47 protein-coding genes and 1 pseudogene (1 of these 48 running past the window's edge) are annotated in these 57671 nt (G+C 70.5%); 21 read left to right on the plus strand and 27 right to left on the minus strand.

Annotation, left to right across the window (positions count from 1 at the left end; genetic code table 11):
* A partial coding sequence (locus AB0M95_RS13720) for a chitinase (protein ID WP_363763320.1) occupies positions 1 to 252 on the plus strand: 252 nt, incomplete at its 5' end.
* A gap of 208 nt (positions 253 to 460) precedes the next feature.
* Here AB0M95_RS13720 and AB0M95_RS13725 read toward each other — a convergent pair.
* From AB0M95_RS13725 to AB0M95_RS13745, 5 genes are all read right to left on the minus strand, one after another.
* Positions 461 to 745, minus strand: coding sequence for a hypothetical protein (locus AB0M95_RS13725; protein ID WP_363763660.1), 285 nt, complete (start codon positions 743 to 745; stop codon positions 461 to 463).
* A 121-nt stretch (positions 746 to 866) separates the two neighbouring features.
* On the minus strand, positions 867 to 1385 hold the full coding sequence (locus AB0M95_RS13730; protein WP_363763323.1) for a hypothetical protein: 519 nt from the start codon (positions 1383 to 1385) through the stop codon (positions 867 to 869).
* 298 nt (positions 1386 to 1683) lie between these two features.
* Positions 1684 to 5535: a DNRLRE domain-containing protein gene (locus AB0M95_RS13735; protein ID WP_363763326.1), complete on the minus strand. Its 3852-nt coding sequence runs from the start codon at positions 5533 to 5535 to the stop codon at positions 1684 to 1686.
* 736 nt (positions 5536 to 6271) lie between these two features.
* The gene (locus tag AB0M95_RS13740; RefSeq protein WP_363763329.1) at positions 6272 to 6496 is read right to left on the minus strand and encodes a DUF397 domain-containing protein; all 225 of its coding nucleotides are present in this window, start codon (positions 6494 to 6496) and stop codon (positions 6272 to 6274) included.
* On the minus strand, positions 6472 to 7293 hold the full coding sequence (locus AB0M95_RS13745) for a helix-turn-helix transcriptional regulator (protein WP_363763332.1): 822 nt from the start codon (positions 7291 to 7293) through the stop codon (positions 6472 to 6474). The genes AB0M95_RS13740 and AB0M95_RS13745 overlap by 25 nt, the downstream gene beginning before the upstream one ends.
* Before the next feature lie 169 nt (positions 7294 to 7462).
* Here AB0M95_RS13745 and AB0M95_RS13750 point away from each other — a divergent pair, with 169 nt between their 5' ends.
* The 10 genes from AB0M95_RS13750 to tgmC all read left to right on the plus strand — a co-directional run bounded on the left by AB0M95_RS13750 (position 7463) and on the right by tgmC (position 13470).
* The gene (locus AB0M95_RS13750; protein WP_363763334.1) at positions 7463 to 7912 is read left to right on the plus strand and encodes a hypothetical protein; all 450 of its coding nucleotides are present in this window, start codon (positions 7463 to 7465) and stop codon (positions 7910 to 7912) included.
* A gap of 116 nt (positions 7913 to 8028) precedes the next feature.
* Entirely contained in the window at positions 8029 to 8190 is a 162-nt protein-coding gene (locus tag AB0M95_RS13755) for a hypothetical protein (protein ID WP_363763337.1), read from the plus strand.
* Positions 8177 to 8548, plus strand: a complete 372-nt coding sequence (locus AB0M95_RS13760) for a hypothetical protein (RefSeq protein ID WP_363763340.1) — start codon at positions 8177 to 8179, stop codon at positions 8546 to 8548. Before AB0M95_RS13755 ends, AB0M95_RS13760 begins: the two co-directional genes overlap by 14 nt.
* A 198-nt stretch (positions 8549 to 8746) precedes the next feature.
* Positions 8747 to 8980 (plus strand): hypothetical protein, encoded by a 234-nt coding sequence (locus AB0M95_RS13765; protein WP_363763343.1) that lies wholly within the window; start codon positions 8747 to 8749, stop codon positions 8978 to 8980.
* Entirely contained in the window at positions 8961 to 9494 is a 534-nt protein-coding gene (locus AB0M95_RS13770) for a DUF6879 family protein (RefSeq protein ID WP_363763346.1), read from the plus strand. Before AB0M95_RS13765 ends, AB0M95_RS13770 begins: the two co-directional genes overlap by 20 nt.
* 9 nt (positions 9495 to 9503) lie before the next feature.
* Complete coding sequence (locus AB0M95_RS13775) at positions 9504 to 10343, plus strand: helix-turn-helix transcriptional regulator (RefSeq protein WP_363763349.1); 840 nt, start codon at positions 9504 to 9506, stop codon at positions 10341 to 10343.
* 118 nt (positions 10344 to 10461) lie between these two features.
* A complete protein-coding gene (locus tag AB0M95_RS13780) occupies positions 10462 to 10947 on the plus strand; it encodes an ATP-binding protein (protein WP_363763352.1) in 486 nt (161 codons plus the stop codon).
* A gap of 138 nt (positions 10948 to 11085) precedes the next feature.
* Positions 11086 to 11355 (plus strand): putative ATP-grasp-modified RiPP, encoded by a 270-nt coding sequence (gene tgmA / locus AB0M95_RS13785; protein ID WP_363763355.1) that lies wholly within the window; start codon positions 11086 to 11088, stop codon positions 11353 to 11355.
* A 28-nt stretch (positions 11356 to 11383) separates the two neighbouring features.
* Positions 11384 to 12346 (plus strand): ATP-grasp ribosomal peptide maturase, encoded by a 963-nt coding sequence (gene tgmB, locus AB0M95_RS13790; RefSeq protein ID WP_363763357.1) that lies wholly within the window; start codon positions 11384 to 11386, stop codon positions 12344 to 12346.
* Positions 12343 to 13470, plus strand: coding sequence for an ATP-grasp peptide maturase system methyltransferase (tgmC, locus tag AB0M95_RS13795; RefSeq protein ID WP_363763360.1), 1128 nt, complete (start codon positions 12343 to 12345; stop codon positions 13468 to 13470). Before tgmB ends, tgmC begins: the two co-directional genes overlap by 4 nt.
* Before the next feature lie 286 nt (positions 13471 to 13756).
* Here tgmC and AB0M95_RS13800 read toward each other — a convergent pair whose 3' ends face one another.
* The 3 genes from AB0M95_RS13800 to AB0M95_RS13810 form a co-directional block, all read right to left on the minus strand.
* Positions 13757 to 17041 (minus strand): ATP-dependent DNA helicase, encoded by a 3285-nt coding sequence (locus AB0M95_RS13800; RefSeq protein WP_363763648.1) that lies wholly within the window; start codon positions 17039 to 17041, stop codon positions 13757 to 13759.
* 50 nt (positions 17042 to 17091) lie between these two features.
* Positions 17092 to 20325, minus strand: coding sequence for an ATP-dependent DNA helicase (locus tag AB0M95_RS13805; RefSeq protein ID WP_363763363.1), 3234 nt, complete (start codon positions 20323 to 20325; stop codon positions 17092 to 17094).
* A 457-nt stretch (positions 20326 to 20782) separates the two neighbouring features.
* Positions 20783 to 21685, minus strand: a complete 903-nt coding sequence (locus AB0M95_RS13810; RefSeq protein ID WP_363763366.1) for a GNAT family N-acetyltransferase — start codon at positions 21683 to 21685, stop codon at positions 20783 to 20785.
* 463 nt (positions 21686 to 22148) lie between these two features.
* Between AB0M95_RS13810 and AB0M95_RS13815 the strand changes: the two genes are divergently transcribed.
* On the plus strand, positions 22149 to 24368 hold the full coding sequence (locus tag AB0M95_RS13815; protein ID WP_363763369.1) for a M4 family metallopeptidase: 2220 nt from the start codon (positions 22149 to 22151) through the stop codon (positions 24366 to 24368).
* 182 nt (positions 24369 to 24550) lie between these two features.
* Here AB0M95_RS13815 and AB0M95_RS13820 read toward each other — a convergent pair whose 3' ends face one another.
* The 10 genes from AB0M95_RS13820 to AB0M95_RS13865 all read right to left on the minus strand — a co-directional run bounded on the left by AB0M95_RS13820 (position 24551) and on the right by AB0M95_RS13865 (position 38414).
* A complete protein-coding gene (locus AB0M95_RS13820; RefSeq protein WP_363763372.1) occupies positions 24551 to 27391 on the minus strand; it encodes an AAA family ATPase in 2841 nt (946 codons plus the stop codon).
* Positions 27392 to 27556: 165 nt separating this feature from the next.
* The gene (locus AB0M95_RS13825) at positions 27557 to 30562 is read right to left on the minus strand and encodes a CDP-glycerol glycerophosphotransferase family protein (protein ID WP_363763375.1); all 3006 of its coding nucleotides are present in this window, start codon (positions 30560 to 30562) and stop codon (positions 27557 to 27559) included.
* A 71-nt stretch (positions 30563 to 30633) separates the two neighbouring features.
* The gene (locus AB0M95_RS13830) at positions 30634 to 30936 is read right to left on the minus strand and encodes an MGMT family protein (RefSeq protein ID WP_363763378.1); all 303 of its coding nucleotides are present in this window, start codon (positions 30934 to 30936) and stop codon (positions 30634 to 30636) included.
* Positions 30937 to 30989: 53 nt separating this feature from the next.
* The gene (locus tag AB0M95_RS13835) at positions 30990 to 31352 is read right to left on the minus strand and encodes a hypothetical protein (protein WP_363763381.1); all 363 of its coding nucleotides are present in this window, start codon (positions 31350 to 31352) and stop codon (positions 30990 to 30992) included.
* Between the two features lie 136 nt (positions 31353 to 31488).
* Entirely contained in the window at positions 31489 to 32697 is a 1209-nt protein-coding gene (locus AB0M95_RS13840; RefSeq protein ID WP_363763384.1) for a S8 family serine peptidase, read from the minus strand.
* A gap of 5 nt (positions 32698 to 32702) precedes the next feature.
* Entirely contained in the window at positions 32703 to 33488 is a 786-nt protein-coding gene (locus tag AB0M95_RS13845; RefSeq protein WP_363763387.1) for a hypothetical protein, read from the minus strand.
* A 361-nt stretch (positions 33489 to 33849) separates the two neighbouring features.
* Positions 33850 to 35181 (minus strand): S8 family serine peptidase, encoded by a 1332-nt coding sequence (locus tag AB0M95_RS13850; protein ID WP_363763390.1) that lies wholly within the window; start codon positions 35179 to 35181, stop codon positions 33850 to 33852.
* Positions 35175 to 35876, minus strand: a complete 702-nt coding sequence (locus AB0M95_RS13855) for a hypothetical protein (protein ID WP_363763393.1) — start codon at positions 35874 to 35876, stop codon at positions 35175 to 35177. The genes AB0M95_RS13850 and AB0M95_RS13855 overlap by 7 nt, the downstream gene beginning before the upstream one ends.
* Positions 35877 to 36079: 203 nt before the next feature.
* Positions 36080 to 37258: an adenylyltransferase/sulfurtransferase MoeZ gene (moeZ, locus tag AB0M95_RS13860; protein WP_358519649.1), complete on the minus strand. Its 1179-nt coding sequence runs from the start codon at positions 37256 to 37258 to the stop codon at positions 36080 to 36082.
* A gap of 157 nt (positions 37259 to 37415) precedes the next feature.
* A complete protein-coding gene (locus AB0M95_RS13865; RefSeq protein WP_363763396.1) occupies positions 37416 to 38414 on the minus strand; it encodes an alpha/beta hydrolase in 999 nt (332 codons plus the stop codon).
* A gap of 327 nt (positions 38415 to 38741) precedes the next feature.
* On the opposite strand from AB0M95_RS13865, the gene AB0M95_RS13870 reads away from it, so the two are divergent.
* The gene (locus tag AB0M95_RS13870) at positions 38742 to 39254 is read left to right on the plus strand and encodes a hypothetical protein (protein WP_363763399.1); all 513 of its coding nucleotides are present in this window, start codon (positions 38742 to 38744) and stop codon (positions 39252 to 39254) included.
* Between the two features lie 298 nt (positions 39255 to 39552).
* Here the strand turns inward: AB0M95_RS13870 and AB0M95_RS13875 are convergent, their stop codons facing one another.
* The gene (locus tag AB0M95_RS13875; protein ID WP_363763402.1) at positions 39553 to 40476 is read right to left on the minus strand and encodes a Ku protein; all 924 of its coding nucleotides are present in this window, start codon (positions 40474 to 40476) and stop codon (positions 39553 to 39555) included.
* Between the two features lie 226 nt (positions 40477 to 40702).
* Between AB0M95_RS13875 and ligD the strand changes: the two genes are divergently transcribed.
* From ligD to AB0M95_RS13895, 4 genes are all read left to right on the plus strand, one after another.
* On the plus strand, positions 40703 to 41647 hold the full coding sequence (ligD, locus tag AB0M95_RS13880; RefSeq protein ID WP_363763405.1) for a non-homologous end-joining DNA ligase: 945 nt from the start codon (positions 40703 to 40705) through the stop codon (positions 41645 to 41647).
* Between the two features lie 62 nt (positions 41648 to 41709).
* Positions 41710 to 41943, plus strand: coding sequence for a hypothetical protein (locus AB0M95_RS13885; RefSeq protein WP_358519636.1), 234 nt, complete (start codon positions 41710 to 41712; stop codon positions 41941 to 41943).
* 159 nt (positions 41944 to 42102) lie between these two features.
* Positions 42103 to 42723 (plus strand): TetR/AcrR family transcriptional regulator, encoded by a 621-nt coding sequence (locus AB0M95_RS13890; RefSeq protein WP_363763408.1) that lies wholly within the window; start codon positions 42103 to 42105, stop codon positions 42721 to 42723.
* 107 nt (positions 42724 to 42830) lie between these two features.
* Positions 42831 to 43061: a DUF3107 domain-containing protein gene (locus tag AB0M95_RS13895; protein ID WP_358519632.1), complete on the plus strand. Its 231-nt coding sequence runs from the start codon at positions 42831 to 42833 to the stop codon at positions 43059 to 43061.
* A gap of 398 nt (positions 43062 to 43459) precedes the next feature.
* Here AB0M95_RS13895 and AB0M95_RS13900 read toward each other — a convergent pair whose 3' ends face one another.
* Complete coding sequence (locus AB0M95_RS13900) at positions 43460 to 44146, minus strand: ferritin-like fold-containing protein (protein WP_363763412.1); 687 nt, start codon at positions 44144 to 44146, stop codon at positions 43460 to 43462.
* Between the two features lie 374 nt (positions 44147 to 44520).
* On the opposite strand from AB0M95_RS13900, the pseudogene AB0M95_RS13905 reads away from it, so the two are divergent.
* Both AB0M95_RS13905 and AB0M95_RS13910 read left to right on the plus strand, forming a co-directional pair.
* A pseudogene (locus AB0M95_RS13905) lies at positions 44521 to 45825 on the plus strand (DEAD/DEAH box helicase); the annotation flags it as partial.
* 839 nt (positions 45826 to 46664) lie between these two features.
* Complete coding sequence (locus AB0M95_RS13910; protein WP_358519625.1) at positions 46665 to 47540, plus strand: alpha/beta hydrolase; 876 nt, start codon at positions 46665 to 46667, stop codon at positions 47538 to 47540.
* Between the two features lie 83 nt (positions 47541 to 47623).
* On the opposite strand, the gene AB0M95_RS13915 is transcribed toward AB0M95_RS13910, so the two are convergent.
* The 3 genes from AB0M95_RS13915 to AB0M95_RS13925 all read right to left on the minus strand — a co-directional run bounded on the left by AB0M95_RS13915 (position 47624) and on the right by AB0M95_RS13925 (position 50043).
* Positions 47624 to 48538 (minus strand): PD-(D/E)XK nuclease family protein, encoded by a 915-nt coding sequence (locus AB0M95_RS13915; RefSeq protein WP_363763415.1) that lies wholly within the window; start codon positions 48536 to 48538, stop codon positions 47624 to 47626.
* Positions 48535 to 49254, minus strand: a complete 720-nt coding sequence (locus AB0M95_RS13920; protein WP_363763418.1) for an MBL fold metallo-hydrolase — start codon at positions 49252 to 49254, stop codon at positions 48535 to 48537. Before AB0M95_RS13920 ends, AB0M95_RS13915 begins: the two co-directional genes overlap by 4 nt.
* Positions 49255 to 49407: 153 nt before the next feature.
* Entirely contained in the window at positions 49408 to 50043 is a 636-nt protein-coding gene (locus tag AB0M95_RS13925) for a DUF6758 family protein (protein ID WP_363763421.1), read from the minus strand.
* 72 nt (positions 50044 to 50115) lie between these two features.
* Between AB0M95_RS13925 and AB0M95_RS13930 the strand changes: the two genes are divergently transcribed.
* Positions 50116 to 50556 (plus strand): NUDIX domain-containing protein, encoded by a 441-nt coding sequence (locus tag AB0M95_RS13930; RefSeq protein WP_363763424.1) that lies wholly within the window; start codon positions 50116 to 50118, stop codon positions 50554 to 50556.
* Here the strand turns inward: AB0M95_RS13930 and AB0M95_RS13935 are convergent.
* From AB0M95_RS13935 to AB0M95_RS13945, 3 genes are all read right to left on the minus strand, one after another.
* Positions 50546 to 53743 carry a hypothetical protein gene (locus tag AB0M95_RS13935; protein ID WP_363763427.1) on the minus strand — a complete coding sequence of 1066 codons (3198 nt, stop codon included), beginning with the start codon at positions 53741 to 53743 and terminating at the stop codon, positions 50546 to 50548. The genes AB0M95_RS13930 and AB0M95_RS13935 overlap by 11 nt on opposite strands.
* 294 nt (positions 53744 to 54037) lie before the next feature.
* The gene (locus AB0M95_RS13940) at positions 54038 to 55081 is read right to left on the minus strand and encodes a type II CAAX endopeptidase family protein (RefSeq protein ID WP_363763430.1); all 1044 of its coding nucleotides are present in this window, start codon (positions 55079 to 55081) and stop codon (positions 54038 to 54040) included.
* Between the two features lie 60 nt (positions 55082 to 55141).
* Positions 55142 to 56080, minus strand: a complete 939-nt coding sequence (locus tag AB0M95_RS13945) for a CoA ester lyase (protein ID WP_363763433.1) — start codon at positions 56078 to 56080, stop codon at positions 55142 to 55144.
* Between the two features lie 158 nt (positions 56081 to 56238).
* Between AB0M95_RS13945 and AB0M95_RS13950 the strand changes: the two genes are divergently transcribed.
* Positions 56239 to 56805 carry a biotin transporter BioY gene (locus AB0M95_RS13950; RefSeq protein ID WP_363763436.1) on the plus strand — a complete coding sequence of 189 codons (567 nt, stop codon included), beginning with the start codon at positions 56239 to 56241 and terminating at the stop codon, positions 56803 to 56805.
* Between the two features lie 303 nt (positions 56806 to 57108).
* On the opposite strand, the gene AB0M95_RS13955 is transcribed toward AB0M95_RS13950, so the two are convergent.
* A protein-coding gene (locus AB0M95_RS13955; RefSeq protein ID WP_363763651.1) for a DMT family transporter crosses the window boundary here: on the minus strand, positions 57109 to 57671 show its 3' portion. The gene runs 448 nt beyond the window's last position; only the last 563 of its 1011 coding nucleotides appear in the window; the start codon falls outside the window, past its right edge — the gene reads right to left on this strand; its stop codon occupies positions 57109 to 57111.

Genomic DNA, 57671 nt, shown 5'->3' on the forward strand with positions numbered 1-57671 from the left:
CTGGTGCAGAACGATGCCTCGATCGCCTGGAAGACCGGCATCTGGTACTGGATGACGCAGAACGGCCCCGGCACGATGACCCCGCACAACGCGATCGTCAACGGGCCCGGCTTCGGCGAGACCATCCGCAGCATCAACGGCTCGGCGGAGTGCAACGGCCGCAACCCGGCGCAGGTCCAGAGCCGGATCAACGCCTACAAGAGGTTCACCCAGATCCTCGGCGTGGCCCCCGGCAACAACCTGAGCTGCTGATATCGGACGTTCCATGACAGAAAGGGTGCGGCACCAGCCGCACCCTTTCTGTTTGTACACCCTGCCCTTGTGTCCGACCTGCGGTCCCCCTGTTGTCCGCTCTGCATCCCTCACAGATTGTGAGTGGAGAATGAGCACAGTGAAACGCCAGAGGAAACTAAAGAACCAGTGGGAGGGAGCCCGCAATGGTGTCGAGCGGTCGGCCTGCTCATCTCGACCCTGCATCGAATCGGCGCTGGGTCGAGCGGACGGTCGCCGAGGAGCCATCAATGACTGGAACGCCCCGGGTTCCCAGGTCGAGGCAGCGTAGCCGGGCCTGAGGCACCAGCGGAAGGCGCATCATCGCCTGGTCGAGACTGGCCTGGGTCTCGGTGGATGGCGGTGCCGTAGCGGTGCTCGGCTCGACGGTCGTCCGGCTGCGGGCCAGCGCGGGCGGGCCGAGGATGGCGGCACGCGCGGACACGGCCAGGATGCTCTGCTGCCGAGTGGACATGCGGGCGCTTGCTGTCACGGATGGCCATGCGGGCGCCGGGCAGCGCAGCGAGTTCCACGCAATTGCCACCGTGGTCGGCGGCGCACGACCGTGGTAGCCGGGGCAGGTTCTGGAGTTGCGCTCACAAGTCGTCGATGATCTTTGCGTCGGCTGGAAGTCCAAAGGCTTTGCGGGCCTCAGCATAGATTGCCTTTAGGGGCACTCCTATCCTTCCTTCAGTGATCTTACGCACGCCCTCTTCTGTGAACATTTTTCGAAGCGTGGGTAGATAGCCCGCGCCAGGCTCGGGACTCTCAAGTGAGACGAGCCGAGGAGTGCCGTTGTGAATTTCCATGCGAGCTATCTGCGCCGAGCTTGAAAGAGCCGTACCCGCTACCATGGCATTGCCTTTTCGAGCCAGCTCGTGACATTGAGAGTACACGCCTGCGATGTACGTGGATCGGTCGGTTCTGAGTTCGACCATCTGCACCGAACAGAAAGTTCGCGGCATTAACTCCGGGTGCTCATTCGCCAAATATTTTGATTCCAGCTGCGAAGGATCTTCTTCTAAGTATTTTTCTATGGCGCCGAGCAGAGCTCGTCGGACGCTCTCGTTTACCGGCTCGGACGGCCGCGTCCCGTTCTCGCTCGACGGCTTCACGGTGGGACTGGAATGATCTCGTGTAGCTTGAGAGGAGCAGCTGATCCCGAATACGAGAGCGAATAGCGCAAGGGAGACGCGAGGTGCTCCGTGCACAAAATCACGAACCGGCATTATGCTCCTCTGCTGGGTCAGGGTCCTTAGATCCTACACTGCCCACCCTGCCCGCCGGGGACTTTCAGCATGTTATTGCGCAACCCGCGCTAAGGGCCGCATATGTGACTGATGTGGCCGACGAGAGGAGATCTCCTGCCGTCGGCCACATCAAGCCCGTGAGATTCGAGCTAACTGCCTGCTGTTACCACACTACTCTCGCAAAGCCGATCTGCGCATCGTCTGTGTATTCTTTCGTCAGACGACGATCCGAGCGATTCTCTGTGTGTGCGGAATACTGAATCTGGTCGAGGCGGTTGCCGGTTTTCTTCGTCACGACGGACATGTGCTTAAGGCCACCGCCCCACTGCCAGTACATGATGTCACCCACCTGTACATCCGCGTAGGAGCGCCGCCACTGGAGACGCCTTGCACTGTTGTTGAAGTGCCAGTAGTTCGCCTTGACCTCGAAGAAGCTTCGTGTTCGGTATCCCCACGGATTCCCGTCGAACCAGTAGGCGTTATTGACCCTATCTCTTCCTGTGACGCTCCTCTTGGGCTTCACTTCCTTCAGCTTACCTCCGCGACGCAGCGCCTTGGAAACGAAGTTCGTGCAGTCGGTCGATCCAGGTGGTGCGGCCTGGTTGGGAAACTCGTTTTTATAATCGGGCAGTTTGCCGCCGGCTCGAGCATAATCCGCGATCAATTTCGCGTTCTTGCTGTACGTCGGAGTTGCAAGCGTCCTGGTCGCTGCTGGGTCTGCCGGCCAGCCATCCGCACCGACAGGTAGAACCTGGTCTGGCCCGAGAACGGGGTTGTCGGTGTCCCCAGTCGCGATGGCATTTCCTACGAGCGGCAGACTCACGCTGGCTAGACCCACAGGTTCCATTGTCGTCTGAGTCAGTGTCGCAGAGCCTGTACCACTGGCCGGAGGTGTGAAGATGTAGTCCTTGACGTGCGAAAACGTTTCGGGTGTGACCTCCTCCGAAGCCGTACCCGCATCATCGACATGTTTCGTAGTGCCACTGGCGACCATGTGCACGATGATGCGCCCGCCTTGGTTTGAGACGACATGATCGCTGAAGGAAAGCACTGTGTCCTTGCGAGTGTACCCATGGCTCTCACCCACGACTCGATTTTCCACGAGGCGTGGATCCATGGTCTGCAGCGCTGCGGTGAAGAGCTTGCCCTGCGAGTTGGCTGCGATCGCGGTATCCGCGTTAGCGTGTACGCCGTCCCGGATGGCCTCGATGCTGCGCTCAACCTGCTGCGCGGCATCGATGTACTGCTGTGAACCACCGGAGATGGCCGCGGGGGTGACCGGGTTGCTCACCGTCCATGGGCCTACACCAAACGATGTTTTAGCGCGCACCTGAAACTTGTACTGGGTGCCGTTGGCAAGCCCCGGGATGGCACTGCGCGCAGAGTCCGCGATGACGGTCTTTATAACGGCATTACCCGAATCGAGGACTTGGACCTCGTACTGCGCCGACTCGACCGCCGCCCCGAGGTTCTGCGGTGCGGTCCAGCCAACCAGCGCGCCCCCATCGCCAGGGATCGCGGTGACGAGCGACACGTTGCCCGGCGCGGCGGGCGGAACGTAGTCCACGGTCACGGACATTGCCCGCTCTGCGTTAGCGCCACCAAATACCATGACCGGGAGGGCGTCCTTGGCACGGAGAACCAGTCCTAGGTCCGGATCTTCCGGATCCCGCCAAGATTCCAGATCCCCTTGGATCTCCAGTTTCGGGTCGTTGATGGGCGTGGTGCCTGCTGTGTCGGCGAACACGTCGTTGATGATGTCCGCGCCGGAAGGGTTACTTGGATGGTTGCCACGCAACTGGTGCGCCGTCAGCTCGCCGCTAACAGGGCAAGCGGTTTCACACGTGCCGGCCCCCAAATCGAGGGTGGCAGAGACGATGGTCGCACCCGCGGGGATGGCCGTGGGATCGACCTTGACAACGGACAACCGGGCTTCCAGCCCTTGGCCGCCGACCTGAACGGTGGGCGACCCAACTAGGGGGCACGGCCCCCCGGCACAGGCGGTCGCGTCAACTTTGGCGGTCTTGATCGTAAATTTGGACTGGTCCAGCGTTATGCGCTGTGTCTGAGGCGCCGGGGGTGGCGGCGGAACACCGGGAACTGTGAAGGATACATTTGCCGTCCTGGCTGTGCACGCCTCCTGTACACAGGACTGCATCTGCCAGGAGTATCTCTGTCCAGGGCGAACCGTGTTGTCGAGAAGCCTCAGTGCAAGGCGATCGCCGCCCTCGACTGTTCCCTGTCCGATCGGGCTCGGTCCAACAGGCGCCCCGAACTCGTCGAAGAGGTAGAACTTGCCTGTTACTTTTCCTTCGGATGGCCGAGCCAGCACGCCCGAGAGCACAGGGTTGGCCGGCTCGTCGAGAGTTGTGGCGAGGTCAGTAGGGGGATTGGCTGCGTCGGACGAGATGCGGTACAGCGGTGTCTCGGCGCTGCAGGCGGTACCTGCGGTGTTGGTTCGGCAGGCGCGAGCGGTAAAAGTCCAACTGTCAGGGCTCTTGACACCAAAGGTGTAGGGCGCAGGTGTTCCGGACGGAACACCCCTGATGTTGATGATTCCCGGCATCGTGCTGGTGGACGACCTGATGCTGAGCTCGAAGTCCACCGGTCCGCCATCTTGGCTTCGTGCAGTGAACGTTGTCTTGACGCTACTGGTGCGGGTCACAACATGGTTGCCGAACTGGGACTCGACAGCCTCGACCGTGACTGTGGGAACCTCCGGCTTGGTGTTGTGATTGACAGTCAGCACTGGCCGGTTAGCGGGCGTCACCGCCTCCGTGGAGTGGAATGTCGCCCACTTGGCGGCGGCCGTGCTGGACTCGTCCTCAGCTCTTACCTGAACGCCGTGGTTCGGCTGGTTACCCTTCAGCCAGGCCTGCACGATCGGTGTAACGGGAAGGTACATCGGCGAGCAGGTGGTATTGACAGCAGAACCATCGTCCGTGGTAGTCGGCTGAGCCGAGTAGCTGAGCGTGGCCGGATCCCAAGCCTGGGTGACCCGACGCACCCGCAGTACAGGGGTGGCACCGCCTAACGGGCTTGTGCTGCAGCCCCCCTGATTGGACACCTTCAAATTGAGGAACGCCGAGTCGACGATTTTATCGCTGAGTGAGGAGACGTCGAACTTCAAGTACGTTCTGGCGATATCCCCATTGGCGAATTTGCCTGCATTCAGGGTGACAGCGCCCGGCTGCGAGGACGGAAAGGCCGTCGATACCCAGGTATCGGTGCTGATATTCAGAGTCGTGGTGGGGTCCACCCGCACTGGATACCGCACCTTCGGGTCGGCCAGGAAGTTCGCATCCGGGCGCAGAACCAGGGCCGAGCCGTTCTCGTCCTGTTCAATGCGCGTGTCGACTGCGGCGCGGTGAGGCGCGGTGGCCTGCGTAGCGAGGTCGTCGTTGTCCCACATCATCGGTTGTGGGGCTGCGGCAACCAGCCGTCCCTGCTCGTCGGACAGTCGCAGCTGGCCCTTGCCGCCCTGGCTGAGTTTCAGCCCCGACAGCTCAACAGGGAACCGCAGCTCCAGCGTGTTGGTGGGACGCTGCCGCAGCACCACATCGTGCGTGAAGCCGGTCGACAGCGCGGTCACCACCAGGTCAGCCCCTGGCCCGACGGCATTCGCGTAAATGGCGACATTGCCACTGACGCGGGGCTCCGGTAGCGACGCCGGCCAGCGAATGCTGAAACTCTTGCCCGTATCGCGCAATGTGGCAAGTGGCAGCTGGTCGCCACCGGCGGACAGCTCCAGATCGCCCTTGGCCGCCCGGGGCTTGAACACCTTGCCGTGACGGACCAGTGAAGTGTCAACCCACGACCAGCGGCCATCCGGACCCTTGACGCGCTGTACGTCGGTATAGAGGTCGCTGGCGACAGTTCCATCTGGCCGAGCCCAGGTGGAAGAGCGTTCGGTGGCCTCGGACACCACCTCAACCGCCCTATCTAACTTCCTCGCCTCCACGAGAGCCGCCTTCTGCGCCGAAGTCAGCTCCCGTTCATTGCTCGGTTTGGACATTGGTAAAGTCGCCACAGAGGGACTCTGAGTAACTGCAATGGAGGCACCGTTGCTAGGCGTCGTTGACGGCTCGGTCTCCGCTGCCACCGGGGAACCACTCAGAGCGAACGTGCATAGTAATCCTGTAACGAAAGAGATGCGAATTGCGCCTCTGCAGGGAAGCCCTGCCGTGGACAGTCTTCGCCAACCGTTCACAGGTGCTCCTTTCGATTGGGTTTACTCATCATCATCTACGATTGTTCGATGATCAACATGATCCATATCACAATCAGTATGGCTTGACGAGTTCCCATCAATGGAGCCCCTGAGGGCCCGTCTATTTCCGGACGCGGACCCAAGTAGGGTTCGAGTCAGTCCGGAAGGCAGGGTAAGTGTCGAAGGAACCGAGGCAGTACTCGCCCGAGTTGCGGGCCGAAGTCGTCAAGTATGTCCTTGGCGAGGGGCACACGTGCGCGCAAACTGCCCGCGATTTCAACCTGGTCGATTCGCAACTGGGTGAACGCGGAAAGGCAGCAAACGGCCCCTTCGGCAAATTTTCGATGTACCGCGTCATCGACGTCGAGCTGTCCGCGTACCATTCGCGGGGTGATGCGCTCGTTCGATCGATCTGGCGACGGCGGCGCGTGCCGCGCCCTCGACGTTTTCGTGGCCGTCGTTGTTCACCGAGTGTGGTCAGGGGTCCACGGTTCTGAGAAGGGCCCGTACCGGGGGTGCGAGCCCTTTGTCCGCGGCTGGATCAGGCGGTCATGTCATCGAACGCGCCTGCTTTGACGCCCTGGCGGAAGGCGTCCCACTCGGCGGCCGTGAGGCGTAGCACCGGGCCATGCGGGCGCTTGCTGTCACGGATGGCCATGTGGGCGCCGGGCAGCGCAGCGAGTTCCACGCAATTGCCACCGTGGTCGGCACTGTAAGAGGACTTGATCCACGTCACATCGTTCAGGTGATCCACTTCTGCATCCATTCCTTGATCAGATTATGTGAGGCGTCTCGCGGGAGCGCGTGAGTCCTTATCGCGTCGTAGCGAATCTGCAATTGCTTGACATTCTCCGGAACGGCGGTCACCACGCCGTTGTATGTGGTCTCGAGATAGCCCAAATCGTGCCCATGGGCATGAGCCAGGACGAACGCCCCTCCCAATCCTGCCGTGCAACCGACGTTAAGGGGGACTATCTGGACCGTGATATGTGGATGCTCGGTGACGGTCAAGAGATGCTGAAGCTGCCTGTGCATGACAGCCGGACCTCCTACGGGCCGCATAAGAACGACCTCGTCGAGTACGGCCCACATCATAGGGGGGCGTTCGTGGTCGAAGATGGCCTGTCTCTCGATCCGGGACGCTACCGCGTTGTCGATCATTGCGCGATGCATGCCAGGCACGCCGAGGAACAGCGCCTTGGCGTAGTCAGGAGTTTGGAGGAGCCCTGGCACAAGTGAGTGCTCCCACGTGTGCAGCGTCGTGGCGGTCTGCTCGACCTCCAGCCATGGAAGGAACCACTGCTGCGCGCCGTCCGACCTGCACATTTCCCATACGCGGAGCAGCGCGCCGTCCAGCTCTAGGATCTCATCGCATTTACGGGCGAAGTCCGCGCTGGGCAGGCGCTTGCCTATCTCGACCATGCTGACCATGGCCCCGGTGTAGCCGATCCTCCTTCCTAGTTCCTCCTGGCTGATGTGCACATGATTCCGGCGTTTGCGCACTTCATAGCCGAAACGTGCGGCCGGGGACGATTCGGGGTTCAGTTCGCTATTACGAGGCATAGGCGCTTCCTCCACCTCAGCCCAACCAAGGGCAAACAGCAAGCATCGAGCGCTTGTTGTGATCGGTCTCTTACGGAGAGTAATGGATGAAGGCAGTCTGGGGAAGGCAAAAAATGGAAATCACCGAAAGACGGTTGAGGCCATGCTTCCGCAACCCCGTAATTCCGAAATGCCCTATTACTGGACGCTTCCGCGTCTACTACCGAAGCCAGACACTGCCCTGGAGGCGGCGGACCGGCTGCAGCGGGCGCTGGGGGCGTTCGCGATCTCCGCCGATGTCAACGTCGGCAGCGGCATCGCGCTGGTGTCGGTGTGGGCGGATCTGATCGTCTGGACGCACGGCGAGCTCGGGTACTGGTGGTGGTCGGGACGGTACGCGGCGCCCGGGCGCAAGCTGTACGCCTGGGGGCCGGTGCGGGATCCCGTATCCGTGGCCCGCCGGGTGGCCTTTCGGTTCGCCGAGGCCTGTCAGAACCACCCGCGCTCGGCGGCGATCGTCGAGATGCTCGCCACCGTACGGGACGGCTGGGAGATCCCCCCGCTCACCGGGCAGGCCGTTCTCCGCAAGGACGAAGCCCGCGGCCCCGGCGACCGCCCGAGCATCGCGGGGCCCGCATGATGTACCTCTGCTTCCCCGACTTCAGCCAGCGGCATATCCACAGATCGCCTTCTGTCCGAGCGGTGGACACATCAGCCCGCTCCGCCGTCCGGGAAACCGCGCGCCACGCTCGCGAGGTGGTGCGCCGGTCGACCGACTTCGAGCAGGCCTGGCAGCGGGCCGCCCGCGCGATGCGCGCGCGAGGACTCGGCCGCGAGGACCTCGCCACCGCCGCCGAGGCGCTCGGACTCCCCTCCCCCACCGACGAAGAATGGGCCCAGATCGATGAGCACCTCTGACACCGTCTCGGAAAAGCGCGCCGACGAGGACGCCGAACTGCTCGCCATCCTGCACCGTCACCTGGCCCGAGACGGAATCCGGTCCGTGATCTTCAAACGGGTACGCCTTTCGATCGGCACGGAGGCCGTCCCGCCGCAGCGCGCGTACAACCCCACCGAGCTGATCGTTTACGGCCCGGACGGACGTGGACGCGCGAAGGTCGTCGTCCGCACGAAGCTCTGGGGCACGGCCTTCCTGGTCACCCCCGGCGACGACCGACCCCTGTTCCAGTTCCCCATCGGCCAGGTCTCCGAGGTCATCCGCTGGCTCACGCTACTGACCCGCGACGAGTCCTGCCCGCCCGCCAGCACGTCCTGAACACCCACTAGCTGGCTAGTCCAAGGGTTCGCTATCGCAGCAGCCCTGCCATGACTCTGTCTGCCTCGCGCACGTCCCGCGCCCGGCGTCGCTGAGGACGCTTGTCACGTCCAGGCATCTTGACCTTTGCGCACACTCTGACCGACCATCCGTGGGGAAGCAGCAAACCCCAGCAACCGCGTTACAGGAGGCAACATCGTGCGACTACGGTTCCTCGGTAAGGAAACACAGGGCGGCGGCTCACCGACGCTGTTCGACACGGACGAGATCGTGAACGGCAAGGAGGTGTACGTGATCCAGGGCTGGCGGATCACCGACCCGGAGACCCTGTCCCAACTCGACATACCGGACCACGAGACTGTCATCGCAGTCCCCAAGAGACTGATGAGCCACCTACCAAAGGACGACCCGCATGGAGCTGATGAAGGGTGAGGACTTCGAAGACCTCTTTCGTACCTTCGAGCGGACCGCATTCCATCTGGAGCTGAAAGACTCCTATGACACGCCGGAGGAAAGAGGCCCATTCGGCCTTTTCCTCGAAGGAAAGCCCGATGACTACGCATGGCATGAACCCTGGCTGAAGCTCGTTCGCGAGGTAACCCAGCGGGGGAGGCGCATCGCCCGTGCACGACTTGTCACGGTACCCCACGTGGACTACACCCGTTGGGGACTTGAGATAGCCAAACTCAACATCGAAGCGGGGGAGGACATCCGTTACCTTCCTCGGCATCTGGCGGGAAATATCGACTTCCCGGCTGACGACTTCTGGCTCTTTGACGACGGTCGTCTAGTCTTCACCGTGTTCGAGAGGGACGGCCGTTTCATCGGCGGTGTTGACGTCAGGTATCCGGCGCTCGTAGAGCTTTGCCGCAGGGTCCGAGAAGACGTCTGGGCCATAGCGATACCGCACGGCGAATACGTCCGCTCTGAACACACTTCCAGGTGAGCGTGTTCTTTGCCAAGCACGGTTCATCAGGCGAAGGAAGCTCTAGGGCAGGCACTTCGTGAGCTACGTAAGGACGCTGGGCTGACCGGTAGGCAACTGGCCACGCTTGCCGGTTGGCATAGCTCAAAGGTGTCGAAGATCGAGTACGGGAAGCAAAGCCCCTCGGAAGATGACATCCGGGCGTGGTGTCAGCTATGCAATGTCGCCGATCAGACGAACGATCTCATAGCGGCCGTCCGCTCCATTGAATCAATGTATGTCGAATGGCGCCGAAACCTGCGGACGGGCACCAAAAGGCGACAAGAGGAGTCCATCAAACTTGAGGCGGACACCAAGCTATTTCGCTGGTTCGAGCCCGTCCTCGTTCCAGGCATCTTTCATACCGCAGAGTACGCGGCAGGCGTCCTGGCCAAAGTCATCGACTTTTATGACATCCCGGACGATTTAGATGCCGGCGTCCTAGCAAGAATGGAGCGCCAGCAAATCCTCTACAAGGGTGACCACCGGTTTCACGTCATCCTCGCCCAGCAAGCGCTTTGGACCGTCGTTGGCAGTCCGGCGGTGACGATTGGCCAGCTCGATCGACTCTTGGCCGTGTCTTCGCTCGCCCGCGTCAGTTTGGGCATCCTGCCCGCACGGTCAATTTATCAAGTGCCAACGAACCAGTTCATCATTTTCGATGATCGAATGGTTCATGTGGAAGCCGTGTCAGCAGAACTGACCATCACACAACCTCGCGAGATCACCCTGTACGCGAAAGCATTCCAAACCCTGTCAAAGACGGCCGTCTACGGCCCCAAGGCCCGCGAGCTGATCTCGGACGCCTTGGCGGCCCTCGGAGCCGGTTGAAGCAAACTGCGGCAAACTCCTTGGTGCTACCTCCCGCCTCTCTCTAACGTCACCTGCGTGACCGAACCCGCTCACCGGGTTCGACGTGGATCTCCCGGCCGAGCGAGAAGGCGAGCGCATGCGGACAGGCAGCCTATTAGGTGTCGCGGAACTAGTCGCGTCCGACGAAGCGCCGAAGGCCGCGCGTGACTACGTCAAGAAGGTTCTTGACGAAGGACACCCGGCGTATGACGACGTCGTGTTACTGGCTTGCGAACTGGTCACAAACTCCGCCCTGCACTCCGATTCCCGCGACGGCGGAAGGATCACGCTTTCCCTCGCCGATTGCCTCGAAGTCATCTACGCAGAGGTCACGGACGCGGGAGGCGACAACTTCCCGCAGATAATCAACGACCCGCTAGCCGAAAGTGGGCGAGGTCTGAGAATCGTGCGCGCGACCGCACAGGTGTGGGGTATCCGCGAGTCCCGCACCGAGCGAACGATCTGGTTTCAGATCGCGTACAAGCCCCGACCAGTTATCGACTTCCCCCGGCAACGTGAATCCCCCGGCGGCGGCGCGGACGGACTTCCCTCACGTCAGGCGCGGGAAGCACTTCCCCTATAGCCCGCGCCGTCGCCTCTCCCCAATCCCGTGGGGGCGAATAAACGGTAGGAAAGTCGCTAACTCCGACTGATCGGTGACGACCACCCACAACCGGTAGCGTCATGGATGAATCATCCAGAGCCCGAGAAGGGAAATTTGATGGGAAGCCTGACGATGCAACCGTGGGGTTTGAGCCGGAGCACCGAGTGTCTTCCGGCCGCCCCGCCGCCGTACGAAACGACTTCGTTCGATCCTGAGACTCAGCTCACCCGCTTCTACGACGCACAGGGTGCGATCGTGGACATGGGTAAGGATGGCACCAGCAGGACCTTCGTTACCGTCACCGTGTCGAAGGGCGGCGGCGGAGACGGGTCAGACGGGGCTGCGCAGGTGGCAGACGACTCCAACAACGACTCAGCATCGGACTAGTGTGATGCGGCCCACGCAGGACTGTGTGATGGTGATCACCTCCGAGGAGGATGTCACCGCCAACCTGGTCATCGAAGTGCTGAACGAGCGCCGAGTGCTGGTTGCCCGTGTCGATCCCGCCGATGTCGGGCCCGACCTGCTGTTCAACGCCCAGATGGGCGGGGGCGAGACGCAGTGGTCTGGACGATTGCGCACTCCAAGCCGTGACATCGCCCTGGAGCAGGTGCGCGCGGTGTACTACCGCCGTCCCTCTCCATGGCGGTTCAATGAACTGGAGACGCAAGCGCGTGACTTCGCCATCGCCGAGGCTCGCCACGGCCTGAGCGGGTTGCTCGCCAACCTCCCGAACTGCCGCTACATCAATCATCCTGCCAATATCACCAAGAGTGATTTCAAGCCGGCGCAATTGCAGGTAGCCGCCCGGGTGGGGTTCACGGTGCCTGTAACGCTGATCTCGAACGACCTGGACGCGATCAGGAAGTTCGTCGCTGAACACGAGCCTGTCGTCTACAAGTCGTTCCGGGGTGCCCCACCCACCCCGACGGGGCATGTCGCTGCGATATGGACGCAGCGGATTGCCCAGCAGGATCTTGATGACTCGGTGTCGATGACCGCCCATCTGTTTCAACAGGAGGTGGATAAGGTTGCCGACGCCAGGGTGACCGTGGTCGGCCGGCACGTGTTCGCCAGCAGGATCACCACACCCGATGGCGCACTCGACTGGCGCATGGGTGACTGGGACGGGCTGGTGTACGACCCCATTGATGTGCCCGAGGCGGTCAAGAACGCTCTTTACGCATATCTCGATCACTTCGGGCTGGTTTTCGGCTGCTTCGACTTCGCGCTCGAAGCCGTCAGTGACAGCGGACGAACATCCGAAGCCTGGACCTTCATCGAGTGCAACCCCAACGGGCAGTGGGGCTGGCTGCCTGACTCCGACGCGATCGCGAACGCTTTCGCTGAGGTGCTACTGAAAGGATGGTGGCCGTGACCGATACGGCCGAACTCCGCCGCGCGCTGGCGGACAGCATCGGCTCTCACGGCTGGCGCGCGGCGTTGGAGGCGACACCGCGTGAGTTGTTCCTGGGCGACGCGGTCTACCGGGCCGACAAGACTCGTGGCGATCTGTGGACACCTGTCCGTCGTGCCGAGGTCGGCGAGGACGAGTGGCTCGCCCTGGCCTACGCCGACGAGACCTGGGTGACCCAGGTCGGGGGCGTTCTCGCGGAGGAGGCGACCGGTGTGGTGACGGGATCGCCCAGTTCCTCCTCCACCTATCCCAGCCTGGTGGTGCTGATGTTGGAGGCCACCCAGATCGCCGAGGGTGACACGGTACTGGAAATCGGTACGGGCACCGGGTATTCCACATCGTTGATGTGTCATCGGCTCGGTCAGGAGGCCGTCACCTCGATCGAGTACGACCAGGAGGTCGCCGCTCGGGCCGGGAAGGCGGTCACCGAGGCCGGATACACACCGACTTTGGTCGTGGGTGACGGCCTGCACGGCTATGCCGAGAACGCGGAGTACGACCGGCTCATCGCGACCTGCTCGGTGCGTGTCATCCCTCCGGCGTGGATGTGGCAGGTGCGTGACGGGGGAACCATCACCACGCCGATGTGGGGCTGGATGGGCGGGGTCGCCTTCGCGCACCTGACGATGGCCGACGACGGAACCGCCAGCGGGCGTTTCCTGGAGAACGATCTCTATTTCATGACCGCTCGATCGCACCTGGCGCCGCCGCGACCACCGGTCGTGACCGGGATCGGGGAGGCCCGAGAGAGCAGAATCGACCCCGCAGTCCTCGATGAGGAGGCTGCCGTGTTCGTCGCCCAGCTCGCCGTCCCGGCCGCACAGCGGGCATGGGGTGAGGACATGACGATCCTGTTGGATGTCGGCACAGGGTCGCGGGCGGACGTCAGGCCGAATCCCGATGGCGGCTGGACGGTGCATCAGCACGGGCCGGTCAAACTGTGGGACGAGGTCGAGGAAGCCATCCTGATGTGGCTAGGTGCCGGGCGTCCGCACCAGTCCGGGTTCGGGCTCACCGTCACCAGGGAGCGCCAGTACGTCTGGCTGGGCGAACCGGACGGCCCGAGCTGGGACCTGCCCGCCTAGCTCACCGCAAACTCCCCCGGTGGGGAAATCCTTCCCCGGACGGTCATACCGCGAGGTCGCCCGATGCCATCGACGGCGTGTACGGCCACAACCCGCGCAAGGGATACACACGCCTGGGAAGACGACGGCGGGTTGTGCGACGTGATCCTCACGGCAGTGGTCGCGCTGCGGTCACGCACCCCTGACGCTCCGAAGGTTTTCGCGGCGCATTTGACCGCGAAGACCATTCGCTCGCCTCAGCCGCCGAGTCCTGATCGGTTGATCCGGCAGGCGTAAGCCTCGGATCTCACTTGTCCTCGGGGATGGATTCGATGAGCTTCATCAGGCCGTTGGCGTCGAGGAGGTCCACCGGGCGGACGGTCTCGTTGGCGCGGACGTAGTGGAAGGCGGCGCTCACCTTCGTGAGGGGGACGCCGGACAGCTGGGACCACGCGAGGCGGTAGGCCGCGAGCTGGACGGAGGCGGCGCGGGCGCCCCGGCCGCGCGGCGGCTCGCCCGTCTTCCAGTCGATGATGACGTAGCCGTCGTCGCCCTCGGGGAAGACGGCGTCCATGCGCCCGCGGACGACCCGGTCGGCGATGACCGTCTCGAACGGGATCTCCAGGTCGACCGGTTCCATGGTCGCCCACACGCTTTCCTCGAAGCGTTGCTGCAGCTCGGCGAGCTGGACGTCGGTGGGGGAAAGGTCGTCGGCGGCGCCGGGCAGCTCGGAGTCGTCGATGAGGCGCTGCTGCTCCCAGCGGCCCTCCAGCCAGCGGTGGAAGGCGGTGCCGCGGCGGGCGAGCGGCGCGGGTCTGTGGGGCAGCGGGCGGCGGATCTGCCGGGCCAGGGCGGCCGGGTCGGAGGCGAGGGTGACCAGGGACGAGACGGTGAGCCGGGCGGGCAGGTCGACGACCGCGCCGCCGCGCCGCCGGGCCTGGTCGCGCTCGCGCAGCAGCAGTTCGGTGTCACGGGCCCACGAGCGGACGCGTTCCTGCTCCCACTCCTTCAAAGGGTCGGCGTCGCCGGGCGGGAGCCACACGTCGCCGTTGATGGCGTCCATGACCATGCCGGCGCCGCCGCGCACGGCCTCGTACCGCTCGCCGCCCGGGGTGACCGGCCATTCCTCGGACGGGGGCTCGGCCAGCAGGGGGTTGACGGCGTCCTCCTGGAGGTCGGGGGCCCAGGTGGCGGCCTGGCCGGTGGCCTCGCGGATCTCCAGCAGGAAATCGGACGGTTCGAGGGGCTTGGTGGCCGTCCCCCAGCGGTACCCGGAGGCGATGAGCAGGTAGTGGGCCCGGGTCACGGCGACGTACGCGAGGCGCCGTTCCTCCAGGAGGTCGCGTTCGCGGCAGCGCTCGTCGAACGCGGCGAGGTCGTCCTTCTCCAGGCCGTCGAGGACGGGCAGGTCGGAGCGGTCGCCGCGCAGCGGGTAGGGCAGCTTGCGCGGGTTCTCGGTCCAGCGGGAGTTGGTCGCGGGCGTGGCGGGGAAGACGCTGCCCCGGGCCAGCCCGCCCGCCTGCGTGGTGACCTGGGAGAGCCCCGGGACGATCACGACCGGCCACTCCAGGCCCTTGGATGCGTGGACGGTCATGAGTTTGACGCTGTTGGTCTCGCCGACCCGCCCGGCCTCCAGGCCGAACTCCTCGGTCTCGGCGGCCTGGAGGTAGGCGAGGAAGGCGCCGAGCGTCGGGTCCTCGGCGTCGCCGGCGAAGCGGGAGGCCGCGTCCAGGAACGCGTCGAGGTCGGCGCGGGCGGCGAGCGGGCCGCCGCCCCGGGCCGCGACCTCGACGTCCAGGCCGAGGCGGCGTTCGACCTCGGAGATGAGGTCGGGCAGCGGCTGCCCGGCGTGGGCGCGCAGGACGCGCAGCTCCTGGGCCAGGCGCGGCAGCCGTTCGCGGGCGAGCGGGGAGAAGGGCTCCAGCCATTCGGGACGGTCGGGCAGCTCATCGAGGGCGTCGACGAGGCTGCCGCGCTCGGCGGCCATGTCGCTGACGACCTGTTCCAGGGGGTCATCGGGGCCGCCGCGCTGGGAGACGGTGAGCTCGCGGGCGAGGTCGCCGAGCAGCTTCAGGTCGGCGACGCCGATGCGCCAGCGCGGCCCGGCGAGCAGGCGGACGAGCGCGTCGCCGGCCGCGGGCTCGTACATGACGCGCAGGGTGGCGACGACGTCGGCGACCTCGGGGACGGTGAGCAGGCCGCCGAGGCCGACGACCTCGACGGGGATGTCCTTGGCCTCCAGGGCCCGCCGCAGCGCAGGGAACTGGGACCGCTTGCGGGCGAGGATCGCGACGTCCTGCGGCTGGAGGGCCGCCGGGCCGCCCCAGGCGCCCGCCTTGGCCTTCGCCTTGTCCCGCTCCCCCTCGCCCCACGGCAGGCCGTCGGGGGCGGTCTCGTGGCCGAGCAGGTGGACGACGCCGTCGGCGATCCAGGCGGCCTCGTCCTCGGCGGTCTCGTGGAAGGCGCACAGCACGCGCCCGCGCCCGACGCGGTTGACGCCGGGGACGAGCACCGGCACCTCGCGGGCCTCGGCGCGCAGCGGCACCTGCACACGCGCCGCGACGTCCAGGACCCGCTCGCCGTTGCGGAAGCTGACCGAAAGGCGGCGCACGGGCGACGGCTCGCCGGTGGCCGTGGGGAAGTCGCGGACGAACCGCTTCAGGTTGCCTGAGGAGGCGCCGCGCCAGCCGTAGATCGACTGGCAGGGGTCGCCGACGGCCGTCACCGGGTGGCCGCCGCCGAACAGGGCGCGCAGCAGGACGAGCTGCGCGTGGCTGGTGTCCTGGTACTCGTCCAGGAGCACGACCGAGAAACGGCCCCGCTCGATCATGCCGACGTCCGGGTGCCCGTCGGCGATGCGCGCCGCCAGCGCCATCTGGTCGCCGTAGTCGATGACCTCGCGGGCGCGTTTCAGCCGGTCGTACGCCTCGGCGAGCGGCAGCAACTGCTCGCGGATCTCCTGCGTGCGCACCGGGCGGCGCTGCGGCAGCGTCGTGCGCCCCTGGACGGCGGCCAGGCGCTCGGCGAGCCACCGGCCGACCTCGCGGACTTCGCCGGGGGTGCGCAGGTGCTCGGCCATCTCGCCGGCGAGCTCCAGCACCGCCGCCGTCACCGAGGACGGCGCGAGGTCGACGCGGTCCATGGGCCCGTCGTACTGGCCGACCACGCGCGAGGCCATCTGCCAGGAGATCGCGGGCGTGACGAGCCGCATGGTCGGTTCCAGCGCCTCGCGCAGCGCGTGGTCGGTGACCAGGCGGGCGGCGTAGGCGTGGTAGGTGGAGACGGTGGGCTCGCTGTCGAGCAGCTCGGCCGGGGCCAGGCCGACCTCGGCGAGCCGGGTGAGCCGTTTGCGGACGCGCGCGGCCAGCTCGGCGGCGGCCTTGCGGGTGAACGTCAGGCCGAGGACGCGCTCGGGGCGCACCAGCCCGTTGGCGACCAGCCAGACGACGCGCCCGGCCATGGTCTCGCTCTTACCGGAGCCCGCGCCCGCGACGACCACCATCGGCCCGAGCGGCGCCTCGATGACGGCGGCCTGCTCGGGGGTGGGCGGCGGGATGCCGAGCCGGTCGGCGAGCTCGGCGGGGCCGATGATCGCGGGTCGCACGCCCTCGGCGCCGGGGGTGGCGCCGGGAGAGCTCGGGCCTAGCAAACCCGGCCTCCGGCGTCGTTGACCGGGCAGCTCGCCTTGGCGGCGCACGTGCGGCAGCCGTCGTTCACCGTCGCGGTGAAGACCCGCGAGGACATGCCGGTCGCGACCGTGTCGACCAGTTCCCCGGCCCACCCGGGCTCGTGGTCGTCGCCGAGGGCGCCCTGGACCTGCTCGCGGGCCAGCTTGGCGTCCTTGCCCGCCGCCTTGCCGAGCTGGACGAGCGCCGCACCGCCCGGCTCGGTCAGGCCGTGACGCTCGAAAGCGCCGAGCAGCGTGGCGAGCTGGTAGACGCCGAGCTGGGGGTGCCGGTCGAGGTCGTGGTCGGAGGGCTTGCTGGTGCCCGTCTTGAGGTCGATGATCACGGCCCGGCCGTCGCCGTCGCGCTCGACGCGGTCGACGCGGCCCTTGATCTGCACGTGTTCCGAGAGCATCGCGGTGAACGCCTCTTCGACGGCGACGAGCTCGCGCGGGTTCCGCTCGTGCCAGGTGAGGAAGCGGGAGAGCATCTGCTCGGCGACCGTGCGCTGCTTGCGGTTGAACCACAGGCCGCCGAAGTCCAGTTCGTCCCACACCTCGTCGATGCGCTTGCCGAGCGCGTCGCCTTCCTGGCCCGCGGCGGCGAGGACGGCGACGGCGTGGATGACCGAGCCGAGGCTGCGCGACATGTCGGTGCCGGACGCCCCGACGGCGGTCTCCAGCAGCCAGCGCAGGCCGCATTTGGTGAAGCTCTCGACGGTGGACGGCGAGATGCGGACGATGCCGTCCGGCCAGGTGAGGGGACGGTCGTCGGAGATGCGCGTGAGCGCGTACCACTCGTCGGGGTGGGCGCCGGGGACGCCGGAGCGCGCCAGGCGGGCGAGGTGGCCGGCGGCGGCCCTGCGCATCGCCTCGGGACGGGTGGGGTCGCACACGGCGGCGCGCAGGTCGGCGACCAGGGCGGACATGCTCAGCCAGCGGGCGCGGTCGTCGACGTTCGCGTCCTCGGCGGCGCCGGGGACCAGCTCGGCCAGGAACCGCGAGGGCCGCTCGTCGGTGTCCTCCCCGCCGACGGCCGTGACGACCAGGCGGCGGCGGGCGCGGGTGGCGGCGACGTAGAACAGGCGGCGTTCCTCGGCGAGGAGCTTGGAGGCGAGGGCGGCCGTGGCGGCGTCCACGCCGTCGAGCACCGAGCCCTCCGACAGGGCGACGAGCTGCTCGATGCCGAGGAGCGAGCCGCGCAGCCGCAGGTCCGGCCACACCCCGTCCTGCACGCCGGCGACCACCACGACGTCCCACTCCAGGCCCTTGGAGCGGTGGGCGGTCAGGATGCGGACGGCGTCGCCGTCGGGGGAGTGGGCGGCGAGCGTGTTGCCGGCGATCTCCTGGGAGACCAGGTCGTCGAGGAAGACGCCCGCGCCGGCGTGGGGCAGGCGGTCGACGAAGCGGGCGGCGTGGTCGAACAGGGCCACCACGGCGTCGAGGTCACGGTCGGCCTGCGCGCCCCTGGCCCCCCCGGCGACGCTCGCGTCCGTCCACCGCTCGGCCAGGCCGGACGCCTGCCACACCGCCCACAGGGCCTCCTCGGCGGTGTCGCCGCGGTCGGCGGACGCGCGGGCGACCTTGATGAGGGCGGCGACACGCTCGGCGCAGGCGGCGACGTGCGGCTCGATCGAGGTCAGCTCGCGGGAGTCGCGGACGGCGGCGACGAGCAGCTCGTCGGAGGGGCGCGGCGGCGGGGACGGCGTGCCGGTGCCGGTTTCGGTGCCGGTGTCGATGGCCGCGGCCTCCAGCTCGGCCACGCGCAGGGCGCGGCGCAGGCGGCGCACGCCGATCGCGTCGGTGGCGCCCAGCGGGCCGGTGAGCAGTTCTTCCGCGGTGGTGACGTCGAGGGTCTCGGGGCGCAGCGCGACGCGCAGCAGCGTGGCGAGCGGCCGCACGCCCGGCTGCTGGATGAGCGGCACCTCGTCGCCCATCACCACGGCGGGGACGCCCGCGGACAACAGCGCGCGGCGCAGCATCGGCACCTGGCGGGTGGCCGAGCGCACGAGCACGGCCATGCGCGACCACGGCACGCCGTCGAGCAGGTGGGCGCGGCGCAGCGTGTCGGCGACGACGGCGGCCTCCTGGGTCTCGCTGTCGGCGAGCAGGACGCGGACCTCGCCGGGGTCGGCGGTGTCGACGGCGAGCAGGTCGCGGTGGCTGTCGGGGTGGGGACGGGCGCCGCGGCCGGGGCTCGGCGGGACGGGCAGGCGGGAGGCGAGGCGACGGGAGGCGGCCAGCAGGCCGGCGCCGCTGCGGCGGCAGACGCGCAGCGCGACGACCGGGGCCTCGCGGTCGTCGGCCGTGCGGAACCGCTCGGGGAAGGACAGGATGTTGCGGACGTCGGCGCCGCGGAAGCCGTAGATCGACTGGTCGGGGTCGCCGACGGCGATCAGGTCGCGGCCGTCGCCGGCGAGGTGGCGCAGGAGCTGGTCCTGGGCCGGGTCGGTGTCCTGGTACTCGTCCACGAACACGACGTCGTAGGCCCCGCGCTCGCGCAGGCGCACCTCGGGGTCGCTCAGCAGGCCGGCGCCGGCGCGGATCAGCTCGGCGTAGTCGAGGGCGGGCGTGGGGTCGAGGTCGAACCGGTCGTTGTACCGGTCGGCGAAACGGCCCGCCGCCACCCAGTCGGCGCGGCCGTGCTCGCGGCCGAGCACCACAAGGTCGGGGCCGTCCAGGCCGCGCTCGGCGGCCCTGGCGAGGAAGTCACGCAGCTCTTCGGCGAACCCGCGCGTCTTCAGCGCCTCGCGCAGGCTCGGCGGCCACTGGCGCGCGCCGTCCTCCAGGTCGCCGTGGAGCAGGCGGCGGATCTCCAGGAGCTGCTCGGGGCCGGTGAGCAGGCGCGGCGGCGGGTCGCCGGCGAGGACGGCCTCGCGGCGCAGCAGGGCGTAGGCGTAGCTGTGGAAGGTGAGCGCGAGGGGCGTTCGCGTGGTGCGGCGCATACGGGCGGTGATGCGCTCGCGCAGCTCTTGGGCGGCCTTGCGGCTGAAGGTGAGGACGAGCACGCGCTCGGGGTCGACGCCGCGCCGCTCGACGCGCTCGACGATGCTCTCGACGATCGTGGTGGTCTTGCCGGTGCCGGGGCCCGCCAGCACGAGCAGCGGGCCGCCCGGGTGGTTGACGACCGCGCGCTGGTTCTCGTCGAGCGCGGGAGGCGACCCCTGTCGCGCGCTCCCCCTGCGTACCAGGCGGTAGGTCTGACCACTCACAACACGCTATTCCACCAGACCACGCGGGTAGATCGTGCCGACTCGGCCGGTACCGACGCCCGCGAATCTCCGTGGCGGGTGACAAAGCAGGTTATCGGGGTCATGCCGACACGCCGAGCAATGACACGCCCATGTCTCCACCGCCTCCGGGGCGCCCCGAACCGCCGTGCCGGAGGCGCGGCAATAGGCACTGTTCGGGGCGCGGCGGTGTTCTGGAGTCCTCACGCGCGAGGGTGAGGGACGATCCCTCGTGTGTGAGGGCGGAAGAACGCCGCCAAAAGGGGCGTCCCGAACCGCCGTGCCGGAGGCGCGGCAATAGGCACTGTTCGGGGCGCGGCGGTGTTCTGGAGTCCTCACGCGCGAGGGTGAGGGACGATCCCTCGTGTGTGAGGGCGGAAGAACGCCGCCAAAAGGGGCGGCCCGAACCGCCGCGCCGGAGGCGCGGCCATAAGCACTGTCAGCCGAGGGCAAGCATCACCGGGGTGTAGATGCGGGCGCGGGCGCCGGGGAGGGGGCCGCCGCGGGTCATCAGGGTGGTGGTGAAGGCCGGTCGCACGCCGCGGGCGGCGGCCCAGCCGGCGAGGTCCGTGTGGTCGGCATGGTCAGCGAGGTCGGCATGGTCGGCGAGGTCGGCGCCGAGGTCCAGGCGTACGGGGGCGTGCAGCTCGGAGGCCAGCTCGGCGATCAGGCCCCGGGCCATGGCCGTGCTGTCGGCGATCACCGGGCCGACCACGACGTTGTCGACGTTGCGCCACGCCGCGCCGAAGCCGACGACCTTCCCGCCGCGTTCGGCGACCCACGTCCGCTCGGCGATGGAGGACAGCCGGGTGATCAGGCCGGCGCGCGGGGCGCCGGAGGCGTGCGTGTCCAGGCCCCGGATCGCGGTCAGGTCGGCCTCGCGCGCCGGGCGCAGGCCGTCGTGCTTGAAGTCCTCCGGCTCGGGGCGAAAGTGCCCGATGTGGGTGACGATCCGGCCGACCGCGCGGAAGCCGAGCTTCTGGTACAGCCCGCGGCCGTACTCGGTCGCCGAGAGGAAGACCGTCGCGTCCCCGGCCCGGTCGAGGACGTGCAGCATGAGCCGGCGGCCGAGCCCCATGCGGCCGTACCGGCTGGCCACCAGGACCATGCTGACCGCGCCGAGGTCGCGGCCGTAGCGGGCGAGGACGGCCGTGCCGGCGAGTCCTCCGCCGGGGTCGTCGATGCCGTACACCTCACCGACCTCGAACAGCAGCCTCCACTTGGCCTCCTCGGGCAGCCACTGCCGGTCGATGGCGAGCATCAGGCAGTCGCGGAGGTCACCGAGGCCGAGCCTGCGGACGGGCATGTCGCCCACGCTCGGCCGGCGGGTGGAATGGATCACGCACACCCCCGATGACGGCGTCCGGGCCTTCGAACCCCTTCCGTCCGCATCATCGACCACATCCGGCGATACATCCACTTAATTTGCGGACCGGCATTGATGTTCGTTCAGTCCTTTTTTCCGTACATGTACGGATGTCGCTACGGATGTTCAGAACGCGAACCGGCACTTAGCGTCACGCACAGGTCAGTTCACCCGGCCGCGTGAGCCGAGTAAGGAGCGCTGTGGAGACACTCCCCCACTTACCGCCCTAGCCGCTTCACTCGCACGGAGACTCCGCCGGACACGGCCCGCCCGGCCAGGTCATCCCCAACCGGCGGACGCATCCCGTTCTCCTTTGTCTCATCACCCCCTGATCCCTTCACTCACCCCGCCGGTCGACCGTGCCCGGTGGCGTGACGACCGCCGCCCGCGTACACGGCGAGAGACGCGGCGGCGGGAGGCACTAGAAAGGAAATCGCGCATGAGGCGCAGAGCTCTATTCGCGGTGACCGCCGGTCTGGCCATCGTGGCCGTCGCGGCGCCGGCAACCCCCGCGGCCGCCAAGCCCCCGCCCGGGTTCACGGCCACGCCCCTGGCGGCGGACCCGCTCCAGCGCGCGACGCTGGCGGCCGACCAGGCCGTCGCCAGCCAGCTGGACGCCCTCCGCAAAGGCACCGACGAAGTCTTCACCCGCACCGGCGTGACCCCCAGCGTCGGGGGCTCGTTCTACGCGACCTACGCGCGGTCCTACAAGGGCCTGCCCGTGATCGGCGGCGACGCGGTCGTCGTCACCGACTCCGCCGGGCGCGTCCGCGACACCGAGTCCGCCGCCGCGCCGACCGTCGGCCTGTCGACCGAGGCGACGGTGAGCGCCGAGCAGGCGCTGGCCACCTCCAAGACCAAGCTGGACCGCGTCGACGACAGCCGTCCGGCGCGCCTGGTCGTCCTCGCCTGGGGCGCGCAGCCGCGCCTGGCCTGGGAGTCCACGGTCTCCGGCATCTCGAACGGCAAGCCGAGCATCCAGCACGTCTTCGTGGACGCCAAGACCGGCGCGATCGCCGACTCCTACGACGACGTCAAGGCCGGCACCGGCAACGGGTACTACTACGGTACGGTCACCATCCAGACCAGCGGCTCCGGCAGCTCGTTCTCGATGACCGACTCCACCCGCAGCGGCATTCGCTGTGGCGGCCAGAACGGCTCCGCCTACACCGGCACCGACGACGCGTGGGGCAACGGCTCGGGCACCAACCTGGAGACCGCCTGCGTCGACACCCTGTACGGCGTCCAGAGCGAGTGGGACATGCTGCGCGACTGGCTCGGCCGTAGCGGCATCAACGGCAGCGGCGGCGGCTTCCCGGCGCGCGTCGGCCTCGCGGACGTCAACGCGTACTGGAACGGCAGCTACACCAACTTCGGCCACTCGCAGGACAACCAGCGCCAGGCCACGCCGATCGACGTCGTGGGCCACGAGTTCGGCCACGCGATCTTCCAGACCACGCCGGGCGGCGCCGGCTCGGGCAACGAGAACGGCGGCATCAACGAGGGCACCGGCGACATCTTCGGCGCGCTGACCGAGGCCTACGCCAACAACCCGAACGACCCGCCGGACTACCAGGTCGGCGAAGAGGTCGACCTCGTCGGCCAGGGCCCGATCCGCTACATGTACAACCCGTCGCTGGCCGGGGACCCGAACTGCTACTCCTCCTCGATCCCCAGCACCGAGGTGCACGCGGCGGCCGGTCCGATAAACCACTGGTTCTACCTGCTCGCCGAAGGTTCCGCCCCGGGCGGCGGCAAGCCCGGCAGCCCGATCTGCTCCGGCGGCCCGTCCTCGGTGACCGGCCTCGGCATCCAGAAGGCCGGCAAGATCTACATGGGCGCCCTCAGCCGTAAGACGTCGAGCTGGCGCTACATCAACGTCCGCACCGCCTCCCTGGCCGCGGCCGTCGAGCTGTACGGCGCGAGCAGCCCCGAGTGCGCCGCCACCAAGGCCGCCTGGAACGCCGTCAGCGTCCCGGTGCAGTCCGGTGAGCCCACCTGCACCGACAGCCCCGGCAACGACTACTCCATCGCGCTGAACCCGACCTCCGGCTCGGTCACCGCGGGCGGCTCGGCCACCGCCACCGTCTCCACGGCGACGACCTCCGGCAGCGCGCAGACGGTCACCTTCTCGGCCTCGGGTCTGCCGAGCGGCGCCACCGCGACCTTCAGCCCGGCCTCGGTGACCTCGGGCGGCTCCTCGACGCTGACCATCTCCACCTCGACGTCGACGCCGAACGGCTCCTACAGCGTGACGGTCACCGGCACCGGGTCCGTGACCCACACGGCGACCTACACGCTGACGGTCGGCACCAGCGGCGGCCGGACGTTCAGCAACGACACGAACTACACGATCAACGACCTGTCGACGATCAACAGCCCGATCACCTCGACCGCCTCGGGCAGCGCGGTCTCCCCGGTCCGGCTCACGATCGTCATCAGCCACACCTGCGCCGAGGACCTGCGGATCCGCCTGCGCGGCCCGAGCGGGACGTTCTACACCGTCAAGAGCAGCGGCGGCATCTCCTGCACCTCCTTCGGCACCCGCAACTACTCCGTTCCCGTCAGCCAGACGGCCGCCGGAACCTGGACCCTGGAGGTCACCGACCAGTACACCCTGGACACCGGCTTCCTGGACTCCTGGAGCATCACCCTCTGACCCTGTTCGGGGCGCGGCGGAAGAACGCCGCCTAGAAGGGCGCCCCGAACAGGCCGAGCGAAGTGAGGCCATGAACACAGCTGAGCAGGGCCTGAGCGTCTGAGACGACGGCCTTGAGACCCCCGGGACCGGGCACCTCCGGTTCCGGGGGTTCGCCGTTTCCGGAGAGGAGACGCGGTCGTTCAGGCGGGCGGCGCCACCTGGGTGCGCGAGCGCACGCCGAGCTTGCGTAACACGGTCGCGACGTGGCTCTCGACCGTGCGGGTCGACAGGAAGAGCACGTCGGCGATCTCCTTGTTCGTCCGGCCGAGCGCGACCAGGCGGGCGACCTCCGTCTCTCGCTGGGAGAGCGCGGTGGCCTTCCCGCGTGGGGAGGGCGCGGCGGCCTTGCCCCGCCGTCCGCGCGGAAGCTGGAACTCCACGCCGATGTCCCGCAGGACTCGGCGGCAGCGGGCGGCGTCGTGGGTGGCGCCGAACTCCCCGTACCGCTCGGCCAGTTCGGCGAAGGCGGCCCCGGTGGCGGGGTCGCCGACCGCGAGCATGGCCCGCGCCTCGCCCTCCCCCGCCCGCGCCGCCGCGTACGGCTGGGGCATGACGGCGTACGCCTCACGGGCGCGGGCGAAGTGCGCGGCGGCGTCGGCGTGCCGCCGTTCCGCGGCGGCGAGCGCGCCCCGCGCGGAGTCCAGCGCGGCGTGCGCGGCCGGCGAGATCTTGTCGGCGACACCGGCGGCGTACTCGGCGACCAGTCCGGCGGCCTGCTCGGTCCGACCGGCCCAGGCCAGCGCGTTGACGGCGGACGGCACAAGGTAGGCGCCCCACACCCACACGCCCTTGCGGCGCAGTCGGGCGACCGCGCGCTCGGCCTCGGCGACGGCCTCGTCCAGCGCGCCCCTGGCCAGGTGCAGCTCGATCATCCCCCCGCCGGCGGCGTCCACGACGGGCGCGTACCGGCTGTCGGGGGCGTCGAGCCCGGCGGCGTGGAAGTGCCGGGCGGCGCCGTCCCACTCGCCGGTCGCGAGCGCGAGCATGCCGAGCACCAGCCAGACGTCCACCGCGATCTGCGGGGTGTCCGCGACCAGCTCGCTCATCGCGATCGCCCGCTCGCGCAGGCCGGCCCAGCGCCCGGTCAGCCACTCCATGCGGATCGCCGAGACGTCGACGATGTAGGCGCTGTAGTCGGCCCCGGTCTCGGCGGCCAGGCGCCGTCCCTCGCGGGCGATCTTCTCGGCCTCGGGGTAGAGGCCGAGCGTGATCAGCGAGTCGTAGAGGTTGGCGTATCCCCGGGCGGCCTCGCGCCGGACCGACATGCGCGTGTCGGCGATCGGCAGGGTGGCGGCGACCGCGAACGCGTCGGGGGCGCCGATCGCCATCTGGAAGGACGCGCGGTTGGCGAGAACGGCCGTGGCGACCTCGGGGTTGTCCGCGCTCGCGACCAGCTTCTCGGCCCGGTCCATCCACTCGGCGTGCTGGTCCAGCGTCTCGGTGCCCCATGGGGGCATCGCGAGGCAGGCCAGGCCGCGCGCGGCCAGCGTCGGCTGGTCGGTGAGCTCCTCGACGGCGGCCTTGATCTCCGGGCGGCCGCCGACGGTGTCCCCCGCCTGGTTGGACAGCAGCAGCCCGAGGTGCAGCCGCGCCTCGGCGCGGGCGTCGGGGGACAGGAAGTCGTCGCGCAGCACGTGGCGCAGCAGCCGTACCACCCGCTGGTGCGACAGGCCGCTCCCGGCGAACTTGCTGAGCTGGAGGGCGAGCGGCCCGCGCTCGGACTCGGGCAGGTCCGGATCGTCCAGCATGCCCTCGAACACCTCGATGGCCAGGGCCATGTCGCCGAGCGCGGCGGCGCGGTGAGCGGCGGCCGCGCCGTGACGCAGCCAGGACTCGATGTCGCCGGCCTGCCGGGCGTGGAAGGCGAGCTGGACGAGCGGCGGCGAGTCCATGGCGGCGAGCGCGCCCATCACCCGCTCGTGCGCCGACCGCCGCTCCGGCCCGGGGATCGCGTCGTATACCGCCTGCTGGGCCAGCGCGTGGCGGAAGCCGTACCGGCCGCGGGAGTCCTCGTGCAGGACGCCGGCCCGCAGCGCCTCGCCGAGCCCGGCGGAGTCGCCCCCCGCCGCGATGATCAGCTGCTCCCCCGCGGGCAGCCGCAGCACGGCCGCGACGTGCACGGTGCGCACCGCCGCCGCGGACAGGGACGCCATGCGCTCGGCCATCGCCTCGCGCAGCAGCAGCGGCACCCCGGCGCGGTCGAGCGCCTCCGGCTCCCCCGGGTCGCGCAGGGACCGCACGACCTCCTCCACCACGAACGGGATGCCCGCGGTCCGCTCGTGCAGGCGGGTGACGAACCCGGACGACAGGTCCGAGCGGTTCAGCAGCGCCCCGGCCAGATCGCCGACGTCGGTCACGTCCAGCGGCACGAGCGGCACCACCACGCTGGTGGTTTCCGGGTGGTGCCGGTAGGCGCGGCCAAGGGACGCGCGGGTCGCGCCGTGGTCCTCCCGCCGGTAGGTGATCACGAGGGCCAGCCCGGCGGGCGGCTGGTCGATGAGGAAGCGCAGCAGGTCGCGGGTGCCGTCGTCGGCCCAGTGCAGGTCCTCGATGACGAGAACGGCCGGCCCGACGGCGGCCAGCAGGGCACGGATCGCCCGGAAGACGCGGTGGCGTTCGGCCCGGGGGTCGCCCAGCGGCGGGGGCGCCGGCGGGAGCGCGCCCGCCAGCTCGGGTAAGTAGCCGGCCAGCGCGCCGGTCACCGGGTTGAGCGCGCCGGGATCCGGGAGCCGGCCGGCGATGTCACGGAGCGCCTCGAACACGGGCCCGTAGGGGAAGGGCTCACGGATCTGATGGCAGTAACCGAGAAGGACCACCCGGTCGCCGGGCACGTGGCCGAGCGCGGCGCGCACGAGACGGGTCTTCCCTATGCCGGCCTCACCCTCCACCTGCACGACCGCCGGAGGGCGGGCGATCACATCGATGACTGTCCGTAGTTCCGAAGCACGTCCGACCAGTGCGAGCGAAGGCACGCTGCTCATCGACAGCTCCCAGGGTAGGGATTTCGGGACTCCCCGGCCCAGTTATCCCCATACCTTCGGCGAAGGTCAACCCCTCCCTGTAACGGCCTTGTTGCGGATCCCGTCAAGTCGGGCGTCACTCTGTAAGACATCCGGACACGGAGGGTGGCTGCCCCTCGTGCGGCGTCAGGAGCCGGGCGTGAAGACGTGGTCGACGAGGCGGGCGGTCGCCTTGCCGTCGTCGCGAGGAGCGTAGGTGCGGACGAACTCCTCGTAGCGGTCGGTGTAGTCGCCGGCGAGCGCGTCGATCAGGCGCACGGCCTCGATCACGTCCGCGGCCTCGGCGAGCAGGGGGCCGGGCGCCTCGGTGCGCAGGTCGAGGTAGAGGCCGCGGGAGTTGCGGTAACGCTCCAGGTCGTAGCCGAAGAAGACGATCGGACGGCGGGTGACGGCGAAGTCGAAGATCACGGAGGAGTAGTCGGTGATCAGGACGTCGGCGATCAATAATAGATCGGCCATATCCGGATAAGTCGTGACGTCGATGGCGAACGGGTACTCGCGGGTCATCGGCCCCGGGCGCACCAGCGAGTCCGGGCCGGGAACCACCAGACCCACGGCCGCGGGCGCCGCCTGCATCGTGTGCCCCCGGACCAGCAGGACATGGTCACGGCCGAGCACCCGCCTGGCCTCCGCCAGGTCGAGACGCACCGAGCTGTTCCTGCGGTCGTGGTCGCGCCACGTCGGCGCGTACAGCACCACCCGTTTGCCGGCCGGGATCCCGAGATCGCGCCGCACCGCCGCCGCCAGCTCGGCGCGGTCGGAGGACACCAGGACATCGTTGCGCGGGTACCCCGACTCCAGGATCTCGCCGCCGTACCCGAACGCGCGGCGCAGGATTCCGGATGCCCATGGGCTCTGGGTGACCAGAAGATCCCAGTTCGCGACCTCGGCGGCCTGCCGGTACCACGCGGGCGGCCGAGGCTCGCGGGTCATGTGCCGCTGGTCGCCGCCCACCTGCTTGAGCGGGCTGCCGTGCCAGGTCTGGACGCAGAGCTGGTCCTCACGGGCACGAAACCACTGCGGCAGCAGCGTGTTGGTCATGATGTGCCGGGACCGGGCCAGCGCGGTGTAGTGCTCGCGGCTGCCCTCGCGGACCACCGTGGGCGTGATGCCCGGGCCGAGGCCGAGCGCCGCCGAGTCCGGCGGGACGAACGCGCCGTCCTTGACCACCCAGATGTGCTCGCGGTCGTCGCCCCGGCGCAGCCGCTCCTCGTAGACCGCCCGCGCGCTGTCGGAGTACGACCTGCCGTCGAACGAGACGTACACCGTCGCGTCGCGCAGCTCGCGGCGGCGCTCGGCCGGGTAGTGGACGCGGCGCGTCGACCACAGGCCGACCGCGCCCTTCTCGTCGCCCGGAACGTGCTCGGCGGCGACGATGACGGGCACGTCGAAGCGGGTCGCCACCAGGCGGTACTCGCGGTCGCCGACGATGTGGACGCCCTCGTCCAGCGTGTCGAGCAGGCGGTGGTCCACCCGCAGCGGGGCCGTGGTGCCCTTGCCGCCGGCCACCGACAGGCTCCAGGCGCCGGACGCCAGCGCGACCGCCGACCCGAACCTCGGCATCGCGCCCGGGGCGACGCGCACCGAGAACTCCGGGCCGGACCGGGTGAGCCGGACCCGGTACGCCAGGCCCGCGCGCTGGCGCAGCACCAGCTCGCGCGGCCCGGGGTCGGGGTCGTGGTAGGTGCCCGCGAGGGTGAGCGCGCCGTCCTCGCCCCACTCGGCCGAGGTGATCACCGGCCACACGCGGTGCGCCGACACCACGGCCCGGTCGCGGCGGTCGCGCAGGACGGTGACCTCGCTGCGGTCCAGGCCGATGCGCGTCTCGGCGTCGTCGTCCATCATCACGGGGGCGGCCGGGTCGCCCTTGGGCTCGATCCACAGCCGGCGGGCGTCTCGCTCCTTCATCAGCGCGGCGACGGCGAGTGGCACCGAGAAGTTCGTACCGCCCTCGGCCGGGGTGAAATCGGCCGCGATGCGGTGGCCGCCGAGACGGGCCCTGCCCTTGGTCGCCGTCATGCCCGGCAGGAAGCCCCTCAGCTCGATCTGGTCGCCGTCGTGGACGACGCCGGTCAGCTCGGCGCGGGTGGGCTGGAGCACGATCTGCAGCACGCGGTCGGACGTCCAGGCCGGGCGCACCCACCAACCGGGACCGACGCGCAGCCCCGCCGGGCGCTCGGTGCGGCCCATGACCGGCCCCCGCACGGCGCCGGTCGCCCACGCGCCCCGGCTCCAGATGACGATGTCGGCGCGCCAGGTCGTCGTGTCCGGGACCAGGGGACGGCGGCGCAGCAGCCGCCTGGCGCCGTGGTAGGCGGCGCGGATGGCCGCGCGCCAGCGCAGCGACCACGGCCGCACCTCGGCCACGAACCCCGCCCAGTCGTAGTTGCAGCCGGGCTCGGCCGACCCCCACGTCGCCTCGGGGCGGTAGACGCGGCGGGTGCGGGCGGCGATCGGCGGCAGCCCGCGCGGGCCGCGCAGCACCACCGTGGCGCGGTTCAGGCGGCGGCTGCGCACCGAGAGCCCCACGAGGTAGGCGTGGCCGGTGACGCGGAGCCGCCCGTCGTGCCAGGACACGTCGGACACCTCGGTCACGGGGACCAGGTCCGACCCGCGCAGCCGGAACAGCGAGCGCGGCGCCTCGACGGGCAGGTCGGCGTACCAGCGCAGGCCCCTGCGGACGCGCTTGACCGGCTCGCCCGTGGCGGCGACGAGCCCGGCCAGCTCGCCGCCCTCGGCGAGGGCCGCGGGGTCACGGTTCTCGATCAGATGGTAGGCCAGGCGCCGGGCCACCGGCAGGGCGCGCTTGACCGAGGGGTCGACGCCGGAGAGGTAGTCGCGCAGCAGATCGATCGCCTGCCGCAGGCGGGTGGCGTCCCTCTTGGCGGCGGCCTCCAGACGCAGGGCGAGCGGCCCGTTCAGCGCCTCGGCGTGCAGCCGCCGGCGCTCCGCGCGCGAAAGCCCGTGGGAGGTGACGGCCGCGATCAGCGCGTCGAGCGGCTCTCCCTTGTCATACAGGTCCTGGGCGGCCCGGAGCCGATCGGCGACTTTATCGACGCTGTCGACGCTATCGACACTGTCGCCGGTGTCGACGCTGTCGCCGGCCTGCGCGGGCGTGGCACCGGTGGCCATCGGGGAGGCACCGCCTTTCCAGGTCTACCGCAAAGGGCGTTCCTGGAATGGTAATGCGCATTCTTGAGAACTCACGGATGATCACAGAGCCATCGGGCGTGGCGCATGTCGGCCCGCTCGCCCCGCAGCGGCGTGCCCTCGTCCCGCCAGAAGGCCAGGCACCTGGCCTCGTGGCCGGGCGGCGCGGTCCCGTCGGCGTGCACGACCCGCCACCACGGGACGCCGCCGCCCCAGGTGGACATCACCCGGCCGACCTGCCGCGGGCCGCCCTCTTCGAGGTACTCGGCGATGTCGCCGTACGACATGACCTTGCCCGGCGGGATGCGCTCGACGACGTCGAGCACCCGTTCGGCGAAGGGCGTCGGATCGCTCACGTGGTCCTTCCGGGGGTTCCTCTCGGGCGCTCGCGGCGCGGGCGCGGGGCCCGTCAGGCGGCCCACTGGACGGGGCCCTGGGAGAGGATCTCCTCCAGCTTGCCGAACTCGTAGACCGTCTTGCCGTTGACCTGCTCGACGATACCGTCGCGGATGACGTAGGCCTCTCCGTCCTCCCCGACCAGACTGCCGCCGACCAGCGCGGCCAGACGGGCGAGCTGGGCGACGTTCCAGTCGGACGCCGGCTCCCCGTAGAGGCGGCCCTGCCAGACGGCGACGCGGTGCTCGGCGTCGCCGTGACGGGCGATCACCTCGGCGTCCTCGGGTGTTCCCCGCAGCTCCAAGCCGGCGTCGGCCGACGCCGTCGCTCGCGTGAGCTCGGCGTAGGCGAGCGGCGATTCACGTTGTACGCGCAACTCGTATCCCACGAGATGGGAACCATAGCGAACCTTTAGCGATCACCGGTACGGGATCGCGTGCGATCGATATGACCGCATCCGAACTGCTGCCGAAAGGCGGCCGAAAAGCATTCGAATCGCCGCCATCACGTGATCATCGGCGTTCCGCGCGCCGCGTGAGCACCACCACGCCCGCGCCGAACCCGACGAGCCCGAGCAGCACGCCGGCGCCGTACACCCACAGCCGCACCGGATCCGGCCCGGGGCGCGCGGGCGGGGGCGAGGTCGCGCCCTTCCCGAAGTGCAGGCCGCTCTGGACGGGGACGGCGGAGCGATACCCCGTGAGCTCGCCCGCCTTCCGCAGCGCGGCCGCCGCGTCGACCACGCCGAAGCCGATCTTGTCGTCGTAGCTGCCTGCGGGTTTGCCGCGCGTGGTGGTCGCGAGGGCGCGGGCCACCAGCTCGGGGCCCAGTTGCGGATATTTCGCCTTTATCAGCGCGACCACCCCGGAGACCAGGGCCGTGGACACGCTGCTGCCCTCCAACAGGACGTACCCGCCGCCCGCCTTCACCGCCGGCACCGCCACCCCCGGCGCGCCCACCAGCACCGACAGATTGTCACTGCTGAAAGCGGCGTGCTTACCCAGCCGGTCCACCGCGCCGACCCCGATGACCCCGGCGAACCCCGCGGGAAAGCTCCAGAACGACGTCCCGTACTTGCGCGCCGCCACCGAGTCGCCGTCGTTGCCCACCGCCGCCACCAGCACCACGCCCTGCTCCAGCGCGTACGCGACCGCCTGGCGGTCGGCCCGCTGCGGGACGTACTCACCCAGCGACATGCTGATCACCCGCGCGCCGTTGTCGGTCGCGTAGCGCATGGCGCGCGAGATCGGCGTCTCGGCCGGCGCGCCCAGCCCGTCGTCGGGGTTGACGAGCTGGTACTCGGGCTGGTCGGTGAGCACCGGGATCGACAGGATGCTCGCGTCCGGCGCCAGGCCGGTCAGGCCGCCGTCCCGCCCCGAGCCCGCGATCAGGGACGCCATCGCCGTGCCGTGCACGCCCACCGGAGGCGCCGCGCCGTCGTAGGTGTCCGAGCGCAGATCGGGGCCGACGGTCACCTTGCCCGCGAGCTCGGGCACCTTGGCGTCGACCGCGCTGTCGATCACCGCGACGGTCACGCCCGCGCCGCGCGTGACCTGCCAGGCCTGCTCGGCGTTCAGCGCGTCCAGCACCCAGCGCTGGGCGCCGCGCACGTCGTCGGACGCCACCGAAGGGTCCGCCACGGCCGGCGGCGCCGGCAGCAGGCCCACGAGCGCCATCGCCCCCACGGCCGCCACCGCCCGGCGCAGGCCGCCGGCCCTCACGCACCTCAACACGCGTTCCCCTGGGTGCAGCGCGGGATGTCGGGAGGCGCCGAGAGCTCGCGGCCGATGCGGCCGGCGATGGACTGGGCGGCCGGCCACAGCTCGCTGTGGGTGATCTCCTCCCGGGAGATGGCCTCGCGGGTACGCCCGTCCGCGTAGCCCGCGGTGGTGAAGACGATGTACGGGCCCGCGCCGACCCAGCCCGTGCGCTGGCGCTGCGCCGCCCCGAACGACTCGGTCACCGTGCCCGGGAACGCCACCGGCCGCACGCCCACCCGGTCGTCCACGGGGAGCTGCCCCGCCGTCCGCGCCCGCGTCTCCTCGTCGGCGAGCACGGCGACCCCGACGGTCACCACGAACGAGGAGGTCTGGTCGACGTAGGTCGCCCGCAGCATCGTGCGGCAGCCGAACTGCCGCAGCACCGAGCCGACGGGCGCGTCCACGACCGCGGGGCACGGCGCCTCCGGGGCGATGCCGACCCGCCTGGCGTACTGCCGGACCCGGGACAGGCCGACGTACTCGATCTGGGGAGGGAACACGGCGTCGGCCGGCCAGGTGTACCAGCGCCGGGCGACGTCCTCCTGGGAGTACCGGGCGCGCTCGGCGAACGTCAACGGCCGGGACCGCGTCTCCTGAAGGGTGCCCACGACGCCGAGCAGCACGTCGGTGGCCGCCACGGCGAGCAACGTCCCCATGATCAGCAGGAAGAGGGATCGAAAACGGACCCCGCGTTCGAGCGCCAGGCGATCCTGGAACTCGCGCAGGCTCGCGGCGCGGGCCCGCGAGCCCATCCACGGCCGCGACGCCCCGGAGGCCGCCCCGTGCGAGACGCCACCTGAAGGAAGCCGCCCCCTGAAGGACGTGCCTCTGCCGCGCGGGGGCCAGGGCGCCGGCCGCGCCCGTGGCTCTTCAGGCGACATACTCCGATGCTACGTCGGCGCCCGCTTCCGGGGTTCCGCACGCGCCCTCGCCACCCCTCGTGTTCCGTCGGCGTCGCCCCGCCCTGTCGGTCAGGTCGCCCCGTGCGGATCCGTGGCCGGACGCCTCTTCGCCGCACGTGAACGCCCTTCCGCGCACCTTCCCGCCACGCCGTGTCCCATTCCGGGATCCGGCCGGTTTTTCGTCATGTGCGCGGACTTCCCGGCGGGGGGATCATGTCGGGGCCCGCTCCCACTGGGGGGACGCCCACAGGCTCGCGTCCTCGCGCGCGCGGCGGCGCCTGGCGCGGCGGACCATCACGATCAGGGCGGCGAGGCCGCCGCACGCCAGCGCGCCCGCGGCCAGCGCGATCGCCCCGTACATCGTGATCATGTGGGTGTCCCTGCGCACCACCCGGACGGGCGTCAGGGCGGCCTTCGCGCCCGAGGCCATCGGCAGGGCGGGGTCCTGGACGCCGGGGCCCCGGGCCGCGAACCGGTGGCGGGAGAGCCGGGCGGCCTCGGCCAGCGCGCGTGCGGCGTTGACGACGCCGAAGCCCATGCCGGGGTCGTAGCCGGGTGAGGGACGGCGGGTGGCGCCTGTGGTGAGCGCCTGGGCGACCAGCGCCGGGGACATGCGCGGATATTTCGCCTTTATCAGCGCGGCGACCCCGGAGACCAGCGCCGTGGCCTGCGAGGTCCCCCTGCCGACCCAGTACTGGTCGCCCGGACCCGCCCCATAGATGTCCACCCCGGGCGCCGCCACGAGCACCAGCGAGTTGCGGTTGGAGAACGACGCCTTGTGCAGGCCACGGTCGGCCGCCGCCACCGAGATCACCCCGGGCAGCGACGCCGGGTAGGAGTACGGCCCGGTCTTACGGCCCGCGCCGTCGTTGCCCGCCGCCGCCACCAGCACGACGCCCTTGGACACCGCGTAGCGGATCGCCGCGCGCTCCTGCCGCGTGGGCTGGTCCTTGGAGATGGACAGGTTGATCACGTCCACCCCCCGGTCCACCGCGTAGCGGATGCCCCGCGCGACGACGTTCTCGAACCTCGGCTCGGAGTTGAAGTCCCGGAACCCCGGCTCGTCGTCCTCCAGGATCACCCGCACCGACAGCACCTTGGCGGCCGGGGCCACGCCGATCACCCCGTCCGCCCCGCCCGGCCCGTGGCCGTGCCCGGCGATGAGCGACGCCATGTACGTGCCGTGCAGGCGACGGGGGGCGACGCCGCGCGGGTTGGCGCCGGCCGTGAAGTCGGGCCCGGTCACCACCGAGCCGGCCAGGTCGTGGTGGCGAGGGTCCACCCCCGAGTCCAGGACCGCGACCTTCGCCCCGGCGCCGCGGGTGATCCGCCACGCGGCGTCGACGTCGAGCGTGCGCAGGACCTGGCTCTGGCTGCCGCGTACCTGGTCGGCCCGCGCCGGCGCGGTGCCCATCAGGGTCACGAGGGCCAGGACGAGCAGGATCGCCAGGAGGGCGGGACGGGCCGCCCGGCGTCCCCTGGTGGTGCGTGCGGGGATGAATCGCGAAATATCCGGCGGGGCGGGTGGGGGTGGGGTCAGCACTGCCAGTCCTTGCCCGCGCAGTCGGGACGCGCCGGCGTGGCGAGCGTCCGGACGATCCGTTCCTCCAGGTCGGTGGTGAATGCGAAGATCGTGGACCGCTGGCGGCCGACCGACCGCGCCGGCCTGCCGTCCACCTGGCCCGCCGTAGCGATCACCAGGTACGGCCCCGCCTGTGCCAGCGAGGACGCCTGGCGGGCCGAGGCCGTGAAGCGGTCGGCGACCGTCCGCGGGAACGCCAGCGCCCGCAGGCCCGGGGACGGCACTCCCCCGGGCGGGAACGCCGCCCGTGCCATCAGCGCGGACGCCTGGTCGGGGAAGGCGGCGACGCCGATCGTCACCACCACACCCTGGAGCGCGTCCAGGTACGTCGCCCGCAGCACCGCCCGGCAGCGCGCCGCCTTCAGCGCCGCCCTCAGCTCGACGTCCACGGCCGCCGAACAGTCGGTGCGCGAGGAGATGCCCACCCTGCGGGCGTTCTCCTGCCCGCCCTGTTCGGCGACGTACGGCAGCAGCGGCGGGAACACCTTGCCCGCGGGCCACGACTGCCAGCGGCGCGCCATCTCTTCGTTGGACGCCTGCTGGACCTCGGCGGCGCTCGGCCCCCGCGTGAGCTCGGCCCCCGCCGCGCCACCGGCCACCCCGGCGACGACGGCGAAGATCAAGGCCATGACCCCCACGGTGCTCGCTCTGCTCACTCGCCCGACCTTAACGCGGGGAGCAGGGGCGGATCCTGCGTTCATAGGGATAGACCCGGATGGATGGGACTTGGCGGGCTGGAAGGTGACGCTTTTCGTACTAAAGGGACAGGGTGGCAGTCACGTTCTCAGGCCGTTAGACGCCGGGAAAGCGACGGCCCGCCGTCCTGATGGACGGGCGGGCCGTGGGTCCGCGGACCGGGTCAGTACGTCGGCAGAGAGGGGTCGACGGTCTTGACCCAGCTCAGGACGCCGCCGCCTACGTGGACGGCGTCGGTGAAGCCGGCGTTCTTGACGACCGCCAGCGCCTCGGCCGAGCGGGCGCCCGACTTGCAGTGCAGGACGATCTTCTTGTCGTGCGGGAGCTGCTCCAGGGCGGTGCCGCGCAGGAACTCGCCCTTGGGGATCAGCACGGCGCCCGGGATGTTGACGATCTCGTACTCGTTCTGCTCGCGGACGTCCACGAGGAAGATGTCGTCCCCGCGGTCCTGCATGTCCTTGAGCTCCTGGGCGGTGATCGTGGAGCCCGTGGCGGCCTCCTGCGCCTCGTCGGAGATGGTGCCGCAGAACGCCTCGTAGTCGATCAGCTCGGTGATCGTGGGGTTCTTGCCGCAGAGCGGGCACTCCGGGTCCTTGCGGACCTTGACGTCGCGGTACTTCATCTCCAGCGCGTCGTAGATCATCAGACGCCCGACCAGCGGCTCGCCGACGCCGGTGAGCACCTTGATCGCCTCGTTCACCTGGATCGAGCCGATGGAGGCGCACAGCACGCCGAGGACGCCGCCCTCGGCGCAGGAGGGCACCATGCCGGGAGGCGGGGGCTCGGGGTACAGGCAGCGGTAGCACGGGCCGTGCTCGGCCCAGAAGACGCTGGCCTGGCCGTCGAAGCGGTAGATCGAGCCCCAGACGTACGGCTTGCCGAGCAGGACGGCCGCGTCGTTCACCATGTAGCGCGTGGCGAAGTTGTCGGTGCCGTCCACGATCAGGTCGTAACCGGCGAAGATGTCCATCACGTTGTCGGTCGTGAGGGCCACGTTGTGGATCACGACGTTGACGTAGGGGTTGATCTCGCGCACGCTCGCGGCGGCGCTCTCGGCCTTCAGACGGCCGACGTCCGACTGCCCGTGGATGATCTGCCGTTGGAGGTTGGACTCGTCCACGACGTCGAAGTCGATGACGCCGAGCGTGCCGACTCCGGCGGCGGCGAGGTACATCAGGGCCGGGGAGCCGAGGCCGCCCGCGCCCACACAGAGCACCTTGGCGTTCTTGAGCCGCTTCTGCCCGGCCATCCCCACGTCGGGGATGATCAGGTGGCGAGAGTAGCGGCGCACCTCGTCAACGGTCAGATCGTCGGCCGGCTCTACCAGCGGTGGCAACGACACAGTTCTACGCTCCCGTTTCGGGGGATCTTCCCAAATGGCGGATTACCGAAAGGCTACGCGTCCCGCCGTCTGTCACAACCTAACCCGGTCGCCCCCGCATTCCCGAATCGGTGATCTTACCCGGCGCGCGCCCTTTCCCTGGTGTTCTTCGCGTTGGTCACGTACTTGCGGCCTTGCGCGCTTTCAGCACTCCGGGCACCAAAGGAACCCGCCGGGCCGCCGGCGCCCGGGCCGGGACGTCCACGCCGACCGTCGCGGCCTCCCGCAGCAGGGCGCGGACGTGGAGGGCGACGAGCGTGGGGTACTCCATCTGGGCGACGTGCCCCGCGTCGTGCAGCAGCACCAGCCGGACGTCGGGGAACACGCGCCCCGCCCGCGCGGCCATGCGCGGGTCGACGAGGCGGTCGTGCCGCCCGTGCACGACCAGGGTGGGCGCGGTCACCTTGGCGGCCAGCCGCCACAGGTTGTCCTCGCCGCGCCGGAAGTACTCGTTGACGAGGGCGCGTGCCGAATAGACGAGCGCGGGGCCCGCCCATGGCAGCTCGTCGCGGCGCCGCTGTTCGCTGACGGCGTCCTCCAGGCGCAGGGGATGCACCCGGTCGGTGTCGGCGAAGCACATGGCGATGGTGGCGCGGATGCGGCGCTCGGCGGGCAGCCCGCGCAGCCGGCTCATGGCCCACTGGCCGAGGCCGGGGGTCGCGGAGAGCACGACGCGCGCGGGACCGTACCGGGGAAGGAGGTCGGGCAGGGCGGGCGAGATGAGCGTGAGCGTGCGGACGAGGTCGGGGCGCGTGGCGGCCACTCTGACGGACACGGCGCCGCCGAGCGAGTTGCCCAGCAGGTGGACGGGGCCGCCGCCCAGGTGCTCGACGAAGGCGATGACGGCCTCCGCGTGCGCGGCCAGCGAGTAATCGCCTTCAGGGTGCTCGGGCGAGAAGCCGGCCCCCGGGAGGTCGAGGGCGTACCCCCGGACGTCGTGGCGCAGCTCGCCCATCAGGTCGGTCCAGTTGGTCGCGGACCCGGCCAGGCCGTGCACGAACACGGCGGTCTCGGCCGGCGCGGCGGTCTTCGGCTCGGGCGTGGACCGGACGTGGACGGTCAGCCCGCCCAGGTCGACGAGCTCCCCCGGCCAGTGCGGAATCGGTTCCTCCACCATCTTCCCCCTCCTGTTCACCCTCCGTTCTGACCATAACCCGCTGCCGTACACCTGGCGCGACCGTCCACGCCGGGCTTGGGACACCCCTGACGGGTCCGGAGACGACCCAAGATCACGGGAAATATAGGACATATCGGGAAATATTGAACTGAAAGACATAAGGGCAGGTTAAGTAGATGCCAAAAGGCAGCGATCCCCGTTTGTCGTATCGGTGCGTCGGAAAAAACGACAACTGGGAAGACTCACTCCGAGTCACCCGGCATTTAGCGGAGAAAAGCCACTAAATGCATCCGCTGGGCAACCCGATGCGTCAAGGGGGAAAACGCAATGCCCGACGTCAAGAAATACGCCGCTATGGCGACCGTCACGGCGGCTCTCACCGGTGGTCTCATAGGCCTTGGCACCGCCACCACCGCCACGAGCGCCAACGCGTCCGCCGCCGTCACCACCAACTTCGGTTTCGGTGACGACTTCGGCGGCATGGGTGGCATGGGTGGCTTCGACGGTGGCGGCGGCGGCCACTGCCACCACCACGGGGGCCACCACGGCCACCACGGCCACCACGGCGGCTTCGGCTTCGACGGCGACTTCGACGACGACGGCGGCTGGGGCGGCAAGGGCCACCACCACCGCCGCCACCACCGTCACCACCACAGCCACGGGGGCGGCCACCGCAACTGCTTCTTCAAGGTCGTCGAGGCGCGCTTCTTCCGGGCGATCATCAGCAACAACCACCACGGCGGCGGGCACCACAACTTCTGGCGCGACGACCGCCACCGCCACTTCAGGCCGGAGCATCACCACCACGGCAGGCACCACCACCACAAGCACGACCGCTGATAATCCACACCAAATCCATACCGACCCATACCGAAATCGAGAATCTAGGCGGGACGACCGGGCGGTATCCGGCCCGGTAGCAATGGCCGCTTAGCAGACACGGGAGGCCCCGGAGCGAATTCCGCTCCGGGGCCTCCTCAATGTCCGCACCCTGATGCTCGAGGTGAATTCCCATCCAGGCCGCCGCTCCGCTCATCCTGCGAAACAAACATTCACCGCCAAGCCCATACCATTTGCCGGGCTCTCCAATACCAGGCCGCCGTTTCCGGATGGGGCGGGTCCTACGGCGGAAATGCGGTCACGCGGTCTTGCGGGGACGGCGCTTGGCCGGCTTCTTCTCGCCCTTCTCGGCCTTCTCCCCCGCCTCCTCCGCGCGGGCCTCCTCGCCGCCGGCGCCCTTCGCCGCCGCCTTCCGCCTCGGCGCCGGAGCCTTCTCGCGACCGCCCTCGCGCTCCCGCTTGGCCGCGTCCACGCTGGCGCGCAGCGCCGCCATCAGGTCGACCGCCGGGCCCGCCTGCTCCGGCACCTCCGGCCGGGCCAGCTCCTTGCCCTGGATCTTGGCCTCGATGACCTCCTGGAGCGCCTCGCGGTAGCTGTCGCGGTACTCGGAGGGGTCGAACTCCCCCGCCATCGTCTCGATCAGCGACTCGGCCATCCGCAGTTCCTGCGGGCGCACCTCGATGTCCTCGTCCTTGAACTGGAACCCCGGCTCGCGCACCTCGTCCGGCCACAACATGGTCTCCAGCACGAACACGCCGTCGCGGATGCGCAGGGTCGCCAGCGACTCGCGCTGCCGCAGCGCGACCTTCACGATGGCCACCTGCCCGGTGCGCTCCAGCGCCTCGCGCAGCAGGATGTACGGCTTCACGCCGGTGTTCTCGGGCTCCAGGTAGTACGACTTGTTGAACAGGATCGGGTCGATCCGGTCGGCCGGGGTGAACTGCAGGACGTCGATCCGGCGCGAGGTGCTCAGCGGCAGGTCGGCGAAGTCCTCGTCGGTCAGCACGACGACCTCGCCGCCGGGCAGCTCGTACCCCTTGGCGATATCGGAGTACGGCACCTCCTCGCCGTCGATGGAGCACACCCGCTTGTACTTGATACGGCCGGCGTCCTCGCGGTGCACCTGGTGGAACGTCACGTCCTTCTGCTCGGTCGCGGAATAGAGCTTCACCGGGATCGTGACGAGCCCGAACGAGATGGCACCCTTCCAGATGCTACGCATGGCCTCTCCTCACCTCTACTGCCACTATCGAACACATGTTCGGTAGTGGCAAGGGCGCAAAGCAGTATCTAAATGGGCAGATACCCAGTGTGGAATGCCGTATCCGGTCAAGCCACCACTGGTGGACCCGTGATAGGCACGGTGGAGGACGTCCGCACGACGGAAGAAACCCCGGGCGGAGACCTGCCCCGGGAAGGGTCCCGGGACACAGGGAAGAAGTGATGGCGTGGCGGGCGAAGTGGCGGACAATACGGACAGGACGGACAGCACGGACAAGGTCAGGGTCAGGGTCGGCCACCGGGAGCTGACGCTGACCAACCTCGGCAAGGTGCTGTACCCCCAGGCCGGGTTCACCAAGGCCGAGGTGATCGACTACTACAGCCGCGTCGCGCCGTACATGCTGCCGCACATCGAGGGACGGCCGCTCACCGTCAAGCGCTACCCCGAGGGCGTGGACGGGCTGTTCTTCTTCGAGAAGAACCGTCCCCCGCACACGCCTTCCTGGGTGCGCACCGCCCGCCTGCCCGCGCCGGGCAGCACCAAGGGCCGCGGCACCATCGACTACGCGATCGTGGACGACCTGCCCACGCTGGTCTACTTCGCCGGACTGGCGGCCCTGGAGCTCCACACGCCGATGTGGCGGGTGGACGACGAGGGGCAGGCCCTGCCTCCCGACATCATGGTCTTCGACCTCGACCCCGGCCCGCCCGCCACGATCGAGGAGTGCCGCCGGGTGGCGCTGCGCCTGCGCGAGGCCCTGCGCGAGGACGGCCTGGACGGGTGCCCCAAGACCAGCGGCAACAAGGGCATGCAGGTGTACGTCCCCTGGGCCGGCCGTGAGGAGGACGCCTCCGCCTACGCCAAGGCGCTCGCGCAGCGGCTGGAGAAGGAACGGCCCGGCGAGATCGTCAGCCAGATGGCCAAGAGGCTGCGCCCCGGCAAGGTGCTCATCGACTGGAGCCAGAACAACCCTGCCAAGACGACGATCGCGCCGTACTCGCTGCGCGCCAACGCGACTCCCACCGTCTCGACCCCGCTGACCTGGGAGGAGGTCGAGAACACACCGCCGGAGGACCTGGTGTTCACCGCCGGGGACGTGCTGGAGCGCGTCGAGCGGTTCGGCGACCTGATGGCGCCGCCGGAGCGCGGCGGGGCGGGGGAGGGGCCTTAGGCTGGACGCATCGGGGTATGGAGCGTGCGAGTCAGGCTCGCCGTCGACGGAGGGTGCCGCACATGTCGGAGATGGATGTGCACGGGAACGAGGTCCCGCTGGACGAGTTGGAGCCCCTCGACGACGTCGCGGACGAGTTCGACACCGAGGTGCCGGAGGCCGACGCCGTCGAGCAGCACCGGATCATCGGCGGCGAGCGGCAGGCATGGGTGCTGGAGGTGCCCTACGACGCCGATCCCGCCGACGCCGCCGACCAGTGGCGGACGGTCGATCTGGAAGACGACGAATATCGCTGACCCGGATTACCCGCGCGTAGGATGTGAACCCCGGACCGGATCCCGGGGCGAGGGGGCAGGCAGGTGCCTGACCGGCGGAGATCCGGCGTTGATCCGTTCAGCACGAACCGGAGCGCGTTCGACGATCGCGCGACGGCGAGACCGTCCAAGGAGAATCCCGTGACCGCTACCCCGGATGCCGAGCCCCGGGGCACCCGCCTGCCCCGGCTGGCCCGCCGCCGCCAGTTGCTCAACGCGGCGCAGGAGGTCTTCGTGGAGAACGGCTACCATGCGGCCGCGATGGACGAGATCGCCGAGCGGGCCGGCGTGAGCAAGCCGGTGCTCTACCAGCACTTCCCGGGGAAGCTGGAGCTGTACCTCGCGCTGCTGGACGTCCACGTCGACGACATGGCCAACCGCTGCCGCGAGGCGCTCGCCTCGACGACCGACAACAAGCAGCGCGTCCAGGCGGCCATCGGCGCGTTCTTCGACTTCGTCTCCAGCCAGGGCGAGGCCTTCCGCCTGGTCTTCGAGTCCGACCTGCGCAACGTCGCCCCCGTGCGCCAGCGCGTCGAGCGCTCCCTGCGCGAGAGCGCCGAGATGATCAGCCAGGTGATCCAGGAGGACACCGGCTGCTCCAGCGACGAGGCCCACCTGCTCGGCGTCGGCCTGGTCGGCATGGCCGAGGTCAGCGCCCGCTACTGGCTCGCCAGCCACGGCACGATCCCCAAGGACGTCGCGACGCAGCTCATGGCCCGGCTCGCCTGGCGCGGCATCGGCGGCTTCCCCCGGACGTCCTAGCCCCGCGAACCGCCCCGGGATTGTTCGCTTGACGCGATCAGTGGCGTCACCCGGCCCGCGGCGGGCCACGATGGGACGAGCACATCTGGTCGTCGAAAGGGAGCCCGATGGAAGTCAAGATCGGCGTACGCTCCGTGCACCGGGAGATCATCGTCGAGACCGACCTGACCACCGAAGAGGTGGAGCAGGAACTGCGGAACTCGCTGGCGGCGGATCGTGGCGTCTTCTCCATCACCGACGTCAAGGGGCGGCGCGTGATCGTGCCGGTGACCGCGCTCGGCTTCGTCGAGATCGGCGAGGACGAGTCGCGTCCCGTCGGTTTCGGCGGCACGCTCTGAGCCCGGCGCTTTGGGGGGCTCCTGGCGGCTCCCCAAAGCGCCCGGGTCCGCGCGGCGCGTGGCGCCGTTTCGCTGGACATTCAGATCACTCGCGGTGCGGATCCTAGATTCCCGCGCATTCCTCGCGGGTAGGGAGCGAGCAGCCGCAGGGGCGGCGTGACCTCCGGACTTCGTCCCGTTTGTGGCCGAAGGCCGGGCAGTCCGCGCCTCCCCTTCTCAGCACGGGCCGCGAGGTCCAGCGGTTCGGTCCACATCTCATCAAGGAACTGCCGTAGCGGCGCGAGGCCCTCATGTCTCGAACGGTACAACCGGTGAGGGCGTTCGCGCCCCTCGATCACCGGACCGAATTGGCCAGAAGTCCGAAACCTTACCTTTGAGGGCCCACGCGTCCCTCTTCTTCACGGACCCGGGACCAGACCGAGGGCCGCCATCCGCTTCCCGTGCTCCTCGGTCAGGCGGGCGAACAGCCGGCCGATGCCGATGAGGCCGGCGTCCCCCTGCCCCGTCCCGGCGGCCTCCGAGACCAGCAGCAGCGCCAGTTCAGGACGGGCGAGCGCGAGCCGGTTGCCCTGGCTCAGCGCCTCGCCCACCATGCGCCGCGCCCAGAGCGCGAGCCGCCCGGCGGCCTGCGGGTTCCCGACGAGCGCCGTGCGCACCCGGTCGACCACGAACTCCGAGCGGATCTCCTCGGCCAGCACCTCGTCCACGAGCTTGCGGGTGTCGGCGTCCACGTGCCGGGCCGCCTCGCGGTAGAAGTCCCCGGCGATGCCCGTGCCGACGTACGCCTTGACCAGCGCCTCCAGCCAGTCCCCCGGCCGCGTCTGCGCGTGCCAGTCGTCGAGCGCCTCGACGAAGGGGGCCATCGCCTCCTCCGGGTCCGCGCCGAGCGAGGACAGCCGGTCGCGCAGCAGGCTGAAGTGGGCGTACTCGACGGCGGCGAGGCCGCTGAGCGCCGCGCGGTCGGTGAGCGAGGGGGCAAGGGCTGCGGCGTCCTCGGCGAGCCGCAGGAAGGCGGTCAGCTCGGCGTAGGCCAGGACGCCGAGAAGGTCGATGACACCGACGACACCGGCAGGGGAATCACTCATGGATGCAGCGTACGAGCTTCGGGACGGCCGCCGGTCCCGTCGCGGGGCGCACACGGCCGGCATCAATTCGGCCGCGACTTACCGGATGGAACGCCAAGAAATCGGCCCGCAGTTGTGGTATCGAGTACACTGACCTGTAAGAGTGCGACCGCAGTATGTTATTCAGGGCGAATATCGCCTGATAGCCCCCACGCGCGCCACGTCGCGGCGGTCGCCGAGACGGATGAGGGTTGGCTTTTCCGCGCGGACCCGGCACCAGGCCGGCGGTCCCGGAGGCCCGCCTTCGCAGGAGACCTAGGCAGGCCGAGCTGACCACGTTCCGAGACCTTGGAGTCATAGCGGAGATCGCTGATGCCCTCGAGACAGAGGGCATCATCTCACCCTTTCCCATTCAAGAGATGGCCCTCCCCCTCGCGATCAGCGGGCAGGATGTCATCGGCCAGGCGCGCACCGGCACCGGCAAGACCTACGCCTTCGGCGTGGCGATGCTCCAGCGCGTCGGCAAGCCCCGCAAGAACCGCAAGAAGCCACGCGGCCTCGTCGTCGTCCCGACCCGCGAGCTGGCGCTCCAGGTGACCGAAGATCTGGTCGTCGCCGGAGGCAAGCTCGGCTCGCGCATCCTCACGGTGTACGGCGGGCGGGCGTACGAGCCGCAGATCGAGGCGCTGAAGCAGGGCGTCGACGTCATCGTCGGAACCCCGGGCCGGCTTCTCGACCTGGTGAACCAGAAGCACCTCGACCTCGGCCAGGTCTCCATGCTGGTCCTGGACGAGGCCGACCGCATGCTCGACCTCGGCTTCCTCCCCGACATCGAGCGCATCATCAAGCTGATCCCCGCCGAGCGGCAGACCATGCTGTTCTCGGCCACGATGCCGGGCGAGATCGTCGGCCTGTCGCGGCGCTACCTGTCGCGGCCCACCCACGTGCGCGCCGAGAACCCGGACGCCGACGGGGACGACAAGTCGAACACGACCCAGTTCGTGTACCGCACCCACCGCATGGACAAGATCGAGATCGTCGGCCGCCTGCTGCAGTGCGAGGGCCGCGGGCTCACGATGGTGTTCTGCGAGACCAAGCGCGCGTGCGACATGGTGTCCGAGCAGCTCAAGGAGCGCGGCTTCGCCGCCGCGGCCGTGCACGGCGACCTCGGGCAGGGCCAGCGCGAGCAGGCGCTGCGGGCGTTCCGCAACGGCAAGATCGACGTTCTGGTGGCGACGGACGTCGCGGCGCGGGGCATCGACATCGACGACGTCACCCACGTCGTCAACTACGACTGCCCGCAGGACGAGAAGACCTACGTCCACCGCATCGGCCGCACCGGCCGGGCGGGCCGCACGGGCGTGGCGGTGACCTTCGTCGAGTGGGAGGAACTGACCCGCTGGAAGGTCATCAACAACGCGCTCGGCCTGGAGTTCGCCGAGCCCGTCGAGACCTACTCCACCTCGCCGCACATCTACTCCGACCTGCACATCCCCGAGGGCACCAAGGGCGTGCTGCCCCGCGCCCAGCGGTCCCGCGCGGGGCTGTCCGCCGAGCACATCGAGGACCTCGGCGAGACGGGCCGCCACCGCTCGCGCCGCGAACGCGACGAGCGCACCGAGCGGGCCGAGCGCCGTGAGCGCCCGGCGCGCAACCGGCAGCGCAGGCGCACCCGCGGCGGCCAGGAGACGGCCTCCCCGGAGACCGTCGCCGAGACCTCCGTCCAGAGCGTGCCCGCCGTCCAGAGCGTGCCCGCCGTGCCCGCCGGTGACGTCCTGGCCCCCGAGGCCCGGCCCGTCGTCGAGGAGGCCGCCGAGGTGGCGGCGCCGCGGCGCTCCCGCAGGGGCGCGAACCGGTCGGCGCTGTCCGAGGCGCTCGCCGACGTGCCCGCCGCCTCCGCGAAGGAAGCGGAGCGGGAGCCGTCGTCCGAGTCCGGCGAGGTCGTCTCCCGGGGCGCCGCGGACCGCGGCCGCCTGGCCGGGAACGCCGGCGACTCCCGCTTCGACGACTTCGGGGACTCCGGCGACTTCGACGAGTTCGGGGACTCCGACGAGTTCGACGACTCCGACCACTTCGACCGCGCGGACGACACCGAGTTCGCACGAGACACCGAAGCGGCGGCGTACCGGCCCGCCGCGCCCGAGGCGCCCGTCGCCCGCCCCGAGCCGGAGCGGATCATCCCGCCCTCTCCGTTCGCCATCATCTTCCGCTCGCCCGACCTGGCGGTGGACGACGATGATGTGGCCCCCTCCGCGGCCTCCGAGCGCGTCCAGCGCCGCAGGCCGTCCCAGCAACGCTCCCCCCGGAGGGGATGAGAACAGGCGGCGCATCAGGCATCGCGGCACGACACCGGTGATCGGCCGGTGAGAGCCGCCGGGAACGGTGGACGGCCCTCGTGGCGGGCCGCCGTCCCCGGCGGCCCGCCCGTGGCGTGGTGAGGCGCCATCCGACCAGGTGGGAAAGTGCAAAAGCAACCACGCGACCGACGTACGGCGTTCGGCGGTGTCGCCGGGATGAATCCTCAGTATCGTGGTGCCACGTGAGTACGCCGCGCTTCCTGACTCTCCCGCCCGGTGTCCGCGCCCAGCGCATCGAGACACCGGTGGGCTCCTTCGCCGCCCTTGAGGCGCTGCCGGTCAGCGGCGTGCCCGAGCGCTGGCCCGCCCTGCTGATCCCCGGGTACACCGGCAGCAAAGAGGACTTCCTCGCGATCTTCCAGACGCTCGCCCAGGCCGGGCGCCGCGTCGTCGCGATCGACATGCGCGGCCAGTACGAGACCAAGGGCCCGGACGATCCCGCGGCCTACAGTTGCGAGGCCCTCGGGGAGGACATCGACGCCGTGGCCGAGGCCGTGGGCGGCGGCGAGCCCGTCCACCTGGTCGGCCACTCCTTCGGCGGCCTGGTCACCCGCGAGGCGGTGATCGGCGGGGTCCTCAAGCCCGCGTCGCACACGCTGATGAACTCGGGGCCGGCCGGCATCATCGGCGCGCGCGAGCAGGCGGCCAGGCTCATGCTGCGCACGCTGCCCGAGGTCGGCCTGGAGCACATCTGGACGAACCGGGTGGAGCCCGAGGCGATCGCCGCGGGCGTGCCCGACCACATCGTGGCCTTCCTGCGGCAGCGCCTGTTCGCCAACTCGCCGACGGCGCTGGTCACGATGGCCGAGCAGGTGATCGGCGCCGTCGACCGCCTCGACGACCTGGTCGAGGTCGACGTCGCCACGCTGGTCCTGTACGGCGAACACGACGACGGCTGGCCGCCCGCCCTGCAGGCCGAGATGGCCAAGCGACTGGAGGCCGAGTGCGTCGTCGTGCCCGGGGCGCTGCACTCCCCGGCGGTCGAGGCCCCGGAGACGACGGCCCACGCGCTCACGCGCTTCTGGAACGCCGCCGAGCAGCGCCTGATGCACAACTGAGCCCGCGCGGCAGTCCGCACGACGGTTCGGCGTCGGCCGGGCCCGCCCGACCGGGCCCGCTCGACGCCTGAGCCGGCGTCCCGTCAGTCCGTGTCGGCCAGGCCGTCCCAGGGCTGGTGGGGGGTGCTCGCGACCTGGCCCTCTGGGCAGTGGCGGCGGTAGTCGCACCACGAGCACATCGGCCCCGGCCTCGGCGGCAGGCTCGCGTCGAGCCTGGCCGGGATCGACGCGCCCGCCCTGGCCCGATCACTGGCCCGATCATCGGCCCGATCACCGGCGCCGGCGCGCCAGTCGCGGTAGCGCTCGTCCGCCTCGGACGCCTCCCGCGCGATGTCCTCGGCCCGGCCGATGTGGCGGGCGAGGGACTCGTCGGTGTGCGTCCACTGGACGATCGACCCGGTCGGCACGTGATGGAGCTCGACCGTACGGCAGGCCCGGCGCATGACCCGCGCCGACGCCACCGCGTAGATCGCCAGCGCCAGCGAGGAGCGGGCGTCGTCCTCGGTGAGGGGACGCCTGCCGGTCTTGTAGTCGACGATCACCAGCTCGTCGCCGCGCCGGTCGATGCGGTCGACGCGGCCGGAGACGGCGATCACCGACGTGCGGGTGGCGACGGTGCGCTCGACCCCGACGGGCTCGTCGGAGGGGTCCAGCGTCGAGGCGTACCCCGACACCATCGCCCGCGCGCGGTCACGCCACAGCGTCGACTGCTCCTGGTCGCGGAACCCCTCGGTGATCCACCCCTTGCTCAGGAGGATCGCCGCCATCGCCGGGGTCCTGCGCTCGTACGGCTCGCGCCACCACCCGGCCAGCGCGTTGTGCACCGAGGCGCCCACGCTGTTGTGCGCCCAGGCCGGCCCCTTGAGCGGGGCCGGGCGGTCGAGGTAGGTGAAGCGGTAGCGCCTCGGGCAGTCCAGCCAGGTGTTGAGCCGGGACGGCGTGCAGGTGTAGAGCCGCTTGGGCATGCCGTCCAGCGGGAGTTGCCCCTGCTGGGTCACTCGTCGTCGAGCCTGAGCTTGATGCCCGACACCTTCGTGCCGTCCGCCAGGAGGCCCTCCGTGGCGTCCTCGGGCTCGCGGTCGCCGGTCAGCGAACCGGCCAGCCACTCGTCGAAGTGCTGCTCCTGGTCGGCGATCGTCGTCTCCTCGCCGTGGGCGGGCAGGACGCGGGTGTCGCCCGGCAGGGTGAACAGCCGCTCGCCGATCGCGGTGAGCTGGTCGGCCAGCGCGGGGTACTCACCACCGATCTTGCCGGGGCCGTCGGCCAGCAGCGTCTTGCCGGTGAACACCACGCCGAGTTCCTCGACGTAGAGGGAGACGCCGCCCTGGGTGATGCCGGGGGTGGCGATGACCTCCAGCTCGACGTCGGCGACGCCGAAGAGGCCCTCGTCCTCCATGTCGATGTCGGGGTAGGTCTCCTCCCACGTCTCGCGCCAGAGCCGGCGGTCCTTGCGGTTGAGGGCGACCACCGCCTCGTCGCGCGCCGCCACCTCGATGGCGCCGCCGACGTGGTCGGGCAGGCCATGGGTGCAGATCACGGCGAGGACCTCGCGCTCGCCGACGCTTTCGAGGATCGCCTCCGCGTCACGCGCGGGGTCGATGACGATGACCTCTTCGTCGTCGCCCACGATCCAGGTGTTGTTCTCGACCTTGTACTCGGAGCCGTCGACGGTCACGACGCCCTCGGTCACCACTCGCTCGATACGCGCTGTCACGGCCACGACCTTACCGAACAGTCGAACCGGTCAGGATAGGTAAACGGGGTCGCGTCGAAAGCCGGCGAAGAGTTCGGGGCGCGCCCCGAACCCGCCGTGCCGGAGGCGCGGCCATAAGTGCGGGACGGGCCGCCGGGCGGCGGGCGCCGGAGGTCACGGCTCGTCCCCCAGGCGCGGGGAGAACGCCCCGAACGGCAGGTCGAGCTCCTGGTCGTGCTCCCGCAGGTCGCGCAGGGACAGGTCGGCGAGCGCCACCAGGCACCCGGCCTCGGCGGGCCAGCCGATCAACCACAGCCAGTCGCCCATCGCCTCGCCGACGTAGACGGCGCGGTCGGGCAGGCCCTCCACCCACCACAGCGGCGTGGGATGGCCGAGTGTCTCGACCTTGGCGTTGGGCGGCCCCTCGTCGAAGCCCGGCCCGGGGTCGGGGCCGTCGAGCCCGGCGAACGCGGCGCCGAGGCCCATGCCGGGCTCCTCCGCGACGATGATCAGGTCGGCGGGGCCGTGGGTGACGGACGGACCGGACAGGGCGACCACCCCGGCGCGGGTGCCGGTGCGCTCGTCCCCGGCGTCGCCGAAGCCGGTCACGAGCCAGCCGGTGGGCAGCGGCCACGGAAGCCAGAAGGGAACGCGGGAGTCCCTGCGCACCACGTCGAGCGACTCGGCGGAGGGACGTCTGGCCTGGAAGGGCAGGACGGCGCCGTGCACCCCGCACCGCCATGAGCTTGACCATACGCTCGGCGGGCGCAGCGTGCCGAAACACCTTGGACAGGTGGGCGCCGCTCTCACAATTATCCACCGTGCTTCCGGCGGTGCGGGAAAGTCAAGGGGAATCCCGTTATCCCAACGTAATCTTGGCGTATGCGCGTGAGATGCGTGGGCGGCATCGTCCTGGACGGCGCGGGGCGCCTGCTGCTGGTCCGGCGGGGACGCCCGCCCGGCGTCGGCTTGTGGTCCCTGCCCGGCGGCCGGGTCGAGCCGGGCGAGTCCGACGCCGAGGCCATCGAACGCGAGCTCCTGGAGGAGACCGGCCTCGCGGTCGTCGCGGGCGGCCTGGCCGGCACCGTCGAGCGTCCAGGACCGGCCGGCGTCGTGTACGAGATCCACGACTATTTCGCCGCGCCGCGGGCGGGCGCCCCGGCCGCCGGGGACGCCGCGGGTGGCGCGCTCCGGGCGGGGGACGACGCCGCCGCGGCCGGCTGGTTCGGCCGCGACGACCTCGACCGGCTGCCGCTCACCTCCGGGCTGCTGGAGGTGCTGGACGCGTGGCGGGTGTTCCACGCCCGCGGGGTCAGCGGCTGAACGTGGTCCGCCACAGGGTCAGGTGGTCGGTGGTGTAGGTCGTCGAACGGCCGATGGCCACCACCGTGTCACCGACGACGGCGATGGCGCCGAGCCACTGGGCCCCGTCGCCGGCCATGCCGTCCCCGGTGAGGGCGTGGCGCTGCCAATCCAGGCCGTCCTGCGAGGTCCAGACCGCGCTGTCCCCGGTCGCGGGCGGCCCGTAGGAGCCGACGGCGACCAGCCCCGACTTCGAGGCGGTCATGTCCAGCACGACCGCGGTGTCCTCGGCGGGCAGCCAGGCGTACTCCCAGGTGACCCCGTCGTCGGACGAGACCGCCGCGAACGGCCGCTCGGCGCCGGCGTCCGTGGTCGCGCCGCCCACGGCGACCACGCGGCCGTCGTGGACGACCACCCGGCGCAGGGAGGCCGAGCGGGCGCCCTCGGGGACCACCCGCTTGCGCGCCGTCCAGTTCAACCCGTCTTTCGACACCCAGACCACGCCGGAGGTCCGTCCCGTCGTCCCCGACGCGCCGACGGCGAGGTAGCCGCCCTGTGTGGCGACGATGTCCTCGATCCGCACGTCGGCGCCCCCGGCGGGCAGGCCCTGCGGGGCCGCGCGCGAGTAGCGGCGCAGGTCGGACGAGAACCACAGCGCGGCGACCACGCCGCCGGGGCCGCTGTCGTCGCCCGCCACCACGTACCCCTTCGGCCCGGCCGCGACCACGCGCGGGACCACGGCGTACCGCCCGGAGCCTGCCAGGGCGGGCGATTCGGGCGCGGCCCGCCAGCTACGCCCGTCGCCGGAGGTGGCCAGCAGCGGCCGGATGAACGCCGAGTCCGCCGTGGTGCTGCCGACCGCGAGCCACCCGTGGGGGCCGTGGGCGACGTCGTTGAGTGACTGCCTGCCCGCGCCGCCCAGCGCCGGAGAGTTGACGGCCTTCCAGTTCTGACCGGTCGGGCTCGTCCAGATGCCGGCGTCCCCCTTGACCGACCCGACGGCGACGAAGGAGTCGCCGGCCGCGACCAGGGCGGCGGTGTCGCGGGCCGAGCGGGTCAGCCCGTCGATGTCGCCGAGTGCCACGGGCGCGGCGGCCTTGCCCTTGCTCGCCGTCATCAGCACCGGCAGGTTGTCCAGGCCCCCGGCCCGCTGGTCGCCCGCGGCCACGAGCGTGCCCGCGTCGGTGATCGACAGGCCGCGCAGGGTGCCGGGGATCTGCCCGAGGTCGGTGTCCTCGGTCCACTTCCTGCCGTCGCCGCTGGTGTAGACGGCGTACCGCTCCCAGCCGGACTCGGCGACCGCCGCCACCCCGGCCGCCGAGGACGCCAGGCCCCGCACGCCGGTCGCCTCGTGCCCGAGTCCGCCGATCACGCCGCACTGCCGCCACTGGTCGCCGAGCTCGGAGCAGTAGACGCGGACGTCGCCGGCGTCGGACTTCTGCAGGGTCGGGACCAGCAGGAACCCCTTGCCCGCGACCGCCAGCGCGCCCGGCTCCGGCCGCACGCCGGGCAGGGCGGCGGCGGTGCGCAGCCACGTCCTGCCGCCGTCGGGGGAACGCAGGATGACCGAGGTCGTGTCGCCCGCGCCGGGGTCGGCCAGCGCCACCACGGCGTCGCCCTTGGCCACGACGGCGCGGATGGCCCGGACCTTGTCGGTGGTGCCGATCTGGCCGGTGTCCACCCGGCTCCAGCTCTGCCCGTCCGGGGAGACCCAGGCCACCGGGCCGTAGCCGCCGTCCTGGAGGGTGGTGGAGCCGACGGCGACGAAGCCGCCGGCCGTGCGGGCGAGGTCGGTGATGCGGTCGCCGCTCCAGAAGACCGACAGCCGCGAGGGGTCCACGGCCGTCCAGGAGCGCCCGTCCGCGCTGGTCCACAGGCCGCGCGCCGACCCGGTCACGCCGGGCGCCTCGGTGCCGGCGGCCAGCCAGCGGCCGTTCCCGCCGGTCACGCGCCCGGCCGACCCGGCGGGCTGGTACCCGGCGGGCCCGGTCACGCGGCCGAGCTCCCACGACTTCCCGCCGTCCGGCGAGACCAGGAACAGCGGGCGGGGCACCGGGCTGGTCGTGTCGCTGCCCACGGCCACCACGGTGGAGCCGACCGAGGTCACCGCGTTGAGCACCTGGCTCGACCCGGTGCCGCTGATGCCCGGCGGCGCGGCGAAGGCCTGGTCGCCGGACCCGCCGTCGCCCGCGGCGAGGCGCAGGCCCGAGCTCACCGGGGAGTTCACCCAGTTGACGATGACCAGCCCCAGCCCGGCGGCCATCAGGACGGCCACGGCCACGATCACGGGGGTCAGCAGGCGGCGACGGCCGACGACGTAGCGGCGCGGCGGCGTGGGGGTGCGGCGGGGCCGGGGGACGGGCTGGTCGCGGTGGTGGCGTCCCCGGCCGGACCCGCGCGGGCGGGCCGGTCCGCCGGCCACCAGGACGTCGGGGCGGGGGGTCGCGGGGCGGCCAGGGGGCGGCCCGCCGATGCGCTCGCCGACGGGGACGCCGGGGTCGTCTGGGTCGTCTGGGTCGTCATCGGGGTCGTAGGTGACCTCCGGCTCGGCGGGAATGCGCGGCTCGACCCGGATGCCGTGGCGCTCCGGCCCTGAGGCCGCGGGAGAAGCCGTGGAGGGGCCGTCGGCTAAGGGCTCGACCTCCCAGGGCGGCACGGGGGCTGCGGGGCGCGCTGGGGGCGTGCGCGGCGGGCCCGAGGCGACCAGCTTGTCCGGACGGGTCACCAGGCGCCGCGGCGGGCGGGCCGGCTGTGTCGGCTCCCCGGCGGGGTACTCGTCCTCATGGTCATCGGCGTAGTCGCCTGAGTGGTCGCCGGCGGGACGGTCCCCGGCGGGCGTGTGGTCCTGCGGACGGGGCGGTTCGGCGCCGGGACGGCCCACGCTGTGGCGGGGCTCGGACGTGCCGCCGTAGGGCCGGACGTAGGGGTGGCGGCCCGGCGACGGCTGCCGGGCGGGCTCGTCCTGCGCGTCACCGGCGGGGGCGCCGGAAGGGGCGTCGATGGGGGCGCCGAAGGGCGGCAGCGCCCACGGCGAGTCCAGGGGCAGGCCGCGCGAGCGGACCTCCGAGGGATCCGGCGGGGAGTGGTGCAGAGCCGGAGGAGGCGTGTGGGTCTGGTGGGACCCGGATCGGCCTGGAATGCGATCGTGGTCGGCGTCATCGCCGGCCGACCACCATGAAGAGCGCGGGTCGTGGGGGCCCGAGGCCACGCTCAGCACCTCCTCATCGGCAGCCTAACCCAGTTTGAAGGCGGTGACTCAGGACCGTTCCACTGATGTCCCGCGAATGCGTCGCGTCGACTACAGATCACTCGCGATCGTACCGATACCCAAGCCATGCCCAGTGATCACCTGACCGGGCAATGCCATACCGGACCCATGGCCGGACCACGCCCCTCGCCCTCGCCGTCAGCGCGCACCTCCCTGGGGGGCCGCCCGCCGGCCCGCACACCATCCAAGGGCAACACGAGGAGGGCCCTTCTGGCGAGACCTCTCTAGTCAGATTTATCTAGAGACGGTCTGAATTGCCCGCTTCTGGGCGATTATTACGACCACTACGGCGAAGAAGCCCAACTGCACGACCGTCCCGGCGAGGGCCTGCCACGGCACCGCCCCCTGGCGCAGCGCGTCCCCGAGATCGCCGGAGGCTGCGGCCGGGAGGAAGCTCACGACGTTGTTGATCACGTGCAGCGCGATCGGCGCCTCCAGCCCGCCCGTCCGGACCGCGAGCCAGCCCATCAGCGCGCCGAAGCTGAACACGTCCACAATGCCCCAGTCGGTGTAGGCGTGCAGCGAGGTGAACACCGCCGCCCCGAACAGGATGCCCGGCCACGGCGTCCGGAAGTACGCGCCGAAGGCCTGGATCACCCAGCCCCGGAAGACGTACTCCTCGGTCGCGGCCTGGAACGGCACCAGCAGGACGATCACGATGAGCCCCGGCAGGAACCGCTCCCACCCGACCCAGCCGAACAGCTCGCCCGTGTCCTGGCCCGTCGCCGCGTACGTCGCGATCATCGCGAGCTGCCCGAGGATCAGCGCGACCAGGGCCACGCCGGCGCACAGGAGCAGCCATTTCCACCGCAATCGCGCCAGGACGGACGACAGCGTGCCGGGCGGGCGCCGCTGGACCAGCCAGGCCGTCCCGAACGCGAAGGGCAGGACCGCCGCGATGGACAGCAGCATCACGGCCAGTTCGAACACCGGGTCGCCGAACAGCCGGCCGCCGCCCATGATCACCGGGACGCCGGCGAGGGCCGCGACGACGCTCCCGAACAGCAGCACGACGACCGACACGCCGACGAAGGCGACGGCGAGCGCGATCGTGCCCACGACCGGGCGCCACCAGCGGTTCACCGGCGTGCGCGCGAGGTGGTCGTAGCGCGTGCCGGGCGGCGGCGGGACCGTCCACCGCACCGGCGGAGGAGGCGCCTGCCAGGGCTGGGGCCCCAGGTAGTACGGGCCACCCGCCGGGCCGCCCGCCGCCGGGCGCTCGGCCCCGTAGGGCGGCCCCGAGGGCTGCGGCTGGTGCGGCTGCGACGGATCGTGCATATCTGACATTCTCCCCGGCAGCCCGCGCGGCCCGGCGGCTGGGGGCGCGTGGGCCGGGGCTCAGGCGGGCGGCTGGAAGCTCTTGGTCCGGGTGAGTCCGGCCGCGCGGCCCTTGGCGGCGATGACCAGGGCCATCTTGCGGGAGGCCTCGTCGATCATCTCGTCGCCGAGCATCACCGCGCCGCGCAGGTCGACCGTCGTGGCGTGCTCGTAGGCGTCGAGGATCAGTTCGGCGTGGTCGTAGTCGTCCTGGGAAGGCGAGTAGATCTCGTTGGCCGCCTCGATCTGCGTCGGGTGGAGCACCCACTTGCCGTCGAATCCGAGCGCCGCCGACCTGTGCGCGACCTTGGCGAACCCGTCCAGGTCCTTGATCTGCAGGTACGGCCCGTCGATGGCCTGCAGGTCGCAGGTCCTGGCCGCCATGAGGATGCGCATCAGCACGTAGTGGTAGGCGTCGCCCTCGGTGTATCCGGGGGGCTGCTGCCCGACGACCAGCGTCCTCATGTTGATCGACGCCATGAAGTCGGCCGGGCCGAAGATCAGCGTCTCCAGGCGCGGCGAGGCGGCGGCGATGGCGTCCACGTTGACCAGGCCCCGCGCGCTCTCGATCTGCGCCTCGACGCCGATGCGGCCGACCGGCAGGCCCGCGGCCTTCTCGATCTGGGTGAGCAGCGTGTCCAGCCAGGCCACCTGCCCGGCGTCCTCGACCTTGGGCAGCATGAGGCAGTCGAGCGCGTCCCCGGCCCCCTCGACGACCTCGATCACGTCGCGGTAGGTCCACATGGTGGACAGGTCGTTGACCCGGACGGCGCGCGTCTTCCCGCCCCAGTCGCCGGTGCGCAGCGCGTCCACGACGTTCTTCCTGGCCTGTTCCTTGGCCTGGGGCGCGACGGAGTCCTCCAGGTCGAGGAAGACCTCGTCGGCGGGCAGCCCCTGGGCCTTCTCCAGGAAGCGGGGGTTGCTGCCGGGCACCGCGAGACAGGAACGACGGGAGCGCATGGCGACAACCGTAGCCCGCTGACCGGCCCCGGCACGCCCGCGGGTACCTGTGGAGGCGTCACAAAGGTCGCCGCCGGTTCTTGGCGCGTATCTCGTACAGCCATTCAGGGCGGCATTCCCGACAATGGTCTCCAAGCAAAGGTAAAGGGAGTTAGACAATGAGTGATGCGTCTGTGGCGGTTCGTCCCGCCGTACTGTCCGATCTCATCCCCGGCAAGCTCGTCAGGGACGTTGCGCTGGTGGTGGGCGCGGCCGGGCTCGTCGGGCTGTCCGCCCAGGTGAGCATCCCCCTGCCCGGCACTCCCGTCCCGCTCACGCTCCAGACCTTCGCCGTCCTGCTGTCCGGCGCCGCGCTCGGCCTGCCGCGCGCCTTCTTCGGCATGGCGTTGTACATGCTGATCGGCCAGCTCGGCGTCCCGTGGTTCGCGCCGGACGCCGGCAACGCCACGCTGGGGTACGTCGTCGGCTTCATCCTCGCCGCCTCGGTGGCGGGTGCGCTCGCCCGCAGGGGCGGCGACCGCACCGCGCTGCGCACGGTGGCGACGATGACCGTCAGCACGGTGCTCATCTACGCCGTGGGCCTGCCATGGCTCATGGTGGCGACCGGCATGGACTTCGGGACCGCCTTCGACAAGGGCGTCGTGCCGTTCCTGATCGGCGACGGCCTGAAGGTGCTGGCCGCCGCCGCCCTCCTGCCCGCCGCCTGGAAGCTCACCCGCCGCTGACCCGCCGCCCCCGATCGCCCGGCGGGACCACCCGTGCCGGGCGATCGGGCCGTACATTGCTCATGTGAGCATGTCGCTGATCGAAGAGGGCGCGAAGAGGTCAGGTGTGCTGTGGGTCTCCCTGCCCGGGGGCGCCCGGCTGGCCTGGCACGTCTGGCACGACGGGGCCGTCTACGTCGTCACCGGCGGCGGCGAGCAGGAACTGCCCGGGCTCGTGGACGCCGCCCGCGTCACGGTGACGCTGCGCAGCAAGGACAACGGCGCGCGGCTGGTGGCCTTCGAGGCTGACGTGCGCGTGGTCGATCAGGCCTCACCGTCGGAGGCCGACGCCGGGGCCGTGGCGGCGCTGGCCAAGGAACGCCTCAACGCCGTCGACTCCGCCGGGCTGACCGCCCGCTGGGCCGCCGCCTCGTCGGTCGTCCGGCTGACCCCGGCCGTGGCGGTCTGAGCGAGCAGCGCCCCCGCGAGCACGACGGCGCCGCCGGCGATCTGCGCCGCGCCGAGTTGCTCCCCCAGCAGCAGCCACGCGATCAGCGCGCCGGTGACGACCTCCAGGGAGGCGACGGTGGCGCCGACGGCGGCCGACAGTCGTCGGACGGCGGCGACGCCGGTGACGTAGGCGGTGACGGTGGCGACGGTGATCAGCCACAGGGCGGCGCCGAGCACGGGCAGTGTGTGGCCGCCGATCGTGGTGCTCGTCCCGAAGGCCGTCCAGGCGATCTCCCAGGGCCGCGCGAGCGGAATGAGCGCCACCGCGGAGCCCGCCAGCCCCCACGCGATCAGGCCGAGCGCGTCGATCTCGCCGCCGGAGCCCTCGCTCAGGAGGAAGTAGCCGGCGCAGCAGCCGGCGGCGACCAGGGCGAGCG

This window comes from Sphaerisporangium sp. NPDC051017 (assembly GCF_040683095.1).
Taxonomy (GTDB): domain Bacteria; phylum Actinomycetota; class Actinomycetes; order Streptosporangiales; family Streptosporangiaceae; genus Sphaerisporangium.

Excerpts from the sequence above, each read along its gene's own strand:
- AB0M95_RS13815 (WP_363763369.1), top strand. The coding sequence starts at position 22,149 with ATGAGGCGCAGAGCTCTATTCGCGGTGACCGCCGGTCTGGCCATCGTG.
- AB0M95_RS13825 (WP_363763375.1), bottom strand. The coding sequence starts at position 30,562 with ATGGCCACCGGTGCCACGCCCGCGCAGGCCGGCGACAGCGTCGACACC.
- tgmB (WP_363763357.1), top strand. The coding sequence starts at position 11,384 with ATGGTGATCACCTCCGAGGAGGATGTCACCGCCAACCTGGTCATCGAA.
- AB0M95_RS13895 (WP_358519632.1), top strand. The coding sequence starts at position 42,831 with ATGGAAGTCAAGATCGGCGTACGCTCCGTGCACCGGGAGATCATCGTC.
- AB0M95_RS13770 (WP_363763346.1), top strand. The coding sequence starts at position 8,961 with ATGGAGCTGATGAAGGGTGAGGACTTCGAAGACCTCTTTCGTACCTTC.
- AB0M95_RS13750 (WP_363763334.1), top strand. The coding sequence starts at position 7,463 with ATGCCCTATTACTGGACGCTTCCGCGTCTACTACCGAAGCCAGACACT.
- AB0M95_RS13820 (WP_363763372.1), bottom strand. The coding sequence starts at position 27,391 with ATGAGCAGCGTGCCTTCGCTCGCACTGGTCGGACGTGCTTCGGAACTA.
- AB0M95_RS13950 (WP_363763436.1), top strand. The coding sequence starts at position 56,239 with ATGAGTGATGCGTCTGTGGCGGTTCGTCCCGCCGTACTGTCCGATCTC.
- AB0M95_RS13930 (WP_363763424.1), top strand. The coding sequence starts at position 50,116 with ATGCGCGTGAGATGCGTGGGCGGCATCGTCCTGGACGGCGCGGGGCGC.
- AB0M95_RS13940 (WP_363763430.1), bottom strand. The coding sequence starts at position 55,081 with ATGCACGATCCGTCGCAGCCGCACCAGCCGCAGCCCTCGGGGCCGCCC.
- AB0M95_RS13725 (WP_363763660.1), bottom strand. The coding sequence starts at position 745 with ATGTCCACTCGGCAGCAGAGCATCCTGGCCGTGTCCGCGCGTGCCGCC.
- AB0M95_RS13745 (WP_363763332.1), bottom strand. The coding sequence starts at position 7,293 with ATGCCTCGTAATAGCGAACTGAACCCCGAATCGTCCCCGGCCGCACGT.
- tgmA (WP_363763355.1), top strand. The coding sequence starts at position 11,086 with ATGGGAAGCCTGACGATGCAACCGTGGGGTTTGAGCCGGAGCACCGAG.
- AB0M95_RS13945 (WP_363763433.1), bottom strand. The coding sequence starts at position 56,080 with ATGCGCTCCCGTCGTTCCTGTCTCGCGGTGCCCGGCAGCAACCCCCGC.
- AB0M95_RS13865 (WP_363763396.1), bottom strand. The coding sequence starts at position 38,414 with ATGGTGGAGGAACCGATTCCGCACTGGCCGGGGGAGCTCGTCGACCTG.
- AB0M95_RS13900 (WP_363763412.1), bottom strand. The coding sequence starts at position 44,146 with ATGAGTGATTCCCCTGCCGGTGTCGTCGGTGTCATCGACCTTCTCGGC.
- AB0M95_RS13735 (WP_363763326.1), bottom strand. The coding sequence starts at position 5,535 with ATGTCCAAACCGAGCAATGAACGGGAGCTGACTTCGGCGCAGAAGGCG.
- AB0M95_RS13875 (WP_363763402.1), bottom strand. The coding sequence starts at position 40,476 with ATGCGTAGCATCTGGAAGGGTGCCATCTCGTTCGGGCTCGTCACGATC.
- AB0M95_RS13740 (WP_363763329.1), bottom strand. The coding sequence starts at position 6,496 with ATGGATGCAGAAGTGGATCACCTGAACGATGTGACGTGGATCAAGTCC.
- AB0M95_RS13845 (WP_363763387.1), bottom strand. The coding sequence starts at position 33,488 with ATGGGCTCGCGGGCCCGCGCCGCGAGCCTGCGCGAGTTCCAGGATCGC.
- AB0M95_RS13885 (WP_358519636.1), top strand. The coding sequence starts at position 41,710 with ATGTCGGAGATGGATGTGCACGGGAACGAGGTCCCGCTGGACGAGTTG.
- AB0M95_RS13760 (WP_363763340.1), top strand. The coding sequence starts at position 8,177 with ATGAGCACCTCTGACACCGTCTCGGAAAAGCGCGCCGACGAGGACGCC.
- AB0M95_RS13780 (WP_363763352.1), top strand. The coding sequence starts at position 10,462 with ATGCGGACAGGCAGCCTATTAGGTGTCGCGGAACTAGTCGCGTCCGAC.
- AB0M95_RS13870 (WP_363763399.1), top strand. The coding sequence starts at position 38,742 with ATGCCCGACGTCAAGAAATACGCCGCTATGGCGACCGTCACGGCGGCT.